This window comes from Turicibacter sp. HGF1 (assembly GCF_000191865.1).
Taxonomy (GTDB): domain Bacteria; phylum Bacillota_I; class Bacilli_A; order MOL361; family Turicibacteraceae; genus Turicibacter; species Turicibacter sanguinis.
The window spans coordinates 1-57671 of the sequence record NZ_AEXQ01000029.1 but is presented as its reverse complement, the minus strand read 5'-3'; the positions used below and the strand labels follow the sequence as shown (position 1 = coordinate 57671).

At 34.4% G+C, this 57671-nt stretch carries 53 protein-coding genes (1 of these 53 running past the window's edge); 42 read left to right on the top strand and 11 right to left on the bottom strand.

The window, feature by feature from the left end:
• The 8 genes from HMPREF9402_RS03135 to HMPREF9402_RS03100 all read left to right on the top strand — a co-directional run.
• On the top strand, positions 1 to 269 hold the 3' portion of the coding sequence (locus HMPREF9402_RS03135) for a transcription repressor NadR (RefSeq protein WP_006785582.1). 247 nt of this gene lie to the left of the window's left edge; 269 of the gene's 516 nt are visible here — the last part of the coding sequence; its start codon lies off the left edge, out of view; the stop codon is at positions 267 to 269.
• A gap of 290 nt (positions 270 to 559) precedes the next feature.
• Positions 560 to 865, top strand: a complete 306-nt coding sequence (locus HMPREF9402_RS03130; protein WP_009606478.1) for a Dabb family protein — start codon at positions 560 to 562, stop codon at positions 863 to 865.
• A gap of 138 nt (positions 866 to 1003) precedes the next feature.
• Positions 1004 to 1957, top strand: coding sequence for a carbohydrate kinase family protein (locus tag HMPREF9402_RS03125; RefSeq protein ID WP_009606457.1), 954 nt, complete (start codon positions 1004 to 1006; stop codon positions 1955 to 1957).
• A gap of 378 nt (positions 1958 to 2335) precedes the next feature.
• Positions 2336 to 4009 carry a glycoside hydrolase family 13 protein gene (locus HMPREF9402_RS03120; protein WP_009606452.1) on the top strand — a complete coding sequence of 558 codons (1674 nt, stop codon included), beginning with the start codon at positions 2336 to 2338 and terminating at the stop codon, positions 4007 to 4009.
• A 22-nt stretch (positions 4010 to 4031) separates the two neighbouring features.
• Entirely contained in the window at positions 4032 to 5678 is a 1647-nt protein-coding gene (locus HMPREF9402_RS03115) for a PTS transporter subunit IIBC (RefSeq protein WP_006785586.1), read from the top strand.
• Between the two features lie 12 nt (positions 5679 to 5690).
• Positions 5691 to 6479: an endonuclease/exonuclease/phosphatase family protein gene (locus HMPREF9402_RS03110; protein WP_006785587.1), complete on the top strand. Its 789-nt coding sequence runs from the start codon at positions 5691 to 5693 to the stop codon at positions 6477 to 6479.
• A gap of 124 nt (positions 6480 to 6603) precedes the next feature.
• Entirely contained in the window at positions 6604 to 7401 is a 798-nt protein-coding gene (locus HMPREF9402_RS03105; RefSeq protein ID WP_009606470.1) for a polyphosphate polymerase domain-containing protein, read from the top strand.
• Positions 7344 to 8027: a DUF4956 domain-containing protein gene (locus HMPREF9402_RS03100; protein WP_039930735.1), complete on the top strand. Its 684-nt coding sequence runs from the start codon at positions 7344 to 7346 to the stop codon at positions 8025 to 8027. The genes HMPREF9402_RS03105 and HMPREF9402_RS03100 overlap by 58 nt, the downstream gene beginning before the upstream one ends.
• Positions 8028 to 8061: 34 nt before the next feature.
• On the opposite strand, the gene HMPREF9402_RS03095 is transcribed toward HMPREF9402_RS03100, so the two are convergent.
• Both HMPREF9402_RS03095 and HMPREF9402_RS03090 read right to left on the bottom strand, forming a co-directional pair.
• Complete coding sequence (locus HMPREF9402_RS03095) at positions 8062 to 8727, bottom strand: hypothetical protein (RefSeq protein ID WP_009606435.1); 666 nt, start codon at positions 8725 to 8727, stop codon at positions 8062 to 8064.
• A gap of 116 nt (positions 8728 to 8843) precedes the next feature.
• Positions 8844 to 9728, bottom strand: a complete 885-nt coding sequence (locus HMPREF9402_RS03090) for a hypothetical protein (RefSeq protein ID WP_006785591.1) — start codon at positions 9726 to 9728, stop codon at positions 8844 to 8846.
• A gap of 474 nt (positions 9729 to 10202) precedes the next feature.
• On the opposite strand from HMPREF9402_RS03090, the gene HMPREF9402_RS03085 reads away from it, so the two are divergent.
• The 17 genes from HMPREF9402_RS03085 (at position 10203) to HMPREF9402_RS03005 (ending at position 24828) form a co-directional block, all read left to right on the top strand.
• Entirely contained in the window at positions 10203 to 10601 is a 399-nt protein-coding gene (locus HMPREF9402_RS03085; RefSeq protein WP_006785592.1) for a hypothetical protein, read from the top strand.
• Between the two features lie 94 nt (positions 10602 to 10695).
• Positions 10696 to 12414, top strand: coding sequence for a glycoside hydrolase family 13 protein (locus HMPREF9402_RS03080; RefSeq protein ID WP_039930733.1), 1719 nt, complete (start codon positions 10696 to 10698; stop codon positions 12412 to 12414).
• A gap of 315 nt (positions 12415 to 12729) precedes the next feature.
• On the top strand, positions 12730 to 13374 hold the full coding sequence (locus HMPREF9402_RS03075; RefSeq protein ID WP_006785594.1) for a hypothetical protein: 645 nt from the start codon (positions 12730 to 12732) through the stop codon (positions 13372 to 13374).
• Between the two features lie 17 nt (positions 13375 to 13391).
• Positions 13392 to 13625 (top strand): hypothetical protein, encoded by a 234-nt coding sequence (locus HMPREF9402_RS03070; protein WP_006785595.1) that lies wholly within the window; start codon positions 13392 to 13394, stop codon positions 13623 to 13625.
• Positions 13626 to 13748: 123 nt separating this feature from the next.
• Positions 13749 to 14045: a hypothetical protein gene (locus tag HMPREF9402_RS03065; RefSeq protein WP_009606464.1), complete on the top strand. Its 297-nt coding sequence runs from the start codon at positions 13749 to 13751 to the stop codon at positions 14043 to 14045.
• Positions 14046 to 14178: 133 nt separating this feature from the next.
• On the top strand, positions 14179 to 14388 hold the full coding sequence (locus HMPREF9402_RS03060; RefSeq protein WP_006785597.1) for a hypothetical protein: 210 nt from the start codon (positions 14179 to 14181) through the stop codon (positions 14386 to 14388).
• A 1-nt stretch (position 14389) separates the two neighbouring features.
• Positions 14390 to 14743 (top strand): type II toxin-antitoxin system PemK/MazF family toxin, encoded by a 354-nt coding sequence (locus HMPREF9402_RS03055; RefSeq protein ID WP_009606479.1) that lies wholly within the window; start codon positions 14390 to 14392, stop codon positions 14741 to 14743.
• Between the two features lie 599 nt (positions 14744 to 15342).
• Positions 15343 to 15837, top strand: a complete 495-nt coding sequence (ybaK, locus tag HMPREF9402_RS03050) for a Cys-tRNA(Pro) deacylase (RefSeq protein WP_006785599.1) — start codon at positions 15343 to 15345, stop codon at positions 15835 to 15837.
• On the top strand, positions 15831 to 16094 hold the full coding sequence (locus tag HMPREF9402_RS03045; RefSeq protein ID WP_009606476.1) for a DUF1294 domain-containing protein: 264 nt from the start codon (positions 15831 to 15833) through the stop codon (positions 16092 to 16094). The genes ybaK and HMPREF9402_RS03045 overlap by 7 nt, the downstream gene beginning before the upstream one ends.
• Before the next feature lie 516 nt (positions 16095 to 16610).
• Entirely contained in the window at positions 16611 to 16964 is a 354-nt protein-coding gene (locus tag HMPREF9402_RS03040) for a hypothetical protein (protein ID WP_009606426.1), read from the top strand.
• A gap of 689 nt (positions 16965 to 17653) precedes the next feature.
• Entirely contained in the window at positions 17654 to 19249 is a 1596-nt protein-coding gene (locus tag HMPREF9402_RS03035) for a multicopper oxidase family protein (RefSeq protein ID WP_009606432.1), read from the top strand.
• A gap of 324 nt (positions 19250 to 19573) precedes the next feature.
• Positions 19574 to 19846: a GIY-YIG nuclease family protein gene (locus HMPREF9402_RS03030; protein WP_006785603.1), complete on the top strand. Its 273-nt coding sequence runs from the start codon at positions 19574 to 19576 to the stop codon at positions 19844 to 19846.
• Positions 19847 to 19973: 127 nt separating this feature from the next.
• The gene (locus HMPREF9402_RS03025; RefSeq protein WP_006785604.1) at positions 19974 to 20360 is read left to right on the top strand and encodes a Fur family transcriptional regulator; all 387 of its coding nucleotides are present in this window, start codon (positions 19974 to 19976) and stop codon (positions 20358 to 20360) included.
• A 304-nt stretch (positions 20361 to 20664) separates the two neighbouring features.
• A complete protein-coding gene (locus tag HMPREF9402_RS03020) occupies positions 20665 to 21486 on the top strand; it encodes a MurR/RpiR family transcriptional regulator (protein ID WP_006785605.1) in 822 nt (273 codons plus the stop codon).
• Positions 21487 to 21570: 84 nt separating this feature from the next.
• Positions 21571 to 22923 carry an extracellular solute-binding protein gene (locus tag HMPREF9402_RS03015; protein WP_009606460.1) on the top strand — a complete coding sequence of 451 codons (1353 nt, stop codon included), beginning with the start codon at positions 21571 to 21573 and terminating at the stop codon, positions 22921 to 22923.
• 80 nt (positions 22924 to 23003) lie between these two features.
• A complete protein-coding gene (locus tag HMPREF9402_RS03010) occupies positions 23004 to 23948 on the top strand; it encodes a carbohydrate ABC transporter permease (protein ID WP_006785607.1) in 945 nt (314 codons plus the stop codon).
• A 19-nt stretch (positions 23949 to 23967) separates the two neighbouring features.
• Positions 23968 to 24828, top strand: coding sequence for a carbohydrate ABC transporter permease (locus HMPREF9402_RS03005; protein WP_009606441.1), 861 nt, complete (start codon positions 23968 to 23970; stop codon positions 24826 to 24828).
• Positions 24829 to 24906: 78 nt separating this feature from the next.
• Here the strand turns inward: HMPREF9402_RS03005 and HMPREF9402_RS03000 are convergent, their stop codons facing one another.
• Entirely contained in the window at positions 24907 to 26298 is a 1392-nt protein-coding gene (locus HMPREF9402_RS03000) for an MATE family efflux transporter (RefSeq protein WP_006785609.1), read from the bottom strand.
• 195 nt (positions 26299 to 26493) lie between these two features.
• Here HMPREF9402_RS03000 and HMPREF9402_RS02995 point away from each other — a divergent pair, with 195 nt between their 5' ends.
• From HMPREF9402_RS02995 to HMPREF9402_RS02985, 3 genes are all read left to right on the top strand, one after another.
• Positions 26494 to 27336: an SGNH/GDSL hydrolase family protein gene (locus HMPREF9402_RS02995; RefSeq protein WP_006785610.1), complete on the top strand. Its 843-nt coding sequence runs from the start codon at positions 26494 to 26496 to the stop codon at positions 27334 to 27336.
• A 177-nt stretch (positions 27337 to 27513) separates the two neighbouring features.
• Entirely contained in the window at positions 27514 to 30225 is a 2712-nt protein-coding gene (locus tag HMPREF9402_RS02990; protein WP_009606453.1) for a calcium-translocating P-type ATPase, PMCA-type, read from the top strand.
• A gap of 175 nt (positions 30226 to 30400) precedes the next feature.
• Positions 30401 to 32416: an amylo-alpha-1,6-glucosidase gene (locus tag HMPREF9402_RS02985; RefSeq protein WP_009606450.1), complete on the top strand. Its 2016-nt coding sequence runs from the start codon at positions 30401 to 30403 to the stop codon at positions 32414 to 32416.
• A gap of 58 nt (positions 32417 to 32474) precedes the next feature.
• Here the strand turns inward: HMPREF9402_RS02985 and HMPREF9402_RS02980 are convergent, their stop codons facing one another.
• Both HMPREF9402_RS02980 and HMPREF9402_RS02975 read right to left on the bottom strand, forming a co-directional pair.
• Positions 32475 to 34427 carry an aryl-sulfate sulfotransferase gene (locus HMPREF9402_RS02980; protein WP_009606447.1) on the bottom strand — a complete coding sequence of 651 codons (1953 nt, stop codon included), beginning with the start codon at positions 34425 to 34427 and terminating at the stop codon, positions 32475 to 32477.
• Between the two features lie 209 nt (positions 34428 to 34636).
• Positions 34637 to 36151 carry a bifunctional metallophosphatase/5'-nucleotidase gene (locus HMPREF9402_RS02975; protein WP_006785616.1) on the bottom strand — a complete coding sequence of 505 codons (1515 nt, stop codon included), beginning with the start codon at positions 36149 to 36151 and terminating at the stop codon, positions 34637 to 34639.
• Between the two features lie 197 nt (positions 36152 to 36348).
• Here HMPREF9402_RS02975 and HMPREF9402_RS02970 point away from each other — a divergent pair, with 197 nt between their 5' ends.
• From HMPREF9402_RS02970 to HMPREF9402_RS02955, 4 genes are all read left to right on the top strand, one after another.
• The gene (locus HMPREF9402_RS02970) at positions 36349 to 36798 is read left to right on the top strand and encodes a hypothetical protein (RefSeq protein ID WP_006785617.1); all 450 of its coding nucleotides are present in this window, start codon (positions 36349 to 36351) and stop codon (positions 36796 to 36798) included.
• Between the two features lie 154 nt (positions 36799 to 36952).
• Entirely contained in the window at positions 36953 to 37540 is a 588-nt protein-coding gene (locus tag HMPREF9402_RS02965; RefSeq protein ID WP_009606442.1) for a hypothetical protein, read from the top strand.
• A 27-nt stretch (positions 37541 to 37567) separates the two neighbouring features.
• On the top strand, positions 37568 to 38107 hold the full coding sequence (locus HMPREF9402_RS02960) for a GNAT family N-acetyltransferase (protein ID WP_009606436.1): 540 nt from the start codon (positions 37568 to 37570) through the stop codon (positions 38105 to 38107).
• An 18-nt stretch (positions 38108 to 38125) separates the two neighbouring features.
• Positions 38126 to 38572, top strand: a complete 447-nt coding sequence (locus tag HMPREF9402_RS02955; protein WP_009606438.1) for a hypothetical protein — start codon at positions 38126 to 38128, stop codon at positions 38570 to 38572.
• Between the two features lie 13 nt (positions 38573 to 38585).
• Here the strand turns inward: HMPREF9402_RS02955 and nhaC are convergent, their stop codons facing one another.
• Complete coding sequence (gene nhaC, locus HMPREF9402_RS02950) at positions 38586 to 39989, bottom strand: Na+/H+ antiporter NhaC (protein WP_006785621.1); 1404 nt, start codon at positions 39987 to 39989, stop codon at positions 38586 to 38588.
• Between the two features lie 516 nt (positions 39990 to 40505).
• Here nhaC and HMPREF9402_RS02945 point away from each other — a divergent pair.
• From HMPREF9402_RS02945 to HMPREF9402_RS02930, 4 genes are all read left to right on the top strand, one after another.
• On the top strand, positions 40506 to 40706 hold the full coding sequence (locus tag HMPREF9402_RS02945; RefSeq protein ID WP_006785622.1) for a cold-shock protein: 201 nt from the start codon (positions 40506 to 40508) through the stop codon (positions 40704 to 40706).
• 130 nt (positions 40707 to 40836) lie between these two features.
• Positions 40837 to 42258: an MATE family efflux transporter gene (locus HMPREF9402_RS02940; protein WP_009606437.1), complete on the top strand. Its 1422-nt coding sequence runs from the start codon at positions 40837 to 40839 to the stop codon at positions 42256 to 42258.
• 413 nt (positions 42259 to 42671) lie between these two features.
• Positions 42672 to 45209: a UvrD-helicase domain-containing protein gene (locus tag HMPREF9402_RS02935; RefSeq protein WP_009606458.1), complete on the top strand. Its 2538-nt coding sequence runs from the start codon at positions 42672 to 42674 to the stop codon at positions 45207 to 45209.
• A 5-nt stretch (positions 45210 to 45214) separates the two neighbouring features.
• On the top strand, positions 45215 to 45946 hold the full coding sequence (locus HMPREF9402_RS02930) for a hypothetical protein (protein WP_009606461.1): 732 nt from the start codon (positions 45215 to 45217) through the stop codon (positions 45944 to 45946).
• 23 nt (positions 45947 to 45969) lie between these two features.
• Here HMPREF9402_RS02930 and HMPREF9402_RS02925 read toward each other — a convergent pair whose 3' ends face one another.
• Together HMPREF9402_RS02925 and HMPREF9402_RS02920 are read right to left on the bottom strand one after the other, a co-directional pair.
• The gene (locus HMPREF9402_RS02925) at positions 45970 to 46653 is read right to left on the bottom strand and encodes a TIGR00266 family protein (RefSeq protein WP_006785626.1); all 684 of its coding nucleotides are present in this window, start codon (positions 46651 to 46653) and stop codon (positions 45970 to 45972) included.
• 70 nt (positions 46654 to 46723) lie between these two features.
• On the bottom strand, positions 46724 to 47815 hold the full coding sequence (locus HMPREF9402_RS02920) for a DUF3810 domain-containing protein (RefSeq protein ID WP_009606439.1): 1092 nt from the start codon (positions 47813 to 47815) through the stop codon (positions 46724 to 46726).
• Between the two features lie 174 nt (positions 47816 to 47989).
• Between HMPREF9402_RS02920 and ade the strand changes: the two genes are divergently transcribed.
• From ade to HMPREF9402_RS02905, 3 genes are all read left to right on the top strand, one after another.
• Entirely contained in the window at positions 47990 to 49729 is a 1740-nt protein-coding gene (gene ade / locus HMPREF9402_RS02915) for an adenine deaminase (RefSeq protein ID WP_009606474.1), read from the top strand.
• A gap of 87 nt (positions 49730 to 49816) precedes the next feature.
• Positions 49817 to 50242, top strand: coding sequence for a hypothetical protein (locus HMPREF9402_RS02910; RefSeq protein ID WP_006785629.1), 426 nt, complete (start codon positions 49817 to 49819; stop codon positions 50240 to 50242).
• 93 nt (positions 50243 to 50335) lie between these two features.
• Positions 50336 to 51448: a radical SAM protein gene (locus HMPREF9402_RS02905; protein WP_009606433.1), complete on the top strand. Its 1113-nt coding sequence runs from the start codon at positions 50336 to 50338 to the stop codon at positions 51446 to 51448.
• Between the two features lie 30 nt (positions 51449 to 51478).
• Here HMPREF9402_RS02905 and HMPREF9402_RS02900 read toward each other — a convergent pair whose 3' ends face one another.
• The 3 genes from HMPREF9402_RS02900 to HMPREF9402_RS02890 form a co-directional block, all read right to left on the bottom strand.
• Complete coding sequence (locus HMPREF9402_RS02900) at positions 51479 to 52918, bottom strand: alanine/glycine:cation symporter family protein (protein ID WP_009606449.1); 1440 nt, start codon at positions 52916 to 52918, stop codon at positions 51479 to 51481.
• A gap of 184 nt (positions 52919 to 53102) precedes the next feature.
• A complete protein-coding gene (locus HMPREF9402_RS02895) occupies positions 53103 to 53519 on the bottom strand; it encodes a hypothetical protein (protein WP_006785632.1) in 417 nt (138 codons plus the stop codon).
• Positions 53520 to 53595: 76 nt separating this feature from the next.
• Positions 53596 to 54444, bottom strand: coding sequence for a DegV family protein (locus HMPREF9402_RS02890; protein ID WP_006785633.1), 849 nt, complete (start codon positions 54442 to 54444; stop codon positions 53596 to 53598).
• A gap of 204 nt (positions 54445 to 54648) precedes the next feature.
• On the opposite strand from HMPREF9402_RS02890, the gene HMPREF9402_RS02885 reads away from it, so the two are divergent.
• The 3 genes from HMPREF9402_RS02885 to HMPREF9402_RS02875 all read left to right on the top strand — a co-directional run.
• On the top strand, positions 54649 to 55095 hold the full coding sequence (locus tag HMPREF9402_RS02885; protein WP_006785634.1) for a YaiI/YqxD family protein: 447 nt from the start codon (positions 54649 to 54651) through the stop codon (positions 55093 to 55095).
• Between the two features lie 120 nt (positions 55096 to 55215).
• The gene (cls, locus tag HMPREF9402_RS02880) at positions 55216 to 56670 is read left to right on the top strand and encodes a cardiolipin synthase (RefSeq protein WP_009606477.1); all 1455 of its coding nucleotides are present in this window, start codon (positions 55216 to 55218) and stop codon (positions 56668 to 56670) included.
• Between the two features lie 12 nt (positions 56671 to 56682).
• Positions 56683 to 57671 (top strand): aromatic acid exporter family protein (locus HMPREF9402_RS02875; RefSeq protein ID WP_009606425.1); only part of this gene is annotated, 989 nt, incomplete at its 3' end.

Here is a 57671-nt window from a genome sequence, read left to right as displayed (position 1 = left end):
TAGAAACTGAGTTAGAATTAATTATTTCGTTTGGTGGAAAAGTATTAGATGTCGTCGTAGAACATCCCATTTATGGAGAAATTCGTGCTGTGTTAAACATAAATTGTTTAATGGACATTAAACAATTTATTAATCAGGTCAAATCTCAAGCCTCTAAGCCACTTTCTTTACTAACTGAGGGGATTCATTATCATACGATTGAAGTAACAGATGAATCCATGTATGAATCCATTATAAATGCCTTAAATCAACATCATTATTTATATTAAGAATCATAGGAGTTCCTATGATTTTTTTTATTCTTTGAAATATTTTAGAGCAATTCGGATACCTTATTAAAGGAGAAGTGAGGGATTAAAAATGCCTGAGCAAAAACGACTCGAATAAAAGACTCAATGAAAAAGTGGTGATTTAAACTTTAAATCATGAAATCTTGTCATCATACGAGCAATTGAAAAAGAAAACGTTTAAAAAATGAAAACAAAAATTGTCGAACTATTGAACATTATGTAAATTTTAAGTAAAATAAAAAAATAAACAAGTAAAAAGGTGGCGAGCAATGATGGTTAAACATATTGTGATGTGGAAAATTCAAGGTATTAATGGCCTTTCTAAAGAAGAAGTGGCGACTAACATTAAATCAGAATTAGAAGCCTTAAATGGACAAATTGAAGGATTACTAAGTTTAGAAGTTGGAATTGACTTTTTACACTCGGATTCATCGTATGATGTGGTCTTATACTCTGAATTAGAGAGTAAAGAGGCATTAGATTTTTATCAATCACATCCTCTTCATGTACAGGTTGCTACAAACACTGTAAAACCAGCTGCTACTTCACGAATTGTTGTGGATTACGAAATTTAATTTTTGAAGGCAGTGAGGATTATTTAACAAGTGAAAGAAATGACGTATCTCTTGTTATTTATCAACTTTTATAATATAATGTCGGAATAAGTAGAGAACTTGATCTGCCATATTAACTAAAGGGAGAGGCTATCTAACATGAAACACAATCACGAGGCGTACAATTTAGTCTTTGGTATTTCAATATATGATATTTTTGGTTTTACATCATCAACATATCGTTCACATGATTCAAACCCAGGACGTGTGAAAGTTTCTTTTGGTGGTGTTTGTCGTAACATTGCTGAGAATATGGCACGTGTAGGTGGAAATACAAAGTTCATTTCTATTTTAGGAAATGATGAAAAAGGGAAGAGTATTCTTGAACATGCAAAATCAATGAATTTTGATATGTCTGATTCATTAGTGGTAGAAGGAGCATCAACTCCAACTTATGTTGCTATTTTAGATGAAAATGGTGAGATGGTGTCAGCTATTGTGGATATCAATATTGATCACCATATGGATGCAGCATTTATTGACTCAAAGGCATCAGTTATTGAAAGCGCAGAATATATGTTTTTTGGAGCAGATAATCCTGAATGTATTGAGTATATTGTTAAAAAATATGCTGGAAAAACAAAGTTCGTTTTAGATCCTGTTTCAGCGGCCAAAGCAAAAAATATTAAACATTTACTACCTTATTTTCATACGGTAAAACCAAATCGTCACGAAGCAGAAGTGTTATGTGACTGTGAAATTAAAACGATAGAAGATGTTCGTCGTGCTGGCGCATATTTTATGGAAGTCGGAGTTGAAAATGTCTTTATCAGTTTAGATGCAGATGGTGTTTACTATTGTAATCAATCTGAAGAGGGGATTATCAAACCGATGGATGTAAAAGTGGTGAACGTAACAGGTGCTGGGGATGCTTTTATCGCGGGTATTGGTTATGCTTATTTAAATCATATGCCGATTGCAGAAGCTGTCCAATTTGCACAAACAATGTCGATTGTGACGATTTCTCATGAGGAAACAATTCATCCTCATTTATGCCATAATTATGTAAAACAACAGATGAATGAATTAACGTGGGACATGATTAAATTTTAACGAAAAGTGCTATCTCTAAGGATTGAGGTAGCACTTTTTTTATATAGAAGTAAGTAAGTCGTATCAAAATTGAAAATTGAAAAAAATAGGGAGAAAAAAAGACATATTAAAGATCTAACGTTGAACTTGTACTGATACTTGTAGAATGTTGAGGAGATGATTTTTGATAGAAGATTTGAAGTGAGGGATAAAGTAGCTAAAAAGACATAATATGTCGAAAATTGAGATACCGGTTACATAAAGGTTCACCCTTGTTTTCAAAAATGAAAACGATATAATTATTTATGTCAAGATATCGAAAGTTATAATTTGACACGTATTTTTTAATAAAGCCATGAATGACACCGAGAAGGATAACATAGAGGAGGCGTTATTGTCGTGAATAAAGTATGGTGGAAAGAGGCAGTAGCCTATCAAATCTATCCAAGAAGTTTTATGGATTCAAATGGAGATGGGATTGGAGATTTAAAAGGAATCATTCAAAAGCTAGATTACTTAAAAGATTTAGGAATTGATGTATTATGGATTTCTCCGTTTTATAAATCACCGAATGATGATTGTGGTTATGATATTAGTGACTACTGTGATATCATGGATGAATTTGGAACAATGGCCGACTTCGACTTATTATTAAGTGAAGTACATAAACGTGGGATGAAATTGATTGCTGATTTAGTGATTAATCATACGAGTGATGAGCATCCATGGTTTATAGAATCACGTTCTTCATTAGATAATCCAAAACGTGATTGGTATATTTGGCGTGATGGAAAAGACGGTGCTGAGCCAAATAACTGGGAAAGTATTTTTAGTGGGTCAGCATGGGAATACGATGATGAAACAAAACAGTATTATATGCACTTATTTTCAAAGAAACAGCCTGACTTAAACTGGGAAAATGAAGAAGTCCGCCAAGCTTTATATGATATGGTTAATTGGTGGTTAGATAAAGGGATTGATGGATTTAGAGTAGATGCCATTAGTCACATTAAAAAAGAAGAAGGATTAAGTGATCTTCCTAATCCAACAGGGTTAAAATATGTTTCTTCTTTTGAAAAGCATATGAATGTTGAAGGGATTCATCCATTACTTGAAGATTTAAAGAAAAATACATTTGATAAGTATGACATCATGACAGTCGGAGAGGCGAATGGTGTTAAAATTGAAGATGCTGAGCTTTGGGTTGGAGAGCAAGAAGGTAAATTTAATATGGTTTTCCAATTTGAACATTTAGGTTTATGGAAAGATAATGGAGAATCTGGAAAAGATATTATTGGCTTAAAACAAATTTTATCAAAGTGGCAAAAAGGTTTATATAATAAGGGGTGGAATGCTCTTTATATTGAAAATCACGATTTGGCACGTATTGTCTCAACGCTTGGTGATGATGAGTTGTATTGGAAAGAAAGTGCAACGTCACTAGCTGTTATGTATTTCTTAATGCAAGGGACACCGTTTATTTATCAAGGACAAGAAATTGGAATGACGAATGTTCATTTTAAAACGGTTGAGGAATACCAAGATGTTCAAAGTACAGGTCTCTATTATTCTAAATTAGAACAGGGAATGGCACATGAAGATATTATGGAAATTATTTGGGCAACGGCACGTGGAAATTCACGTACACCGATGCAATGGGATGAGACTGTAAATGGTGGATTCTCAAGTGGAACACCGTGGTTAGCTGTTAATCCAAATTACAAAGAGATTAACGTGGCTCAACAATTAGCAGATGAAGGGTCAATCTTAAATTTCTATAAAAAAATGATTCAACTTAAAAAATCACATGATGTGTTTACTTATGGGGAATATGATTTGACTCTAGACAATCACCCGGCAATTTATGCTTATACAAGAACGCTAGATCATGAGCAAGTTTTAATTTTATCAAATTTAACAGGTCAAGAAGTGGCGTTTGAATTAGAAAAGATGAACTTAGTATTCGATCAGTTAATGTTATCAAATTATAAAGTTGAAGAACATGAACCGATGATGAAGGGGACATTAAAACCATATGAGGCACGTGTTTACCGTATTAAGGATAAACAGTAGAGGATAATTAGGAGGAAAAAGTATGAAAAAACCAGGATTTATGTCATTTGATTTCTGGCAAAAATTTGGGAAAGCATTGATGGTTGTTGTGGCAGTTATGCCTGCAGCAGGAATCATGATTTCAATTGCAAAATTAATTGCAATGTCAGGTGGAGATATTAACTTTATCGCGACGATTGCACGAGTAATGGAAGATATCGGATGGGCGATTATCGGAAATCTTCACATCTTATTTGCCGTTGCAATCGGAGGATCTTGGGCAAAAGAACGTGCAGGAGGAGCTTTCTCGGCATTAATTGCGTTTATTTTAATTAATCGTATTACAGGAGCTATTTTTGGAATATCATCTGATATGTTAGCAGATCCAACGATGACGGTTCAATCATTATTTGGAGCTGAGATGGTTGTTTCAGATTATTTTACTTCTGTGCTTGGAGCACCAGCTCTAAACATGGGAGTGTTCGTAGGAATTATTTCAGGATTCTTAGGTGCTTCTTTATTTAATAAATATTATAACTTTAATAAATTACCACAGGCCTTAGCATTTTTTAATGGTAAGCGATTTGTTCCATTCGTTGTTATTTTAGGTTCAACGATTACAGCACTTATCTTATCGATTGTTTGGCCATTTGCTCAAGGAGCTTTAAATTCATTTGGACAATGGATTGCGACGTCTCAAGATACAGCCCCAATTATTGCCCCATTTATTTATGGAGCAGGAGAGCGCTTATTATTGCCATTTGGTTTACATCATATGTTAACGATTCCAATGAACTACACAGAATTAGGTGGAGTTTATGAAGTTTTAACAGGTCCAAATGCTGGATCAATTGTTGCGGGACAAGAATCATTATGGTTAGCATGGGTAACAGATTTAAATAATTTAAATGCAGCCGGAGATAGCGTTGCTTATAATCAATTATTAGAGTCGGTGACGCCAGCTCGCTTCAAAGCAGGACAAGTGATCTTATCAACAGCTTCATTAATGGGAGCTGCCCTAGCGATGTATCGTAATGTTGACACTGATAAAAAAGCAGCTTATCGCTCAATGTTCTTATCGGCAGCTTTAGCAACCTTCTTAACAGGAGTTTCAGAACCATTAGAATTTATGTTCATGTTTATCTCACCTGTGTTATACTTAATTTATGCGGTTTTAGCTGGATTAGCGTTTGCTTTATCTGATTTGATTAACTTACGTATTCATGCTTTCGGATTTATTGAGTTCTTAACGCGTATTCCAATGATGGTCAATGCAGGATTAACGATGGATATCATCAACTTTATCTTAGCTTGTTTAGCATTCTTTGGATTAAACTTTGGTATTTTCAATTTTGCCATTAAAAAATTCAACATTGCAACACCAGGACGTTTAGGAAACTATAATGATGATGATGAGACATCTCAGGCAAGTGTTACGACAGCGGCTGGTAGCTCACAAGCTAATGAAATTATTAACTTATTAGGTGGGGCTGAAAATATTGTAGATGTTGATGCTTGTATGACGCGTTTACGTGTAACTGTTAAAGATCCAGATCATGTTTCAGAACAAGCAGGATGGAAAGCCTCTGGAGCACTTGGGTTAATCATTAAAGATAATGGAATTCAGGCCATTTATGGACCGAAAGCTGACGTGTTAAAATCAGAAATTCAAGATATTTTAGGTCTATAGGAGAATAGCACGATGAAATTACTAACTTTAAACTGTCATGCTTGGCAAGAAGAAAATCAAGTTGAAAAAATTAAATATTTAGCACAAGTCATCAAAGAGAAACAATATGATGTGATTGCTTTACAAGAAGTGAGTCAATTAATCAATCCAAACGATGAAAATAAAGTGAAGGCAGATAACTATGCTGTGGTTTTATTGAGTGAATTAATGAAACTCGGAATAACGGATTATCAATTTATCTGGGACTTTTCACACATTGGATTTGATGTATATGAAGAAGGATTAGCTATTTTAACACGTTATCACATTGAAAGAGCTCATTCATTCGTTGTCACACAAGCAAATGATGTGACAAATTATCGAACTCGTCGTATTGTTGCCATTGATTTTATATCTAATAATCAACCTGTGAGTGTATATTCTTGTCATTTAGGATGGTTCCATGATACAGAGGAACCATTTACTGGACAAGTCGATGAGTTAGTTTCTAGATTAAACAAAGAACGTTTAAATATTGTAGTCGGTGACTTTAATAATGATGCCAATTTATCTGGTGAAGGATATGATTATTTATTGAGTAAAGGCTTACTTGATACCTATCATCTTGCCTTAAAAAAAGATGAAGGAACAACCGTTGCAGGGAAAATTGATGGTTGGGAAGAGAATAAAAAAGGGTTACGTATAGACTTAGTCTTAAGTGATAAGCCTGTGAATGTTTTATCTTCTCATGTTATTTTTAACGGAAGTCATAAAGATATCGTATCGGATCATTTTGGTGTTGAAGTTGAATTAAATATTTAAAAAGCGAAGCTTAGGCTTCGCTTTTTTTATTTTTTAGAGAAAATTGAAACATTTAAGATGGTTTTAAGGTTTTTATTTTATAATCAATCTTGTTAAAAACATCACAGATGAAGGAGGGGATAAAATGGCCATTACATCATTTAAACGATACGAAAAAAAGTTTATGTTAACTCAAGAGCAATTTAATCACTTGATGCCTAAATTAAAAGAATATATGAATGAAGATGAGCATAGTCAAGATGGTGGAACGTATCATATTTATAATATTTATTATGATAATGAAACACATGATGTGATCAGACATTCGATTTCAAAACCTTATTATAAAGAAAAATTAAGATTAAGAAGCTATCATGTGGTTCATCAACAAGAGGAAACTGTTTTTTTAGAATTAAAGAAAAAGATTGATGGTGTCGTAAATAAACGGCGAGTGGTTTTAAGTTTAGCTGAGAGTCAAGCTTTTTTAGAGCACGGAATCCGGCCTATGACGAAAAATTACATGGGAGAACAAGTATTAAACGAAATTGAATACTATCTCAAACAAAATCCTGTTCAACCAAAAGTTTATATTGCTTATGAACGATTTGCGTTATTTGGGAAGGATGATCGTTCCATCCGTATTACATTTGACTTTAATATTGTTTCAAGGCGTCATGATTTAAGTTTGCAAAAAGATAATTACGAAGAGAAACTACTAAAAGAGGGGATGTACTTGATGGAAGTTAAAATCTCAGATGCCATTCCGATTTGGTTGACACAAATTTTATCCGAATTATCAATTTATAACTCAAGTTTTTCAAAATATGGAAACGAATATCAAAAATATATAAAAGAAATAAATAATAGAAAAGGAAGTGTTCAAGTATGTTACAATCCATCTTATCGACAACAGGAGAATCCTTTACCCTTGTTAACGCCTTAATTATTATGTTAGCTTCAATTGTTTTAGGACTAGTTATCAGTTCAGTCTATTTATTTACACACCGAAAAGAAACCACACAACAAAGTTTTGTTATTACGCTTGTCATGTTACCAATTGTTATTTCTGTTATCATTTTACTGATTGGCAACAACGTTGCAAGAGCATTTAGTTTGGCTGGAGCCTTTTCTATTATTCGCTTTAGAAGTGCTCCAGGAGATGCGAAAGACATGTCTTATATCTTCTTTACCCTTGCAGTAGGATTAGCGTGTGGGATGGGGTATATTGGTTATGCGGCCCTCATTACAGTTGTGTTGTGTTTGTTAATGATGCTGTTATCTGTCTTCCAGTTTGGAAGATCTAAAACGACTCAATTGCAATTAAAAATAACGGTTCCTGAGCATTTAAACTATCAAGATTTATTTGATGAGGTATTAGAGAATTACACGACATCATATCGCTTAGAACGCGTCAGAACGCGTGAATTTGGAGCCTTATTTGAAGTGAGTTATCGAATTCAATTAAAGGATGTAAGTAAGCAAAAAGAATTTTTAGATTTAATTCGTTGTCGTAATGGTAACTTGAATGTTTCTTTAATTCTTTGTGATTTTGGAACGGATAGCTATTAAAAAAAGGTGAGGGAGATAATCTCCTTCACCTTTTTTAGTTAGTTGATGGGTCGAATAGATAGACGTTTAAATTTTGACGTCGATTATCCAGTGGATTTTTATTTAAGTGAGCGACACGATATCCTTTTTGACAATCTGTTAAGAATGAGTCTAAATAGATTCGTCCTGCTGGCGTATGAGCAATGGCATAGGGTTGACCATTTGAACGCTTTTGACAAATCCACGTATAATCAGATGTAATCACACGATCAAAGTCTTCGGCCGAAATTAAAGCTTTAGCTTCTACATTTCCATAACGATCTTTTAAAAACACCGCGATTACATCATTTTCTAATATTTCGTATTCATTAGGTTGAAATCGGTTGTAAATTTCTAAATTCGTTTTACGGTTATCTAAGACATCACCATTTAAATGACGAATAGGAGCATTTGGGCTTGTTCCTAAAATAACAGATTGTAACGAATATTTTTTATACTTTAATTTTCCTTTGACCATTTCTTCTGTTACAGCTTGAGACAAATATTGATTGAAATCTTTATTCCACTCCGCAAACCAGTTTCCAAAGTGTTTAACTTTGTCTAAATCTTCTAAATCAAATAGGGCAGTTAATTCCTTTCCTTTTTTATTTAGAATAGTCATTTTGATAACTTCATTTTCAATATTGAATTGATTAGGAACTGTCTTGTAATCTTGAAACATAATTTTTCACCTTATTCTAGTTAGTCTTTTTGAATTATAACAAAAGATTGCAAAGAATACTACTAAATTTCAAAAGAAAAAAGGAGTGAGTAATCTCAGCTCCTTTTTTTATATCATTATTTTGCTAATGCTTCTTCGATTTCTGGAAGGTAAGAACCAACTTTGATTGATACTCCAGTTACAGCATCAGTGTGTCCATCTTCATCAGATAATGTTACTTTTGATAAATCGAAGTTATTAGCAACGATGAATTCTTGTAATAAATCCATTTGCTCATGGAATTGTAATTCTCCACCCATTACATAAGTTCCAGCTTCAGAAGCTTCACGTTTAGAAGATCCATCTGCTTGGATTACATCAACAGTTAAGTCAACAGGATTTCCGTTTTCGAAAGTTACTGCTACTACATCTGATCCTTCTTCACCTTTGAATTCAACAGTTTTTACACCTGTAAATTCATTGTTTTCAATGCTCGTCATTAATTCTTGAACTAATTCTAAGTAACGACCAGCTTTGAATGATACACCTGTAATAGAATCAGTGTGTCCATCTTCATCAGTTAAGTTGATTGCAGTTACATCAAAGTTATTTTCAGCTAAGAATGCTTCTACAGCATCGATTTGCTCATGCCATTGTAAAGCTCCTTCTTCTTGGCTCATTACATATTCACCAGAAGCAGCTAATTCGCTTTTTAATGTTCCATCTTCTAAAATAACATCGATGTTTACTGAAGTTGGTTGTCCATTTTCATAAGTCATTGATACTGTTACAACATCAGTTTTTTCTCCAGTTGTATCGTATAAAGCTTCTAACGTATACGTCTCAACTTTTTGAGCTTCTACTTCTGCCTCTTCAGTTGTTTCTTCAACTGCTGGAGTTTCAGTTGTTGTTTCTTCAACTGCTGGAGTTTCTGGAATTGTTTGTACTGGTGCTTCATTTGAACAAGCTCCTAAGAATAATACTGCTGATGCTAATGCGATTAAAAGTTTACCTTTTAACATGTCTTTTACCCCCTATAGGTTATGTTTCTGAAATACAAGGTATATTCTAGCAATATATAAAAAATTACACAAGTCTTTTTTTTGTGTTTTTTTTGAACAATGTGAGTCGAAATTATTTTTTTTATGAATATTATATCCATTTTATAGTAAAAAAACTAAAAATTATTAAATAAATATGGTATTTATTGTATTATAATCGTTTTTCTTTGTTAATAATTTAGAAATATCATGTAAAACGTAAATCAGTCATAAAGTGAGTACGAAAAAATCTGACTCATCAGAGGTAGATTTTATGAATTAATAAAAAGTATCCTTATTATATGTGTTAACTAAAAATAAAGAGCTATAAGTAAAGGTAGGTGGGGGGGGATTTACTAAAAGAATTGAAATTCAAATGGATTGCATTTTTTGACAAATATAATAATATATCATGATATGATAGGTGTATAAAACGTTATCATAAGGGGGATTGTCATGAGAAATTATTATCTTGTCTTAGAGTTGTTACCGGTTTGTGGGTTTATCTACGCACATTATTGTGAGAAACATCATTCTAATTATCCAAATACATCGAAGGGGTATCCAAACAAGCGGATTAAAAAGAGCAGACAAGGGTGGGAAGTTGGAAATCAAATAATGGCACAAGCAATTAAATCAGTCACCACCATCATGATTTTATTAAATGTCATCTTCTTTTTTATGAATGTCTTAAATTATGGTTTTGCAACTCTATTAAATCTGTTAATGATTGGAATTGGAATTTATACAGGAGAAAAACAATTACGTGTTTGTATCAATGAAAAAGGAATCGTGATGGCGACACCAAAAGTGAAAGTTAAACGATATTTACTGCCTAAATTGACAAGAAAATGATGAAAACTGTAATCGTTTACAGATAAGCAATTGCTTATTAAAAAGTAATTATATGGTAAAATAGCAACGTAGAAACGATTCAATTAAGAGGGGAATGACGTTTGTGACAAAATTAGATCGTAAATGGTGGAAGGAAGCCGTTGGATATCAAATCTACCCAAAAAGTTTTTGTGATTCAAATGGGGACGGAATTGGAGATATTAATGGAATCACAAGTAAGTTAGATTATTTAAATGAACTTGGAGTTAATTTACTTTGGCTTTGTCCAATTTATAAATCACCAATGGATGATAATGGATATGATGTTTCAGATTACTATGATATTGCAAAAGAATTTGGAACAATGGAAGATTTTAAAACATTATTGTCTGAAGCTAAAAAACGTGAGATAAAAATCGTGATGGACTTAGTGCTTAACCATACAAGTGATGAGCACCCTTGGTTTATTGAAGCAAGACAATCAACAGATAATCCTTATCGCGATTATTATATTTGGCAAAAAGGAAAGATAAATGAAGCGGGAGAAGAGATTGAGCCGACAAATTGGGCTTCATTTTTCACTCCATCATGTTGGGAAAAAGATGAACAAACAGGCGAATATTTTATGCATATTTTCTCTAAGAAAATGCCGGATTTAAATTGGGCGAATGAAAATATGCGAAAAAAACTGTTTGAAATGGTGAAATGGTGGTTAGATCTTGGGATTGACGGATTCCGTGTCGATGCTGTTGCCCACATTGACCGCGATTTTACGTTTACTGATTCAACCCTTAAAGGAAATGGAAAGTATGTTGAAGATTGGTCTAAATTTTCAAATCTTCCAAAAGTTCATGATTATTTAAAAGAATTAAACCGTGAGGTCTTATCTAAATATGATATTTTTACGGTAGGAGAAGTTGGCGGAGGGGCCGATGTCCTAGAAGCGTTAAAATATGCAGGTGAAGATTCAAATGAATTAAACATGGTATTCACGTTTGATCATTGTTGGTTGAATAGTGGGTTTGATTCTTTAGATGAAAAGTGGAATGGGAATACGGACTTAGTTGAATTGAAAAAAGTCTTTAAAAAATGGCAAACCGGTCTTTATTCAAAAGCATGGAATCCATTATATTGGCTAAACCATGATCATCCACGTGTCATGTCACAATATGGAGATCCGACTCATTATCATAAAGAATCAGGTAAAATGTTAGCGACCTCTTTATTGATGATGTGGGGAACACCATTTTTATACAATGGTGAAGAAATTGGGATGACTAATGCCAACTATACTAACTTTGAAGACTATCGTGATGTCTCAACGATTGAAAAAATTAACCGTTTGTTGCAAGACGGTTATCCAGAAGATCTCATTCGTCGATATATTGGGGTTACTTCACGCGATAATGCTAGAACACCAATGCAATGGAATTCAAGCGAAAATGCTGGGTTTACAAGTGGAGAACCTTGGATTAAAGTCAACTCAAATTATGCTACAATAAATGTTGAGGCACAATTAAACGATGAGGATTCTATTTTTAATCACTATAAAAAATTGATTCATTTGCGCCGACATAGTGAGTATAAAGATGTCATTGTTTATGGAGATTATGAACTTTTAAGTGAAAATCATCCAAATGTTTATGCCTATACACGAACACTAGATCATCAAAAATTATTAATTGTCTCAAATTTTTTTGCAAAACCAGCAATCGCTTGTTTAAAGCAATTAAGGGCAAAACAAATCATCTTATCTAACTATGAAGATTCATCTCTTTCATTAGATTGCTTAATGTTAAGACCCTTTGAATCAATTGTGTTTGAATTAGAGTAATCAAAGTGCTACTTACTTTATCTTTTCTTAAGATCAAGTAAGTAGCTTTTTTCAATGCATAAGATATCCTAATCACGCATCAAACAAGATTAAAGCTCTCATTACTATTCAATCTTACTGAATCAAAAAGTTGAGAAGTGATCAGCCAATCATTGGCAGGGAATACGATAGAAAACGGGACTTAGAGGACTGTGTATTTATTTTTTTAAATATGTGATAATTGTATAAAAAACGAAAACACTTTCAATTAACTCGAAATTTAAGCGAATTTTTGTTAGAATAATAGAGAGGTTTGGTAAAAAGGGGAAATGGAAAATGGCTGAAAAAAAAGTAGACTTAAAAACAATGACGCGAAAAGAAAAAAAAGATTATATTTGGTATTACTATAAAAGCCACATGATGATGGGGTTATTTGCAGTGGTATTAGTCGGAAGTTTAATTTACGATGTCATGACAAAAGATAAAATTATTTTTTCACTGACTTTGTTTGGAGAAGCAGAGTCGGGCGTGCAAATCGAAGAAATTCAACAAGATTTAACACAATTAGTGGCGCCAGAAGCAACAAAGAAAGAAAAAGTATTGGTTCAATTTTATGGGTTGAATGAAGTGGAGACATCATTTGATGAGATGACCGATTTATATCAACAAAAGATGATCTCACAAATCGCAGCTCAAGAATTAGATTTAGTCATTATGGGGGAGAGTGATTTTGGCTTTTATGCAGAGGAGAAGATGTTTGAAGCTTTAAATGAAATATCAGGGATTGATTGGAATTTAGTTGAGGAAACACAACTAATCAAAGATGAACAAACTGATTTAGTTTATGGTATTAAAATGGCTGGAAGCCAACTTTTAAATCGTATTAATTATGACACGAATGGAAAAGTATTGGCTTTAATTAATAATTCACTCAATAAGGAAATGGCGGTGGATGTCATTAATCAATTATTGTCTGAATAAGAAAGAGAAGGAAGAGAATGGATTGGCTACAACTCCTTTTATTTGGATTCATCTTATTGTATTTATTAATGAAAGTAATTCAAACTAAGTCACTCAAAACAACAATGATTTTAATCACGGGTGTTTTGGTGATAGGTTGTAAGTTATTTTTACAGCAACTCGATTCGATGCTCTTGCGCCAACTGTTGGCAAGTTTAACATTCATTTTATGTTTAATTAGTGGGTGGCTGATTATAAAAAGACCTCAATGACTGGATGGGATTGAGGTGTTTTTATACGACAAGGACAAAACAACGTGCTCGTTTTTTTGAATTTCATAATTTATAGTAGGATTAAAAAATCCGAGGCCCAAAAGAAAGGTCGTATCGTCCATAATGAAGCAATGGTTAGAGTTTTTAAAGTTAAGAATTCATAATTACGGTTTTTGGATTTCTATCTTTTCATTAGTTGTTCTTGTTTTACAAACATTCGAGATTCCGATATTCCCTCATTATGATTTGATTGTCAACATTATTTTATTGCTCCTATTAGTCTTCGGGATTATCAATAATCCAACCACGACTAATAAATGGTTTGGAGATGATAAAAAAGAACATGAAATGCTAAATCAAATAGAGGATACTTCAAAAGAACTTAAAAATGAGGATCAAGAAAAGGATGATAGCTTTTAGTCTTTAAACTTTAGGCGAAAGCATATATGTTTCCATCATTTGTGAATAAGATACAGTAGAGCAGAGATTGTAGTAAAAGTTAAAGTAGGATAAGAACTTGTGATTTGATATCTCTAATTCGAGGTGAGGGAAAATGCTTAATCGAGGTAAAGATGGTTGGAATAAAGGCATGCTTCAAAAAGAAACAAAAACATCCTCTAGTGTCAGAAATACAAAAAAAACGCCTCTTCAACAGTTTGATGTTGCGGCTTTCTTTGAAGAAAATCTTTATGACATCATTGATTTAGAAGAAAATCGTTCCGGTGTTAAAGAATTCGAAGATGCTGTAAAGAAAGAAGAGTAAAATGAGTGAACTTCCACGGTTAGTCAATAGTAAAGATATTTCAAGAGGAAAAATCTTTTATGTTGCATTGCCTTATACACAAGGAAGACCATTTAGATTCATCGAAAAAGATGAACAACATTCAAAAATGTATCGAATTATCGAGAAAGAGGATGGCTTTCAAGGGAAATCTGAACCCCAAACAGGGAAACGACGATCAGAAAGCCTTGAAATTGTAACAGGAATCAAGTTAAGACCATGTATTGTGATTCAAAAAGATCAGTACAATCATAATGAAAAATACCCATTTGTTGTCATATTACCCATTGCGACACTCTCTGAAGATCATAAAAAAAACCTATCTTTAAACGATTAATTGAACGTAATGATTTAGATCAATTTTATTATTTAGGAAATGATTGTTACATTACGGTTAATGATCCAAAAAGAGTTTATAAAAATACGCTCTTTTATGTAGAAGGTCATCTCAAAATTGATGAAAAAGAAATTGACATGGATGAGTTAATGATGCGCTTTGCAGAGTGTTTTGATGTGAAAAAGATTAGATAACATAGGGAAGAATGAGGAAAAGTAGAGGGTGAAAGCCTTCTACTTTTTGTATCTAGGGGTTCAAATCAAGTTTGCATAATTGAAAACTTTGACTTTTCCCTACTAGAGATGGTGACTTTTTTAAGAGTAGGGGAGTATTCGGACGATTTTACTCCCCCTTTGGTGAGATGCTTCCTTTAGAGGATTCATCCTAAAAAGTTTTATGAATTGAGACTGATTCAAGGACTGTAGATGTTCTGATGTTTTGCGTTCAAAGCAATTGTCAACTTCTAGGCAAACCTATGATGATTTCTATTTAGACGGATTAAAATAATCATAAAATTAATTTAATCACAGAGAAATCTCATGCACTTCTTCGATTTTCAGGTATAATAAAGTTATTTTAAGAAATAGGAGTTGAGTAACGTGTCAAAAGTGAAAACAAATGCAATCCGTTTACTTGATCAAAAAAAGATTTCGTATGAATTGTTAACTTATGAGGTCGATGATCAACTCGATGGAATAACGGTAGCGACTAAAATTAACTATCCAGTAGAAGTTGTTTATAAAACGTTGGTGACGAGAGGGAATAGTAAAAATATTTATGTTTTTGTGATTCCTGTAGCCACTGAACTGGATTTAAAAAAAGCGGCAAAAGTTGTGGCGGAAAAAAAACTTGAGATGATAGCAGTCAGTGAAATTAACGGATTAACGGGCTATATTCGAGGGGGATGTTCACCGGTAGGGATGAAAAAAGTTTACCCGACTGTGATTGATGTCACTGCACAACAGTTAGACTATTTTATTGTGAGTGGTGGGAAAATTGGATTACAAATGAAATTAAATCCAAAAGACTTAGAAAAAGTGATTACGCTTCGTTTTGAAAAGGTCACGATAGAGAAGGGAGACATCATGTGTTAATTTTATTAATTATTCTTAATCTCATCAGCTTTACATTAATGTATGTCGATAAACAAAAAGCAATCAAAGGAGAGTGGCGAATCAGCGAGAAAACTTTATTCTTGAGTGCCGCTTGCTTTGGGGCTTATGGAATGTGGTTAGGCATGAATCAATTTCACCATAAGACCAAACATGTAAATTTCAGAGTATTTATTCCACTATTAATGATCATTGAAAGTGTCATCTTGTTTGTACTGTATACGAAAGGGTGGTTTTAAAAAAGTTTTTGATGAAAATTTACTTTCATTTTTTAAAAAGTAGAAGGACATAATTCATTTCATACATCATTAAATATAAGTACTGTATTTTTTTTAGAAGGCGTGGTCTTTCAATGTGTCTCTAAAGAAACCTATGAGATGAAACGTGTGTCGAACTCTTGTTAGAGACCCGATAAGGCTGTCTGTGTAGTCAGCAGTTGGATGTGTTTCATCAAGCAAGTGTCAAGCATTTGATAGAGAATGATCCCATCAATGATTTTAGGAAGAAATAAGTAGCAGACTAGGGCTTTTTTACCTAGTCTTTTTTTAAGCTATAGTTTAATAATGGGTGGATTTAAGAAAAAAGAAATAAATCTGTTTATTTCTTTTTTTCTTAAATTTGATGATGAACTGACTTCATTAAAGATTACATCGATTTTGTTTTGAGTTGTAAAGTCGACTTTTTTCTTTGTTTCATCATGAAAAGAGGAGTTTAAACATATGATTTAATAAATGAGAGGATAAGGAGAGAGAGGTATGTTAAAAGAGTTAAATCAAATAAAAAATCAGCGTTATGGATATGTTCGTGTTAAATTGTTGATTGATTATTGGGAACATCTCTCGCAAATTAAATCGGTTGAAGTAGGAACCATAATTTATAAGGGGCGGCAGTTAGAGTATGGTGTGCTTGCCAAAGGATGGAATCATCATGGAACTTATATTCAATTGCTGTATATTTTGAATTCCCCAAAAGATGAATACCACTTTTTAATTGGAAATGTGAAGGGTCCTGTAGAGGAGTATGAGGATTACCGATTAAAGATTGATGATGTAGTACCAATGAATGAATCTTTAATCGAGTATATTATTGATTTGAATCGATTATTATGAGGGATTTTTTTAAAATTAAACTTTAGTTTTCTATGTGTCATACCTTTAAAAATTTTTACAGAAGAACGTCATTAAAAACAGATTGATTTGAAGACTGTTATGATGGGGTTCTTTTTTTACTGTATTTTAAATAAGTATAGATGATAAAAAATCATTGATACGATTAGTTAGTATGGATAAATTTTTAATTTTAATTGTAGATCAGCATTCTTATAAAGCAGAGATCTTTTAATCTACTCAGTGAAAGTTTTAGATTAATCATCTGTTTTTCATTCTCATTTAATAAGAATCAGAACGCAGGAAATGAGTTCTGATAGCTTTTTTATGGTGGCAAAGTTTTATTTTCTCTAGATCAGAGCAGGGAGCCTCACAAGTTTTTATTCTCTTTTTAATGGGTTAACCCCTGAATGATAAGATACCGTCTGACTAAAAGTTTTATAACTGTGACTCATTCTAAACATGCAGGTTCCCTATTGTTTTGCTTGTAAAAACTATTCTCTCTCAACTGCTTGGTAAAAAGGTCTCTATTTAGAGAGAGTAGAAATGAGGTTTATTTTTGAAGGAGAATGGGATGAATTTATTTTTTTAGATGCATTGTTTTTTTGAAATAAGGAGATCACACTAACGCAAAATGAAGAGAAATTCATATTTTATATTATACGAGATTCCATAAGAGGAAGTGCTTAAACGTGAACGAAAATCACATCGATAAACGGTCAACGAATTTAAAATGTAAACCACCTTATATTGATCCCTCAAATCCTGATAGTATCCCAAAATATATTGATCGACTCCCTATTCCCAAAAAAGCAGCACGTGAAATTTGTACTGAAACATATGATGCATACCGTATCACTATGAAGGAAGCGTTTCATACCTTCCATTCCTATTTTCCTAAAACGAAAGTTTGGGGATATAATGGAAAATATCCGGGTCCAACCATCGAGGCATTTAAAGATAGAATAACTTATATACGCTGGGAAAATAAATTGCCTGAAAAACATATCCTTCCCTATGATTACATGCTTCATGGGACCATAGATACACCTGAAGTTAAAACAGTTGTTCATGTTCATGGTGCTCATGTAGAGCCTGAAAGTGATGGCCATCCGGAAGCCTGGTTTACTCAAGATTATGCGCTTAGAGGACCACACTTCACTAAGAGGGTATATCAATATACCAATCATCAACCTTCTACAATGTTGTGGTATCATGATCATGCCATGGGAAGTACGAGATTAAATGTATATGCTGGCTTGGCAGGATTATATCTGATTAGAGATGAATTAGAAGAAAGGTTAAATTTACCGAAAGGTGCGTTTGAAATTCCAATTATCATCCAAGATAAATCGTTTAATCCAGATGGATCATTGTTATATCCTGAACCATTGATTAATCCAGATCCACCTGCTCCCATTACTGGATTTTTAGGTAATACTATTGTAGTTAATGGAAAGATTTGGCCATGTTTAGAAGTAGAGCCTCGTAAATATCGTTTGAGATTTCTGAATGCATCTAATGAAAGAAATTATGATTTAAGCTTTTCTAATGATGCCTCTTTTTATCAAATAGGAACTGATGGAGGATTTATAAAAGAAACGAATGAAATCAAATCTTTTAAAATTTTCCCTGCTGAAAGAATCGATACCATTGTAGATTTTTCAGACTATAAAGGTAAAACGATTATTTTAAAAAATAACGGAGATGACGTAGATTCCAATACGGCCGTTATTATGCAATTTAAAGTTTCCTCTAAACGTTCAAAACCCGATACTAGTGAGATTCCAACGAGACTTAATCCTTATGACCATTTAACTGTAACAGATGCTGTTACTACTCGAACTTTAAGACTTGGAGCGAAGACTGATTCAAATGGAAATTTGATGCTTGATCCGGATGGGAGACTGATACTTGTTTTAAATAATCGAATGTGGCATGAACCAACGACTGAGATTGTTAAAAGTGACACAATAGAAGTTTGGAATATAATTAATCCAACACCAGTTACACATCCGATTCATATCCACTTAGTTCAATTTCAAATATTATCTAGAACGTCGATTGAAACAGGAGAAGAACTTCCAATTCACTCGTATGAACAAGGATTTAAAGATACGGTTGAAGTACCTTCTGGAACCATTACAAGTGTTGCGATGCATTTTACTGGATTTACGGGTGAATACGTCTGGCATTGTCATTTGTTAGAACATGAAGATCACGATATGATGAGACCTTTACGTGTTATTGAAGGGAGCTTACCCAGTAGAGAAAATCCTATAGTATAACGTAGGGGTTCACATGATTTGTCCTATTGATTCATTTAACGATGATTTACTAAAAGATAAATTCAAAACTAATGGTTTAAAGAGAATAAGAAAACAAGCAAATGATCGACTGAAGTCCGAAATGATTTCACTCATTTTTTTTCTCTACTACTATTGATGAGAAATTAGGGACTCATCACTTAGGCATATAAAGCCAATTTAAATTTTAAACCTTAAGAGATTATGATAGGACGATCTCAATGTCATTAGGATATTTTTTTATTGTGAAGTTATATAGGATTGAGTAAAATGAATGAAGGTAATTCAAAAGGTAGGGGAGTTTTTATGCATTATGTCTATATTGTAGAATGTTCTGATCAAACTTTATATACGGGGTATGCAAAAGATGTCTTTAAAAGATTACATGAACATAATCATACAAAAGCAGGCGCAAAATACACTCGAAGTCGACGTCCAGTAGAGCTAAGATATATCGAAAACTTTAATTCTCGATCTGAGGCGTGTAAAAGGGAAAGTGAAATTAAAAGGTTAAAACGTGAAGAAAAATTAGAATTAATCAAAGAGTATATGGAAAAGGAGTCAATAAATTCATATTGACAAGCGTCATCTTTTTATTTATACTATAACTAATAATCATTACTATTATAAATATTGGATAGATTTGTTTAATTCACAAATATAAGTTATAAGTATCTAAAATAGATGACAAAGTTAGGTGATAATTATGAAGTATTCAAAACAGCGAGAAATGATCTTTAATTGTATTAAAGAAAATCCTATGCATTTAACGGCAGATGCCATTTATGAAATGTTAAAAAAAGATAATCCAAATTTAAGTCTTGGAACGGTTTATCGTAATCTTTCTCAATTAGCTGAGCATAATATGATTCAAAAGGTAAGTATCGCAGGGTATCCGGATCGTTTTGATGGAACGCTACAAGATCACTTTCACTTTTTATGTTTAGAGTGTGGCGATATTCAAGATATTTTTATTGATGAATTATTTGATGTGGCAAAGGTAGTAGAAAACCAGGAAAATGTTCAAGTTCAATCATTTGATATGTCATTTAAAGGAATTTGTAGTAAATGTAAGGGACATAAAGTTAATTAAGGATAAAAAATTCGTCAGACTCGTGACGAATTTTTTGTTTTTGGATAGAAAATGATAACCAGTCATATCAAAAATGGATAAATTCAACTAAGATATGGATTTTTTTTAGCTCTTTTTATAGATTTAAATCTAACGCTTGAGTGAAGATATTTTTCAAGGTATATTGTAATTGTGAAACGTAATTTCAAATTAAAACGCGTTTAAATGGAAATCAAATGTTGATCATAATGGACGAGTAAAAGATTAGCATTTGATTCTTTTATTGCTAACTTTGTAACCGTTAACATTAGGGGAGGGGATTGAATTGAGTAGTAAGATAACCAGTATCATGCAAACACATTCAAGTGGATTTACAAAATCTGAAATCAAAATATGTCACTACATCAATTCACATCGAGAATCTGTGATGTATCTATCGATTACGGAATTAGCGGAGTTAATCGGGGTCGGAGAGGCAACCATTCTACGCTTCTGTCGTAAGATAGGTTACAAAGGGTATCAAGATTTTAAGTTAGCTATGGCAAAAGAACCTGCTTTAAATTCCATTGAAAATCACGAACTATCATATATTGATAAACTCTACGAAATGATGATTAAATCATTAGAGAATACTAAACATTTATTGGATGATCTGGAAATTAAACATGGATGTGCTCTCATCGAACAGACGAACAATGTTTATGTATATGGTGTTGGATCTTCAGGGCTTAGTGCTCGGGAAGCCAGTAGCAAATTTTTAAGGGTTGGGAAACATATCGAGGCTATTACAGACTCACATTTTCAGGCCATTAATAGTGCAACCTTAAGCCAAGAAGATGTTGTCATTGCTATTACGATAACAGGTAGTACAATCGATTTATTAGACTCTGTCAAAATTGCAAAGGAAAGGGGCTGTAAAATTATCGCAATTACAAGCTATATTAAATCTCCCATTACTAAATATGCAGATGTTGTCTTACTTACTTCAGGAAAAGAAAATCCGTTAGAAGGTGGATCGTTATCCGCGAAAATGTCACAGTTATTTATGATTGAACTATTGTGCATCGGATATATGATAAATAATGCAAAAGTCTCAGAAGAAATGAAAAACTTAACGGCAGGCGCAGTGGCAAATAAATTAAATTAGTGGGTTGATTACTTAAATTAGGTTAGTCCAGCGATAACTTATTATCGTTGTGTTTAACAATAGATACCTATAGGGGGAATAGTCATGTTAAAGAAACGATTTTTATCGATGGTAACGTTATTAGCGCTTGGGACGCTAACCGTTGCTTGTGCACCAAAACTTGAACAACCAACGACAGATACATCAAATACCTCAACCGAGAGTACAAAACCAGAAACCTCGACCGAAACACCTAAAAATGAGGTAACAACCATTACGTTTTGGAATTTTCCAAACTTTGCAACCATTGATGACACCGTAGGAAAATACGAAGAAGAAATGATTGCAGCTTTTGAAGCTAAAAATCCAGACATTAAAGTCAATTTAGAAATCATTTCATTTAATGATGGACCAGCGAAAATTAATACAGCGATTGAAACCAATACTGCACCAGATGTTGTCTATGATGCACCAGGTCGTATTATTACTTGGGGAAATAACGGTGTTTTAGCCCCATTAAATGACATGTTTACAGAGGAGTTTAAAAATGATTTAGATCCAATGCTTTTAGATGCTGTACAAGGTCAAGATGATAATTATTATATGTATCCAATTAATACATCACCTTTTATGATGGCATTTAATAAAACGATGCTTGAAGAACTTGGGTTACTTGAGTTGTTACCATTAGATAATGAAACACGTGCCTGGACGGTTGCAGAGTATGAAACATTATTATCAGCATTAAAAGATGCTGGAAAAATTCCAGCGATTTTCTATGCAAAAAGTTCAGCGGGGGATCAAGGAACTCGTGCCTTCATTTCTAATCTTTATAACTCATGGATTACAAATGATGATTTAACAGCTTACCGTATCAATGATGAAGGTGGAGTTAAAGCCTTACAGTGGACGGTAGATGCGATTAAAAACGGATATTTAGTAAATGGTAGTGCGATGACATCAAGTGATGCGATTGACGAATTCGTAGCTGGACGTGCAGCAAGCACCATTTTATTCTCACCAGGATTACTAAATAACAATAAAGAGAAAATGGATTTTGAAGTCGTATTCGTTCCTTATCCAAATGAAAGTGGAGAACCCTCACTTGAATACTTAATTGGTGGTCCTTGTGTATTTAATAGTGGAGACAGTGCACGTATCGAGGCCGCAAAACGTTTTGTTGATTTCATGGCTAATGATGAAGAATGGGGTGTTAAAAATATTAAAGCGACTGGAACATTTGCCGCTCGAAAATCAATGACAGGATTATATGACGATGCAGAGTTACAGTACAATGCCTTAATGACGTCATATTACGGGACTTACTACAATACCATTAGTGGATATGATGAAATGAGAACTTTATGGTTCCCAGCTCTTCAAGACGCAATTAACGGTGGAGATGTTCAATCTGCTCTGAATCATTTCGCAGAACAGGCGAATACCACAATAAAATAAAAAAATGACGTAGCCTAAATTTAGGCTACGTCTAATTAAATCAAGAACGAGAGTTGTTCAAAAATAATAGGGGGGAAGTCATGGCGAGTATTAGTCAAAAACCACTTATGCCATCAGTCTCACAGACTAAAAATCAAAAACGTACCCTTTCACCTAAGATGCGTGAAACAATTGTTGGGTATTTGTTTTTATTACCGGCTTTAATCTTCTTTGGAATATTTGTTTTATTTCCAATTATTCAAGGCATTTATATTAGTTTTTATGATTATACGATGAGTACCTTCAATTTTATAGGGCTTCAAAACTACATCGACCTGATGTCAGATCAAGTGTTTACTAAATCACTTTGGAATACTGTTCTCTTAGTTATTGGAACGGTACCATTTATCATTGTATTTTCAATTTTTGTTTCAAATGCTATCTATGAACGCTCAGCCTTTACAAGATCATTTTTTAGGGGAGTCTTTTACTTACCAGTGGTCACAGGGATTGTAAGTGTTACGGTTGTTTGGCAATGGATTTTTCATCCTTTACATGGGATTTTGAATTATTTATTACAAAATATGGGGGTCATTGATAGTCCAATTTCATGGCTCGGAGATGCAAGATTTGCTTTAATTTCAGTGATGGTTGTTTTATTAACAACTTCTGTTGGACAGCCAATTATCTTGTATGTGGCATCACTTGGAAATATCCCGAAAGATTATAGTGAAGCAGCGCAGATTGATGGAGCAAATAATTGGCAGATTTTTAGACATATTAAATGGCCGCTATTAATGCCAACGACCTTATATATTGTCGTGATATCAACCATTAACTCTTTCCAATGTTTCTCTTTAATTCAACTTTTAACAGCTGGAGGACCAAACTATTCAACTTCAACCGTGATGTATCTTGTTTATGAACGCTCATTTGTTTTAAATAAATATGGGTATGCTTCGGCAATGGGAGTTATTTTAGCGATCGTCATTGGGGTGTTCTCAATCATCCAATACAAGTTCTTTGGGAAAGATGTTGAATATTAAGAGATAGGAGGGGATTAATTTGTCAACGAAACAAAATACTGAAAAGAAATTAAGTAAAAAGAAGAAAATAACGGTTGGATCAGTCATGACGCTCATCATTTTAACCTTGTTAGCCATCTTTTTTATCTTTCCATTTTATTGGATTATAACAGGAGCATTTAAGTTACAAGATGTAGCTGTGGCACTTCCACCCGAATGGTTTCCAACAAATCCAACACTTGATAACTGGGTCAAATTATTTAAAAATCCAGCAGGATCATGGTTTCTTAATAGTGTCTATCTTTCATTTTTTACGATGATTTTAGTTTGTGTGACATCTACTTTAGCTGGATATGTTCTGGGGAAAAAGAATTTTTATGGTTCTAAACTCATGTTTGCTATATTCATTGGAGCGATGGCACTTCCAAAACAAGTTATCTTAATTCCACTTGTTCGTATTGTCTCAGCTTGGGGATTTGGCGATACGCTAAGTGCTGTGATTTTACCAGCAGTGGGATGGCCATTTGGGATTTTTTTAATGAAACAATTTTCTCAAACCGTCCCAAATGAGTTATTAGAATCGGCGAAAATAGATGGATGTAGTGAATGGGGAATCTTCACCAAAATTGTATTACCGCTTGTTAAACCAGGGGTGGCGGCTTTAGCTATCTTTACCTTTATTTCATCTTGGAATGATTATTTCTTACAGTTAATTTTCTTAAATTCACGCTCTAATTTATCATTACCACTTGGGGTTGCAACAATGCAACAAGAATTCTCATCAAATTATGGCGTTATTATGGCAGGTGCTGCTTTAGCATCACTTCCAATGGTTATTATCTTTGTGTTCTTTCAAAAATACTTTACACAAGGAATTACAATGGGAGCTGTTAAAGGGTAAACAAAAAAAGACGTTTTGGAATGATCCAGACGTCTTTTTTTTGTTTGCTAAAATCTGTTTATTGGTTTTCAAATGTTCTTAATCATCTACCATGTCTGTCAGATCATTTAATGGTTTATTAAACGTTTTATGATAGAAAATAATAAAGCACGTAAAAGTTGTTAGTGCTGCAATAATATCTGCAATTGGTTCGGCTAAGAATACAGCATCTAATGGTGAAATAAAAGAAGCAGTGGTTGCAGGTAAGATGAAAATGAGGGGAACTAATAAAATCATCTTACGAAGTAAGGCTAAAACAAGTGAAATTTTAGCTTGTCCAAGTGCTAAAAACGTTTGTTGACATGCTGATTGAGCCCCAAAGATAAAGATACCTGCAAAGAAAATACGGATGCTATGAGAGGTGATTTCAACCAACTCCGGCTTATCGTTAAAAATATTAACAAAAATGTGTGGTGCTAATTCTAAAGAGACACACATCACGGTTGTATAGACTAAACAAACCGTTAATAATAACTTGAATGTTTTTTTGACACGATCAAATTGATTGGCACCGAAATTATATGAAATAATCGGTTGTGCACCAGAAGCAAGCCCCATTAAGGGTAAGAAAATGATTTGATTGATACTACTAATAATGGTCATCGCACTGACTGCTAAATCGCCACCAAATCGTGATAGTTGATTATTTAAAGAAATTAAGACAAGACTTTCTGTTGCCTGCATAATAAATGGCGAAACACCGAGCGCTAAAATAGGGAGAATCACGTTCAATTCAGGTTTAAGGTAACGTTTTTGAATCTTTAAAATACTTTGCTTACCAAAAAGGAATTTTAAAACCCAAATAGCAGAAACAAATTGTGACGTAATGGTTGCAATCGCAGCCCCTTTAACGCCTAAGTTAAGACCGAAAATAAAGATAGGGTCTAGTACGATATTAAAAATAGCCCCGACTAAGACCGTTAGCATACCAATTTTAGCAAATCCTTGAGTATTAATAAATGGATTCATTCCAAGCGCGATTTGAACGAAAATGGTTCCTAGTAAATAAATGGTTAAATAATCATTCGCGTATCCTAATGTTTGAGGACTGGCCCCAAAAGCAAGAAGAATGGGTTCTTTAAAAATTAATAAAAGTGTCATTAATAAGACCGAAATAATCATTAGCGTCGATAAACTATTACTTATGATTTTCTCTGCGCCATCATGATCTTGTTTCCCCATTTTAATGGCCGCTAGTGGGGCACCTCCCATCCCGATGAGTGCACTAGTGGCAGAGATTAACATGATAATTGGAAATGCTACACCAACACCAGCCATTGCTAAATCTCCATCTTGAATACGTCCGATAAAAATTCGATCGACGATGTTATATAAAACATTAACTAATTGTGCTATGATAGCAGGTGTTGCAAGCTTTAATAATAATCGACCAATAGGATCTTTTCCTAAATCAGTAGATTGAGTTGACATCAAATCCCTCCAATAGTAGTTCTATTTTTATCCTCAACATATAATGATACTATACTTTAAATGGAGTGGGAACCTTAATTTTGTCGAAATATTTAAAATTTGAATAGGACTAAAATTAATGATTGATTAATAAATCATAGATGACATAGAATAAATTATAGGTAAAATCAGAAAAAATGAAAAAGGAGTTTAGCAATGAGTGGAAAGAAAAGATGGATGATTGGATTAGGTGGCGTATTTACACTTCTTGGAGGCTATACGATTTACAAATTTAGTCAACCTCCCAAAAATAGACCTAAGGACTATCAACGACAAGATAAAAATCGTCAATTAGTAGCATGTCTTGGAGACAGTAATACCCAAGGAACGATGGCGTATAATTTTGTTAATGAATTAGCAACCTCTATGGGGGAAGAAGGATATGACTTTATTAATGCAGGGGTAAATGGAGATTTAGTTTATAATGTTTTAAATCGATTAGATGAGGTTATCATCTGTGATCCTGACTATATCATTATATTAATCGGGACCAATGATATTTTAGCTCAGTTAAATAAACCTAATGAAATCAAATTTGAACTAAAAAAACATTTGCCTATGAAACCAAATGAAGCCTGGTTTATTTCTAATTTAACGGCGGTGATTTCTAAGCTTAAAGCCAATACTCGTGCTAAAATAGCCATCTTATCACTACCATTAATAAGTGAAGATACAGATTCGTTTGCATTTAAACAAGCGATAGAGTATAGTCAACAAATTCAAAAAATTGCTCAATTAGAGCAGATTACTTACCTTCCTTTGAATGAATGGCAATTAAAGTTTTTAGAAGAGAATCGTGAGTCGAAGCGTAAAAAGGTTAAAACATCCCCCTTTGCGTTTTTTATGCCTTCTTTTAAACATTATGTATTAAGAAAATCTTGGGAAGAAATATCACAGGAAGCGGGACTTATTTTAACAGTCGATACGGTTCATCAAAATAAAATTGCGGCTTCTATGATTGAACAATTGATTCGCTCATTCTTAGAAACAGAAGAATAGATCAAAAAGATACCCATTTTGTGGTATCTTTTTTTTATAAGAGGATATAGAAGGATTGAATCATTAAATCTTTTTATTTAAATTTTTAATAAATTTAATAAATTAGTTCTATAATCGAATTTCATTTCATAATCATTAATGAAAACAAAATGAAAGCAGGTGACGGTCATCAAACCTTTGGCGAAAGAAGCAAATCATAATCATCAACGTAACATTAATGTAAAAACAGGTTTAACAGAAGAACAAGTACTCGAACAACGAAAGCAGTATGGAACAAATGAATTTTCAAAGCCAAGCGAGCGAGGACTATTAAAAGAGTTTCTAGACATTTTTAAAGAGCCCTTAATGGTCATTTTATTTATTGCAAGTGGAATGAGCTTTTTAGTGGGAGAGTACAAAGACGGTGTTGGAATCTGCATGGCAGTTGTCCTAGGGATTCTAATTGGGAAGATTACAGAAGGTAAATCTAAAAAAGCAGCTGCAACACTTGAAAAAATGACAGATGATGTTGTGGTTAAGGTCATGAGATCTGGGAAAAAACAACAAATTCATAAATCAGAGGTTGTCCCGAACGATATCGTCTTTTTAGAAACAGGTGATTTAGTTCCGGCAGATGGAATCATTTTAGAAGCAGCTGAATTGAAACTTAGAGAGGATATGCTAACTGGGGAATCTGATCAGGTTTCAAAACAAAAAGATAGTATTGTTTATGGAGGGACCTTAGTAGGAAATGGTAATGGTCTAATGCTTGTCACCAAAATAGGTGATGAAACAGAAATGGGATCAATTGCAAAAGATTTAGATCAGACTGAACAAATGACGCCATTACAAATAAAATTAGGAATACTAGGTCAAAAAATATCATCCATATCGTCTGGTGTAGCTGGAATGTTATTTGTGTATATGATTATTCAGATTTTTAAAGATAGTCATATTCAAATTAATTTTTCTAGTTGGGATGCATTTGTCCATTCTTTACATGATATTTATATTGTATTTCCAAGTATTAAAACAGCTTTTATTGTTTGTGTGGGGTTAATTGTAGCAGCTGTTCCTGAAGGATTGCCAACGATGATCAATATCACATTAGCAATTACCATGAATCAAATGGCTAAGATTAATGTTCTCATTCGAAAAAAAGAAGCATGCGAAACAATCGGATCTGTCAGTGTGATTTGTAGCGATAAAACAGGAACATTAACTGAAAATAAAATGAAAGTTGGAAAGTTAGTCTTAGAAGGTCGTGAAGTTGACTTAGATTCAGCTAGTGAATATCCCTTACTAGTCAGAAGTTGTTTGCTAAATAGTAGTGCGGATGTTGAATTCAATGGGACGCATCATAACTATATTGGAAATCCAACAGAAGGTGCATTGATTTCAATGATTAATAATCCATCTTACTCTCGATTCCGAGAGGAAGCAAAAGTGGTGCGACAAATTCCATTTGCTTCAGTTAATAAATATATGTTAACTGCCATTGAAACTAAAGAAGGATATGAAGTTCTTTCTAAAGGAGCACCGGAAGTGATTTTAAATCAAAGTGCATATGAGTTAGTGAATGGACAAAAAAGAGTATTATCTAGTGCGCGAATCAAGGCGATTTCGGATTCAATCAAGACTTATCAATCGCAGGCTATGCGTGTCATTGCCTTTGCTTATTTGGAGACTCCATCTAAGGATCTTGTCATGAATACGGATCGTTGGAATCAAAAGTTAATTTTTTATGGATTTGTCGGAATTACAGATCCTCTACGAGCAGGTGTAAAAGAATCAATTGAAAGTGCAAGAGCTGCTCGTATTGAAACAAAGATTTTAACCGGAGATAATATCAACACGGCTGTTGCTATTGGAAATGAACTTGGAATTATCACAAAAGATAAGCGTGTTGTAGAAGCAAGTTATATTGATAGTTTAAGTGATGCCGAGCTTCGTAAAGAAATCAAAGATATTGCGATCGTTGCACGTTCAATGCCTAATACAAAGATGAGGATTGTTAGTGCTCTTCAAAAAAATGGAGAAGTCGTTGCGGTTACCGGAGATGGAATTAATGATGCACCGGCACTCACGAAAGCAGATGTAGGGATCGCAATGGGAATTGCAGGGACTGAAGTGAGTCGTAATGCGGCTGATATTATTTTAACAGATGATAGTTTTAATACGATTGTTGAAGCCATTAAGTGGGGGCGTGGAATCTATAATAACTTCCAACGGTATTTACAATTTACTCTAACGGTTAATGTGATTGCCTTTTTATTAACGATTATCAGTCAGTTGTTAGATCAACCCTTACCTTTTACAACGATTCATCTTCTTTGGGTGAATATTATTATGGATGGTCCACCAGCCTTAGCGCTTGGATTAGAGCCTATCCGTCAGACGGTCATGAGACGTAAGCCAACTTCGAAAAATGCGTCGATTATTAATCGTTTTATGGTTCAAACGATTATTGGTAATAGTATTTTTATGATTTTGGTGTTGCTTGCCCAGTTACAATTTAACTTCCTTGGTGCGGATGTGACCCATGTTACACGAGGAGCAAGTGAATCACAAACCGTTATTTTTAGTTTATTTGTAAGTTTAGTCTTATTTAATGCTCTGAATTGTCGTGAGTTTGGTCTTGTCAGTATCATTCCAAACTTCTGTAAAAATAAGACAGCCCTTAAAATTTTAGGTGCGACATTCGCTATCCAAATTTTAGTGACCCAATTAGCAAGTGGCTTCTTTAATACGGTGCCGTTAAGCTTTATGATGTGGATCAAAATTATTTTATTAGGATCAAGCGTTGTTTTATTTAGTGAGATAGTCAAATGTGTTTTACGTCTCATCAACTTAAAACGTAAGAAAAAACGTCAGGAGCAAAAAGTAATTCAGAATGTCACAGCATCTTAAAGATGTAAAAAAGAATCATTGAGTTTAGGACCCAATGATTCTTTTTTTTCATTCTTTAGTTATCGAAACGTTTCAAAAGGTTAACCGGTTTCAGAGGGTTTACTCTTCAAAAGAAAGGCTTAGTTATGATATACTTCCTTTGTAACCGCTTAAGTTGAGGTGAGGAGGAGTTAAAATGGAATTAACATATAAATTTGGACGTGGAAATTGGCGCACTATTGAAGAAGGTCAAGAACGCGAATGGTTAATGGGAAATGGGATCGGAGGATATAGTGGACAAACGATTGTCAACAGTGGTTTTCGTTCATTTCATGCCTATTTAGTCGCATCTTTAAATCCACCCGTTGAACGTTATGCAGTTTTTACACGTACCCAAGAACAAGTGATTTTAAATGGAAAAGAATACGATTTAACGGCACAAACGTACGTTAATGAAAATAAAAATGGGCAACATTATTTAAATCGTTTTACGTTTGATAGTGTTCCAACCTACTATTATCAAGTCGAAGATGTAGAGTTAAGCAAAACCATTGCGATGGAGTATGGACATAATACAGTTGCTGTTTGTTATGAAGTCAAAACAGGTGGGCAAAAAGCAACCCTAAATATTGTGCCATTATTTAATTTCCGTGGAGCAGGGGCGACATCTGAACGTCAGGAATTAAACTTTGAGATGAATTTAGCTGATCAAGTCTTAACATTGGTACCTGCAGGTTTTGAGGAAATGAGTATTAAATTCTTTGCCTCAAAGGGGACTTATATCGATCGAAAATTACGTCCAACGAGTATGGCAACGCCAAATTATTTAATTGAAGAAAATCATTACTATGAGTTTGATAATCGAAATGGAAGTCGAGGCCTCGATAATCATTATACGCCATATGATTTAGTGGTAGAGCTAGAGCCTCATACAACGACTAAGTTTTATTTGAAGTGTACGGTTGAAGAATTAGATGAACGAGATGGGTTTGAGATTGTGAAAAACTATCGTGAACGTGCGAATCAGTTAATGGATCAATCTGGATATGAGGATGCACTCGCGTTAAATTTAGTAAAAGCAGCTGACCATTTTGTGGTGAAACGTGAAAGTACAGGATTAAAAACCATTTTAGCTGGCTTCCCTTGGTTTACAGACTGGGGACGTGATACGATGATTGCATTTGAAGGGTTGACATTATGTACAAAACGTTTTGAAGAAGCACGAGAAATTTTGGAGTCATTCGTACGCTATTTAAAAGATGGTCTTGTTCCAAATGTCTTCCCGGATAAGGGAAGTGAGCCAGGATATAATACAGTCGATGCCTCTTTATGGTATATTCATGCGGTTTATCAATATTTAGCGTATACCGGGCAAGAATCAGATTACCATTTCGTTGAATCGATATTATTTGAAAAAATGAAAGAAATTATTAAAGCGTATCGCGAAGGAACAGCATTCTCAATTGGAATGGATGAGGATGGATTGATTCATGCTGGAGATGGATTAGATCAGGTGACATGGATGGATGTTCGTGTGGGAGATTTCGTTGTGACACCACGCCATGGTAAACCAGTAGAAATTAATGCACTTTGGTATAATGCCTTATGCATTATGTCTGAATTATCGTTAAAATTTGGTCAAGTGAACAATGAGTATGAAGAATTAGCAGTGCGTGTCAAAGAGTCCTTTAACGCTCGTTTTTGGAATGAAGAAACACAGTGCTTAAATGATGTAGTGGATATCGATGATGCCAAGGTCAGACCAAATCAAATTTACGCGGTTTCATTACCGTTCACGATGTTAAGTGAAGAAAAGGAATTAAAGGTGGTAGAGAAAGTTTACCAAGAATTATATGCCACATATGGCTTACGATCTTTATCATTTAAAGACCCTGAATACAAAAGACAATATATCGGAAAACTCCTAACTCGTGATTGTGCGTATCACATGGGAACAACATGGGGATTTTTAATTGGAGGATTTATTTCGGCTTATTGTAAAGTGCACCGTCATGATAAAGCAGCTATTAGGAGTGCAAAAATGATGTGTGAAGTGTTTGAGGATCATTTACATGATGGTTGTATTAACGGAATCGCTGAAATATTTGATGGTGAGTTTGCAGCAACCAGTCGAGGATGTTTTACACAGGCTTGGAGTGTTGGGGAAGTATTAAGAGCTTACACCGTTGATGTTTTACCGTATTTAGATTAAGTATAAAAAAAGGAAAGTGAACGCGGCTTAATAGGGTTCACTTTCCTTTTTTATTATTTTAAAAGGTTACTTTTTGATTAATTTTATAAACGTTGCCATCAATTTGGATATATAGTTGATAGGTTCCTGATAAACCTTCGGCATTGATGTAGTTCGTAACGGATAGTAAATCACCGTCGTTAACGTCTGAAGCATTAAATAAGTCAATGCACATAGCAGAATAGCTTGTTTTTGAGACACGAATATCATAAACTCGTTGATCGCCAAGTTTTGATAAAATCAGTTTAACTTTTTGCCCTTCTTTGAATTGCGCGTTAAAAATTAAACGATCAGATTCTTGATTAAAGGTTAAATGATAATCATTGGCTGGTAATTCTTTTGCTTTCCATAAGCCGTTAATATCGAGTTTTAGGGTTGGGGTTTGTCCAAGGGTTCCAAGACGTATTCCAGGCTCTAGATTATAGTTGAATCCTGATGAATAAAGCGACATTTTTTGCACGCGATAAAATTGGGTCGGGAAGTCAAGTGTTGTAATGACCTGATTTTTTAAAACTTCAACTGTTTTAGCTTCTAGTTTGGCTTCAGGGTTGAAATAGGCTGGTTGATTCATTGGCACTCCATTCACAGAACCCATTCCACCTGAATGAATGAGATAATGATTTTCTCCTAAATAATCAACTTCTGAAATATAAGGCGAGTAAAAACTTGAACCTAATTCTTTTCCATATTCATAAATTTGCTCGATTGTCATCTCATCTGTATTGAGTCGATAGATCACGCCACGAGAATAGTTGTCCTTGGCTTCAACATAATCGAGTGGATTTTTTGAACGATTATTTCCATTATCAAAAATAAAGAGGTCTCCGTTTGGTAACACTTTGGCAGAATGTTGTGACCACTGCCATTCAAAATTTTCACCGATTGGCGTAAAGAAATAACGTTGCATCTCTTCAGGCCAATTCGTGGAATCTCCAATAATCCAGTTTAAATCTCCTGTCTCATAGTCTATGCTGATGACAGCATCTTGATGGCGTCCAGATAAAATGATAGCATCTGTCAGATGATCATAATAAACGGAGTTGTTATGGAACCAATCGTGTTCGGTCCAATTTTCACTTTTTCCGGCGTCAGTCGGTAGAACAGAGGAAAGATCCCATTCTTTTATTACTTCACCGCTTTGACGATTGATTTCGATGACATAATCTTCAACAACAGTTTTAGAAGGGTTATTCCCAGCCACGATAAAGTTTCCGTTATCTAATTCATAAACATCATGATGATATCCGCCAGGAAAGACGTATTCATGATAAACTTTACCTAACAGGTCCATTTCCATTAATCCCGCCATATAATAAGGGGCATTTACGGTACGATTGGAACTTAAAATAAGATTTCCATTTTTTAATCGGTTAATCTCCCAGACATTAGCCGTCGTTAAGTACCAACGAACATCGCCATTTAAATCATACGCTGCTGTATAACCAGCACTAGCAGGGGTATAGAAAAATAAATCTGAAGTGGCCTGATTGGCATCATAAGTCACACTTGTAGGCAAAATAAAGTCATCTGGTAAGGGATCTGTCTGAATGTCAAGTGTAGTAGAACTTCCGTCAGATAACGTTAAAGTGACATGATTTAACGTATCAGGATAAAGCCCATAGATTGGTACTAAGTGATTGGTTGCTGCAGGGAGAGTTGTCTTAAATGTTGTGAATTCATCTTTTCCTTCAATCCTAACCTCAACAGCTTGAGATTGTGAGGTCGCAAAAGCTACAAGTGCTGTTAATGGTGAATTTTGATACGGATTAATCTTTATAAAAGGATTTTCAAACGTATAATTTCCAATTTCAATTTCTGTTTGTAAATCTTGATCGATTTGGTTTTGTTGCGTGATTAAATCAAGACTTTGTGGAACGGTTAACATCTGAGAAGAAGATTTTAGATTAATGTATAGCACACATCCAAGCAGGATAATTAAAAGGGTAGCAATGACTAGCCATATTTTTTTCATTGTGTTCTCCTTTCGGTCATTTGAACAGGTCTTGAAATGACATTTTTTTATGTAATGCTTTTATCATAAAATGACTGTAGATGAAAGTCAATAATAACCATTTATAACAGAAAATTTATACAACTTTACCATTATTATAAACACTTTAAAGGATGTTTAGTCCTATATTAACTAAAAAAGCCATCTAGAGAAGACTAGATGGCGCTTTTTTATTTTATAATATGAATAAATTGACGGTCATCAACTGTAACATGTTGATGTTTCTTAAAGTAATCGATAATAATTTCAGTCATTTCAATTTGGATTTCTTTGATAATTGGACAATCACGGAAGAATTCATAACCTCCAACACCACTTGAACGATAGTTGTTCATCACGAGTGAGAACGTATCCGTCGGGTTGACTTCTTGGCCTTTCACGATCATGTTAACGACTCGTTCACCGACAGGTTTAGTTAAATCAAATGTATACTCCACATTTGAGAAGAAATCATAGTTGTAGTGAGCCACTTTAGGTTGAAGGAAACGTTTAGATACAGATAGTTCTCCATTTGTATAATCAATATAGGAAGCGCAGACTTCTAATGCTTGCTTTAAAACTTTTCCACTAACTTCACGGACAACTAATGTATTCGGGTAGACATAAGTTGAAACAATGTCGCGAACGGTAACACTTTTGTTAAATCCTTTAACAGCGTTGGCAAAAGAAGTACAAGCTAAATCACATTCTGCCACTTCGAGTTGAATTTGGTTAATAAAGTTAGCAAGTAATGAACCATTAATCGCCATATCAAGACGATCACTTGGTTGTAATTCTACATTTAAATAACCGACCGGACAATCTAGCCACTCTTGAACACGATTTTCGAGTGGTAATAGGGTATCATACATGACTTGATCAGGATGATTTTCAAATGCATTTAATGAAGAGGTTACGCTCGTCACATGATGATCATCTGTTTGAACATGAACTTCAGCATATTTTGTTGCATTGTGTGGAGTTTGGATGATATGAGTCCCAAATAACGTTTGATTTTGTAGTGGGATATGTTGATGTCCTGTTAGTAAGACATTAAAATCTAATTCTTTACAAACTTTATAGGCTATATTTTCAGAAGATGTACTTAATTGTTCATGTGTTGATAAATCGTATTCAAATCCACCATGATAAATTCCAATTAAAACATCAACTTGAGGTTTTAACTCATCGTGAACTTGTTTAATTGAAGTAAAGGTATCACGCACTTCGAAATTTGTTAAATTATACTCTTTTTCCCAAATAGGAATAAAGTCAGTTGTAAATCCGATAATCCCAACTTTTAAACCGTTTTCCATTGTTTTTATGTCGTAACCTTGAATAGGCAGCTGATTTGTTTTATCTAGGACATTTGTACATAAACATTTCGCATTTAAATAATCGAGATATGATTTTAGATAGTCATAGCCATAATTAAATTCATGATTTCCTAGTGTAATATAATCATATCCTCCTGCATTCATCACCTCAGCAATGGGATGTTTAATTAATTTCTCACTACTTAAAAAAGTGGTAAAAGGAGAGCCTTGAATGGTATCACCACCATCAATGATTAGTGTATTTCCATCCTTTTGATAAGACGCAATAATATTTAGCATCCCCATCGGCTTGATTGTTGTATCCGTATAATCTGTTGGATAAACATATCCATGTAAATCGGAAGTAAAATAGATTTTTAATTCTTTCATTATAACACCTCATACAAATTATAACACAAAATTCGACATCAATCTGCCCGTGCTATCATTATTGTGCGATAAAAGTATTAAAACATGAAGTGAATTTGCAAAATAAATGAATTTTAAAAAAGGAACCACCATTTTTTTATGTGAATTTAATAATAGAATATGATAAAATAATAAAAAAACAAAAAGGAAGATCAATCATGGCCGAAAATATATTAAAATTTAAGGATTGGAATGATCTAGAGGGAACAGAATTACTTCAATTATTGGAGCAATCAGTTGATTTAGATGAAGAGCTTTATGAGCTGATGATGAAAAAAGTACCATATTTGTTAAAACAGACAAAAATGGTACACAAACAAACTTATAAAACAACAAAAATTTCAATGAAATTAAGTAAACAGACAAAGAAGTATTATTTAAAAGTTTCGAAATCAATTTTGAAATTAATTAAAAATTCAGAAGTTTCAAATGAGCTAAAGGTTGAATTAATTGAGTTGTTAAAAGAAATCACTCTCAAAATTGAGAAATGTGATGAACGAGATAAACACTTTTTAACTCAACAACAGGTTAAAACATTTGGTTATAGTACACTAGCCTTAGCTGGATTGGTAGCGATTTATGGGGTAAAGGCTATCAAAAAAGATTAAAAACTCATCAAAAACAGAGGCGATTCCACTTAGTGAAATTGACTCTGTTTTTTAGTGATAACCTAACTTTGTTGATAAAATGAATCTATCATATCATGTTTTAGAGATATAAGGAATAGAGTAGTATTAACAAACCTTACAGGAGGGGAGAGGGATGGCTAGTAACGTTCAATATCAAAGACAATTATTTTTTCAAGTTCATTGCGGAGTTAATCTCCTTTGTTTTGCGATTACATTAATGTGTGTGGTGGCTTTAAAATTTAGCATTGGGTTGTTACAATTATTTGCTTTAATTTTGCCACTCGTTGGGATTGCTTCTTTTTTTGTGAATGATAGTGTGAGTAAAGGTCGAAAAGTTGTAAAGGAATGTTATTGTTTTGGGAGTATGGCTAGTCTTATTTCACTTTTGCTTGTTTCACAACTTTTATTTCAATTTAGTGTAGCGGGATGGATTTGGGAATTAGCATATTTTATTGTAACAGCGGCCGCTGTCATTGCAATCGGTTATTTTATCCTCCTGGCAGATTCGTTACTCTTAAGTAAAACCTTAACGCCTATTTCAATTGTTGCAGGATTAATCATTGGACTACTAGTGGCAATTGTTATCTATAAATTTTTCATTTGTTATTTTTTTACACCCGGATTTTTGATTTTTTGGAGCTATACCTTTTGGATTATAGATCTCATTTTAACGGTATTAGTTTGTCTAGATTTGCGAATTATTTTATTTAAAGGAAGATAAGTTAGATTAATAGAAAAGAGGCTTTATATGTTACAACCTTATATAGAAGGTGAATTAGTTTATTTGAGTGAATTAAAAAAAGAAGAATTACCTTTGTTACTAGAACTTTATGAAGATGAAGAGTTTATGGAGGACTTTGGCTATATTGAGGGAGTTGTCCAAACATATGAGTCACTTTACACATGGTATGAAGAACTAAAATTATCTGAAGATGAAATCTTTTATTCCGTTTATGAAAAAAAAACTCAGGAATGGATTGGATTTATTAGTTTAATGGATATAAATGAAGGTGAACGAGAAGGATGGCTTGTAATTGGATTAACCCAAATCAAAAGGGGGAAAGGATTTGGGAAAGAGGCAATGTTTTATTTAATTAATGAAGCCTTTCATCAAGGATTAACAACGATTCGACTCAGTGTGTTAAGTCATAATGAACGTGCCATTAGGTTATATAAAAAACTAGGATTTAAATTGGAAATGATTTATCCAAAAGAACAGTTCCCCAATTTTTTTCAAGTAGATATTATAGAACTGAGTCTTGAGGAGACAGAGTTTAATAGCAGATAAGAAGAAGGGGGAAGTGGCGTGAGAAATCAGTTGAAAAATTCAAATTGGTTGGAATTTGAACAAGCCTTTCCTGAGTATTATGCCTCACTAGGGAAAATTCACTTCGATTCCTGTCAAATTAATGGCTCACGTATTGGAAGTTTGCAATTAGTCACGACGGAACAAGAGGTGCTTCAATATATAGAGCCGATTGCTTTACATGGATACGAGTACTTGACAATGGGGCTTGTGATTCGAGGAAATGATGTTGAGGCATTTCATTATCAAGTTAATTTTTTAAATATTCAAAAACAAAGCATCAAAAAAATTAGGCAAAATATTGTTTCTGAAATAACACCAGAGTTTAAAATAATTACGGTCACGTGTAAAATCCCAGCCCATGCTCATTTAGCTAAAGTTAGTTGGGAGATAACGGGATGTGCAACAGGGATCACGTTATATAAACCAAGTGTGACATTAAAATAAAAAAAACTCAGCGTTAAAGCTGAGTTTTTTCATTTTGATCTATTTTTGTCATTGAGAATCCAGTGGCTGCTAAAATAAGTGAAAACAGTGGACTTAATAAGTTAAAGAATGCAAATGGTAAGAACGCAATAGGGTTCAAGCCAAGCGTTGCCATCATGTAGGATCCACAAGTTGTCCATGGGATAAGTGGAGAAGTCACGGTCGCACCATCTTCAAGAGCGCGTGATAAGTTTTTCGGCGCTAATCCACGTTTTGGATATTCATTTTTATACATACGACCTGGCATCACAAGTGCTAAATATTGATCACCTGTTACAATATTTGTGAAAATACAAGTAAAAATTGTAGCGAATACAAGTCCGAATGTCCCTTTTGCATATTTTAAAATGGTTGAGGCAATGGTTTCAAGCATTCCTGTTTTTTCTAAAACGCCACCAAATGATAAGGCGCAAAGGATTAAGGAAACGGTCCATAACATACTATCTAAACCACCACGTGTTAATAAATCATCAACAGCGGTGACTCCGGTTTGAGAGTAATAGCCATAGTGCATAGCTGTCATGATGTCTCCCACATTTGCCCCTTGGAAGATCATCGCAAACACCCCACCAAGTAACGTACCAGTTAATAAGGCAGGAATCGCAGGCACTTTTAAAATAACCATCGCAATGACAGCAACAGGTGCTAGTAATAAGATAGGTGATAATGTGTGGAAATTTCCAATTAAGGTGTTTTGTATAATGTCGATTTGACCAGTATCTAGTGATTGTCCAGCATATTTTAATCCAAGGACCGTGTAAAGTATGATTGAAATAACATACGCAGGAACTGTCGTATACATCATATGTTTGATGTGTTCAAATAACGTCGCACCAGCCATGGCAGGTGCTAAGTTAGTCGTATCAGATAAAGGGGACATTTTATCTCCAAAGTAGGCCCCAGAAATGATGGCCCCAGCAATAATAGGTGAAGGAATTCCAAGTGTTTGTCCAATTCCTAATAATGCAATCCCGACTGTTCCAGCTGTTGTCCAAGAAGAACCCGTTGCCACGGATACGATAGAACAAATTAATAAGGTAGCAACTAAGAAAATACCAGGTGATAAAATGTTGAGTCCCCAATAAATCATTGAAGGGACAACCCCTCCTAAAATCCATGTTCCAATTAAAGTTCCAACAATGAGCAAAATTAAAACAGCTTGTAAGGCCATTGTAATGGTTTGGATAATCCCCTCTTCAAGCTCACTCCATTTATACCCCAAACGAAGTACTCCAATTAAGGCTGCGACTCCAGTGGCTAAAATTAATGGAATCTGTGGATCGACATTAAACTTTAATAAAGCTAATGCCAACATGATGACTAAAAAAACAATAGGAATTAGAGCTTCAAATAGCGTCGCTTTTCTAGGTTGTTTCATCTTTATTTCTCCTTCTTATGAGTGTTATGTTTGTTCTCAGTTTTGTTGTTTTGAAGTCCCCAATGAATCATTCTAAATTAGTTTCATTGTGAGCATAAAATCAATTGTCACAACGAGTCGAAAAAACACTTTTTTTGCCGACATTCAATATATCATTTTATATCTTAAACTGCAAATAAATCATGAAGTTTATAAAATGTAATTTTTGGAAAATAATACTTTTACTTCAAAAATATTAGGATATATTTGGATAATTTTAAAGGGTAGTTCTTTTTATAAGTTTCTCTAAAATTATTTTAATTATTCCAAAAAATATAAAATAAATATATTATAAGGTTGATAAAAATGGAAATTTATGATATGTTAAAGAAGTACTTAATAGTTCTTTTTGTTTGTTTCACAGTATATCAGATTGGATTGCGTTTCTGGGGGTTTTTTAACTACAGGGTAAAAAGGTGTGGGGTTACAAAATAGTATTAAGTCACTAATCTTTATTTTTATTCGGAGGTATTTATTATGAATACAGGTACAGTTAAATGGTTTAATGCAGAAAAAGGATTTGGATTCATTTCAGTTGAAGGTGGAGAAGACGTATTCGTTCATTACTCTGCAATCACTGGTGAAGGATTTAAAACATTAGAAGAAGGACAAAAAGTGTCTTTTGATATCGTTGAAGGAAACCGTGGAGCTCAAGCTTCTAACGTAGTAAAATTATAATTCTATTTCAAAATAAGACATGAATGAGCTAGTAGCCATGGGTTACTAGTTTTTTCTTGTTCGTTAAAAGGCTAGAAAGTAAAGGAATGACTAGGGTCAGGGTTTCATCATAAAGAAGAAGGTGAAGAAAGTGGAGAAAAGACTTGATTTAACAAAGGGTCATATTATTGGAACGCTTGTAAAGTTAGCTTTACCCATAATGGGAACCTCATTTATTCAAATGGCGTATAATCTGACCGACATGATCTGGATTGGTCGTGTCGGAAGTAGTGCAGTAGCGGCTGTTGGAACGGCCGGATTTTTTACCTGGTTAGCGATGGCATTTATTATGATTTCAAAAATTGGAGCTGAAATTAAGGTCTCACAAACAATAGGTGCTCATTTATACGAAGAAACAAAAGGTTATGTTCGAAGTGCTATACAAATTAATCTCATTTTAGCTGTTTTATATATGATGGTTCTGTTCTTCTTTAAAGAACCTTTAATTGGCTTCTTTAACTTAGGCGATGAGGAAATTATTCAAATGTCCTATACTTATTTAGAGGTTATGATTATTGGAATGATTTTTTATTTTATCAACCCTGTTTTTACAGCTATTTTTAACGGATCAGGCGATAGTAAAACGCCATTTATGATCAATACCATTGGATTAATCTTCAATATTGTTTTTGATCCAATTTTAATTTTAGGATTTGGACCTATTCCGGCGCTGGGTGTTTTAGGAGCTGCCATTGCAACGGTGTGTGCTCAAATAGTGGTTAGCTTATGTTTCTTAGTTATTATTTTACGCAGTAAAGCAGCCTACTTAAAAGTGAACTTATTTGAAAAGTTTGATATAAAATTCATTAAAATCATCTGTAAAATCGGCTTTCCAGGAGCGCTTCAAAGTGGATTGTTCACGTGTATTTCAATGGTGCTTGGTCGATTGGTAGCCGCTTATGGAGCTGTTCCAATTGCTGTTCAAAAAGTTGGATCTCAAATCGAATCGATTTCTTGGATGACTGCAGGAGGATTTTCAACGGCGCTCGGTGCCTTTGTTGGACAAAATTATGGAGCAAAACAATTTGATCGAATTCAAAAAGGCTATCAAACGACAATGCTTTTAGCACTAGGTCTTGGTGTTTTTGCAACCGTTCTTCTTGTCTTCTTTGGGGAACCGATCTTTTCATTTTTCTTACCAGAAGCAGAGGCTATTGAACAGGGAAAAATGTACTTAAAAATTTTAGGGTATTCGCAATTATTTATGTGTATTGAGATTACGACACAAGGATTATTTAATGGATTAGGTCGTACGTACATTCCATCCATTGTCGGAATTATCTTAACTGGTGCACGTATTCCACTCGCCTATGTGATAGGACAACCTCATGTACTAGGAATTGATGGGGTTTGGTGGGCGATTACACTAAGTAGTGTCGTCAAGGGTCTCGTACTGGTAGGTATTTATTTCTATCTTTCAAAACGTCAGCGTCTTTATTTAAAACAAGCCCCATCAACTCTTGAAGGAGAAGGTGAACGAAGTTCTCAGGAATTAAAATTAAAGATAGAATAAACCAAAAAGGCGTCCGATACGGATGCCTTTTTTATATGTGAAGCCAAACAACGATGATATACAACGATTGAAATATTTGATAAAATAGATAAGTTCAGATCAGTTTTGTAAAACTGTAAAATTTTTGAACTATCAGTGGAGAAGGCCTTTTCAAGAGCAGGTTAGTCATTCTCTAGAAGCTAAGAAGGGGATAACCTATGAGCTAAGTGAACCACATAGTGTAGGGAGCCTGTTGTGTTCTTTGTCAGGGATTCTTTGCATGAGTTACTCCACTTTTAGTGAAGTAAGCTTTGGACGATAGGATACCTTAGGTTCAAAAAAGCTTAAATCCTCAGATAGATTCATGAGTGTGAAATAGAGTTCAGTTTCAATCAAGTAGAAAAAGAAGTAAAAAGGTAGAAAGGGGAATGGTGATGAAAATATTAGTAACTGAAATGTTTTTGAGCCATATCCCTCGTGGTAAAGAAACATTTGTGTTGCAAAAAATGAGTCAATTCGTGAAAGATTATGTAGAATATAAGTTTAACATGTCTGCGATGCGTGGAGGCGTGTCTGTGCGTGAAATTAAACATAATCGCAATGGGTTGCGTATTTTTAAGCTTCGAATTAATAAAGGTGATCGGATCTTGTTTACCTTTGATACAAATCGTGTTCGAAGTGAGTACCGACAAGCCATTTTGTTTTTAGATTATTGTCATCATGATGATCAGGCAATGCGAGGACGACAAATTGGAATCAAAGAAGATAGGATTGAGGTTGTATCTTCTGAAGAAGAGGTAGTCGATGCCTACATTGATCAACAATATGAAAATTTTGATTATGATCCTAATGTCATCATTACCAGAGTCATAAACGTCGAAACGATGAATCAGTTACTTGACGATCGAGATGAAAAGGCGATTTATTATTTAAATGATGAACAGTTTCAATGTCTGGCGCCAACTGAGTCGCCAACGTTTTTATTCGGAAGTGCCGGAAGTGGAAAAACCACGATTAATATTCATAAAGCGTATTTACTTGCCTTGCAACCGATTCGTTTAGCTTATTTCACGTATTCTTCTTATTTAGTTGAAGATGCAGTTAAATTATTCAAAAAAATTGTGGAAGATTCTGATGAGGTGAAAGCGGATGATATTTTAAAACGGGTTCAATTTCTTCACTACAATCACTTTGTTTCCACAGAGGTTCGAGCGTATCAAATGATGACATACGAAGCATTTCGCTTATGGGCAATTGAACGCCAACCGATGCTAATTAAACAAATCGGATTAGATGTTTATGATTTGTGGAAAGAAATTCGGGGCATCATTAAAGGAATGATTCCAAAAGAATGGATTCGTTATGCCATCCCTATTTCTGATTTTCCATATCCGTCAGTGGTCATGGAAGTGATGTTGAAAAAAGGCTTAGCTCATGTTGAAAATGACGTGTTAATCTTACATGCTGATGCCTTATATGAAGCAAAAAAACATTATTTAGATCGCTATACCCTACAAGCGATTATGCTTATGCATCAACTGCTTGATGAGTATTTATTCACACATAAAATGATTGAAAAAGAGATCTATCTTTCACTTGATGAGCAGTATTGTGTGTACGAACGAAAACAACGTGAACTGTTGTATGAGTTAGCGGTGCGTTATCAGTTCTTTTTAGATGATGAGAAAAAAGTGGATGAGAACGATCTATCAAGAGCGCTGCTTCAAAAAATAATCAAAAAAGAAGTGAATTTATTTGATTATGTCATTGCTGATGAAATTCAAGATTTGACGGAGATTCAAATTTATTGTTTGATTCGCTTGTCACGAAATCGTAATCAACTGTTATTTAGTGGAGATATTAATCAAACCATTCGACCTACTTATTTTCATACAGGACGCGTTGAAAGCATTATGAAAACATCGAATACCCATTTAGGTTTTTTGAAACATCAACTGGTGAAAAATTATCGTAGCACAAAAGAGGTCGTAGATTTAGCGAATAAAGTCGTGGATCTTCGGATCAAGCGCTTAGGATTAAATAAAAAAAATGATTATCATGAAATTGCTATCCGTGGTCTTTCACATGCGGTTTATTATTTACAGAGCACGAATCCTCAAAATGTCATTAAGCTCATTGAGACGGGCTTAAATCGACATTATGTTGCGATCGTCGTGCCAGATGAAGCTGAAAAACGGAATTTAGAGCGTTTAACCCAAGTGAAAGGGGCCGTCTTTACGGTTGAAGAAATTAAAGGAATCGAAAAAGATTACATCATTTGTTATAATGTGATGTCTAAGTTTAAATCGCTTTGGGAAACCATCTTAAATACCGATGTGATGCATCAAAATCAATACCGCTATTACTTTAATTTATTGTATGTTGCGATTACAAGGGCTCGTCAGCACTTATGTTTTGTAGAAGAGGACATGCCGCCGTCATTATTTGAGTATCTGAGTGATGAACTCTTAATTTTTTCTGAGTTTGATGAATCGGCTTTAAAACTAAGTCAAATTTCAAGTGATAATCAGTTCTATAAAGAAGCAACATTATACGAACGTCGCGAATTATATGAACAGGCTATTACCGAGTACGAGCTATCGAAATTAGAGGTGGCGAAACATGATATTAAACGGTGTCAGGCTTTGATGAAAAATAGAGAAGGGCAGCATATTGAAGCGGGAATCGAGCTCTTAAAATTAAAAGAATTTGAACAGGCGGCAAACTGTTTTAGACAGGGGCAAGATGTGCTCCGCTATTTACAGGCATTGGTTTATCAAGATTGTCCGTTTGAAAAAATACAAGAAGAATTATTAACCTTTGGCATTGAAGACGTGATTAGTTATGTCTATTTACAACCAACGCGAGTCTCGTGGCTTCGCCGTTTTAATAAGTCATATGCCATTCATTTAACTAAGCGAATACAAGTCATCGATCACCTAATGGAATGTATTGATGAAATGAAAGGGTGAGGGAAATGGACGTCGAATTTTTAGATTTAATTAAAACGTTTGAGAAAACGTTAAAACGAATTGAAGTGTTAGATCATAAAGTGACATCATTTCAAGAAGTATTGGAAACATTAAAATCAAATTTAGATGAACTCGTTGAAATGGTCATGCTTGAAGAAATTGTGGAGTTGTCACAAAACGGGACGCAAAAAATTAAAGCCTTAAATCATGAAATGAACCAGTTGATGAGTGCTTATTCATCAGTGGCACAACTTCAAAAACTAAGTGAGGAAGAAGCCAACAGATTTCAAAAGCTAGAGCAAGGAGTGGCAGAACTGAAACACCTAATCCAAAGAAAAGCGCCTCAAATGTCTTCAAGACTACTTGAACTGGCAGATGAGATTTATTATGTGGATGAGGAGTCAAATCTTTGCTGTGAATCAAACATCATCAATCAAACACTAATCACAACAGGTGTTAAAAGCATTGCTCAACATCAAGATTTATTATTTGTTAGTTGTGAACAGGAGTTAGTGGTGATGAAAGACAAACAGCTTTTAGTCAGTTTTCCGATTCAATGTGAGAGTTTTTTTGTAGAAGGCTATCTCATTTACTTCTTAGACCATCAAATGTTAAAACAGTGTCATCTGTTAACACAAGAAGTCACGGTGATTGAAGAGGACGTGCTATTCATGATGCCACAACATGACAAAATCTTGATTAAAACCACGTCGGGATTAAAAAGACTAGCCTATTAAAAAAGAGCTCGATTGAGCTCTTTTTAATTTCCTCCAGTAGGGATAAAGGGGAGTAAACGACTTGCTACATTTTGCATGGTTAAGGTTTGTAAATAAACTGTTCCGGGTCCTGTTAATTTGGTTAAGAAGAGACCTTCTCCTCCAAAGAAAATATTTTTAAATCCTTTAACGGTTTCAATTTCATACTTGACCTGACGATCAAATCCAACGACATTGCCTGTGTCAACTTTAATGACTTCACCGGGTTTTAATTCACGTTTGACCACGCTTCCAGCGACTTCTAAAAAGACTTTTCCATGACCGGATAATCGCTGTAAAATAAAACCTTCGCCACCAAATAAACCAGCCGATACACGTCTAGTCCACTCGACACTTAAATTAACGCCAGGTTCACCGACTAAAAATGAACTTTTTTGACAAATCCAATCTTGTCCTGGAACTAAATCAAGTTCAATGATTTTACCAGGAAACGTTGAAGCAAAGACGATTTCTTGGTTTGGAAGGCTTGAGGTATAGGTTGCCATGAATAAAGATTCACCCGAAAACATGCGGCCAATCCCTTTCATTAAGCCTCCCTTAATGTTAGTATTCATTGTAATCCCATTGTCCATCCAAGCCATACCACCTGATTGGGTGTACACACTCTCTCCTTTATCTAACACAATTGAAACACCAGGTAAATCGTTTCCGAAAATAGATGTTTTCATTTAGAGCCTCCTTCATTTTGTTTTATTAACCATAATTTACCACAAAAAGCAAAGTGAAACAAGAGGTCAACTAATTTATAGGTTCATAGTACGCTAGTAATAAGTCGACCACACGACCATAACTTTGAACCCCATCGTTGACACCGTTTAGTTTTAAGTACGTTTGATTCATTTGGGTGAAGGTTTCTTCAACTTTTCCTTCGTATTGTTTCCAGTAATCGCGTTGATCATTTAAATCACGACGTACACCGTCGGATAATTTTTCGTTTAAGGTGATGAGTGTTTCACGATCAACAAGTGCTAAAGCACGATTGACATAATTTAAGGCATTTAAGTAGCCTGAATATTGAAAATCAACATCAGGGTGAGCGATACAGGTGAGGTAGGCGATGAAGTTCGCTTCATTTTCACTCGCAAACCCACGTTGATGGGCCATTTCATGCATTGTGGTAAATAAAAGGGTGCTCTTTGGAACTGAAACGTTGACATTGGCTTCTGCCGTAAAGGGAGAATAAATTCCTGTAATGTTTGTATAAGACATTAAATCTGAGAGAAAGACTGCTTTGGGAAGCCCGTAATCCCCACCTAAAAAAGGATAAGTTGTTGCAGCTGTTGCATAGCCAAGCGGTGCGCGCTTAAAAATTTCTGAGACAGTTTCGTTAATTGTAAAGACACCGTCTTCATTTTCGAACACTTGAGTTCTAGTTTCATTCGTTTGATTGATGAGATAATCATAAAGGAGAGCTAATTCTTCGACTGACCGAGGGCTCAAGTTTAACTGTAAGGTTTCTTCTAGGGGTGTTTTATAGTAGTTGAGCCCCCATAAAATCGTGAATAAAAAGTATAATAAACTGGCAAAACTTAAAAGATGAAGGAAAAAGCGCCCGATGATGGACCACCAAGTTTTTGGATACATTGCCACTTGATACAACGTTAGACCAAAGTATCCAAGAATCATTAGGATTAAAAAATAAATGAGCCATTCAAATAACGAAAAAGGAAGTATTCCAGTTAGCTGGCTTAATTTTTCAACGACCCATTGATTAAACCGTTCAGAGTAGAGTGCTGTGAGCGTGGTAGGGTTAGATTTGGCCATGAAGATGAGTAAAAGTGATAGAGGAAACAGGCAGAGTAAGATGAGTGGTGTCAAGTAACGCTTCATAAAAAACCTCCGATTATCTAGCTTTCTTTCTATTATAACAAAAAGAGGATGACATACCAATAATGAGGTAATTCAGGAAGATGATTTGTCGAATCATTGTGAAAATGAGACAAAATACTAGACAATTTTTATCACATATGGTTAACTAGTAAGAAAACTTCTAGAGGTGAGATGATGAGGAAAGTTCAATTAGTGAATCAAATTAAAGCAGCTAGTCATCAAATCAGATGTGATTTGGTAATCAAAAATATTACGATTATTGATGTGTTTCAAAATGATCGATTTGTTGCTGATGTCGCCATCCACGAGGGCCATATCGTTGGAATTGGGGAATATCAAGGAAATTGTGAAGTGGATGGAAGCGGGAAGTTTATCTGTCCTGGATTAATTGATGCGCATGCTCATATTGAGTCATCGCTTGTGACACCTTGTGAATATTATAAGGAAGCATTAAAGCATGGGATTACATCGATGATTACGGACCCACATGAAATAGCGAACGTGCTAGGGGTTGAGGGGATTGAATTGATGATTAAATTGAGCGAGGACATTCCGTTTGATATGTATGTGATGCTTCCTTCTTGTGTTCCGGCGACGGGGTTTGAAAATTCAGGAGCCAATCTTTATGCGAAAGACTTAGCTCCTTTATACGCTCATCACCGTGTTCTTGGATTAGCGGAAGTGATGAATTTTCCAGCTGTTATCCATGGAGAGGATGACATGATTCAAAAAATTATGGATGCGAGAAAGTGTTGCTTAACGGTCGATGGGCATGGCGCAAGTTTTGATTTAAAGACGCTCAATGCTTATGTCACAGCAGGAATTACGACGGATCATGAATGTCACACAGCTGAGGAAGTGATTGATCGTTTACGTCGTGGGATGTATGTGTTAATGCGCGAAGGAAGTGTGGCTAAAAATTTAGAAAAATTAATTTCAGTGGCAAGCATCGCCAACAGCCGACGTATTTGTTTTTGTACCGATGATAAACATATTGATGATTTAATGACAGAAGGAAGTATTGATCACTCCATTAAAGTAGCGGTTAAACATGGTTTAAAAATTGAAACAGCCATTCAAATGTGTACCTTAAATACAGCGGAGTGTTATAAACTAGACGGATATGGTGCCATTGCCCCTGGATTTATAGCCGATTTTATTATCTTAGATGATCTAGATTCATTTAACATTCATTCGGTTTACAAAAAAGGGATTCGTGTCGTTCATCAAGGTGTTTTAGAGGTAGGAGAGAATAGGAACTCAAAAATAACTAAGACGTTTGAAAACACGGTAAAATTACCAACGTTAACATCTGAGTCGTTCAAAATTTCGTGCCGTGATAAAGAAATATTAAATGTGATTGAGCTAATTCCAAATAAATTAGAAACGATTCATCAGTGTTTTAACTTACAAGAATTAGGAGTGACGAATGAAGTTCATTCCGATGTGGAACGTGATTTATTAAAAGTGGCGGTGATTGAACGTCATCATTTGACAAATAACATTGGACTGGGAGTGCTCAAAGGCTTAAAGTTAAAAAAAGGTGCCATTGCCACGACCATTTCACACGATTCACATAATTTAATTGTATGTGGGACAAATGATGAAGAGATGCTCTTTGCATCAAGACAATTGCAACAAATGGGTGGAGGCATTATCGTGGTTTGTGAAGGAAAAGTATTAGCTTCTTTAACACTAGAAATTGGTGGTTTAATTACCAATCGCGCCGCATGTGATGTCATTGAAGAATTAAAATTATTACATGAAGCCATTGAAATGATTGCACCAAGTCTTGATTTTAATCCTTTTTTGACGCTTTCGTTTTTAACGCTACCAGTTATTCCGGCAATTAAATTAACAGATAAAGGTTTGTTTGATGTGATGAAATTTGACTTTATTTCTGTTGTCTCATAAAAAGTGTTCGCTATAGCGAACACTTTTTATAATGGCTCATATAATAAGTTGATGGGGGCCGGTTTAAAAAGAGGAGGGAGAGAGACGATGAATATTAAAACCATACAAGTGGTCATTTTAAATCATAAGACCTCTTCTATTGAAAAATTTGCAAGAAATGCAAAAGCTATTCAATATTATCAAGATGGAGAAAGTGCCAATTTGGTGAATGATTTATATCATCATTGGTTCGGCATTAATGAAGCCTGTATTGTTGCTCATCATTTAGCTTCATTAAGTGATAATCAAGAGGAAATTAATTATGTCGTGGCCGTCAATCCGTTTAAAGCAGGGGTGTCTTACGATGTCCAAAAGATAAATGGCAGGCGACTTCGTTTTGTGTTTATCTTTTTTGAGGTCCAAGAGTCAGAGGCTAGACAGTATGTGTATGAATATTTAAAGGATCTCCTTCTGAATAATAAAACGCAGCCAGTTGAAGTAGATGTCGACTACCATAATGTCAATTTTTATTAAATCCATAAAAATATAGGTCATGTTTTATTTGTTTCGACAATATAATTAAGAGAGAGTCTAGGTCACCAACGTAAGAAAAAATGAGGTGAAATCATGCTAAATTTTTTAAATAATATGAATTTATTGCCGACAAATTTTATTGTGGCTAATATTGTCGAAGTTTTAAAAGAGGATCCTGAAAATGGGGTAGATAAACTATATGAGATGTCGCAAAATTTCATTACTGATCCTCAAATTCAACAAACCGTTAAAGAAATAAAATCGTATTATGATAGCCATCCTTCGATTAAACGGTATATTAAAAATATGGTGTATAATACGCATAAAAATGTATTAAACCACTTTTTACAAAATATCGTGGTTAAAGAAGCATGGGAAGGCATCAATAAGCGAGAACAGGCAAGTCAAAAATATCAAGTTCAAATTCCGTATGCATTGATGCTTGATATTGGAATGGACTGTCAATTAAACTGTAAGGATTGTTACTACCCTCATGACCACTCGTTCTCGATGCCATTAAGTGAAATTGATCGATTAGTCTTCGAAGCAAAAGAAATTGGAATTCATTTGATTATTTTAAGTGGGGGAGATCCTGTTTTAAATGATGGGTTGTTAAAGTTGTATGAGAAATATTCAGATGTTGAGTTTATTGTATTTACGAATGGGACATCAATGAACACAGAGCGTTGCCAACGCCTTGTCAATCTCGGGAATGTGTTGCCGATGATCGTGCTTGAAGGGGAAGCGAATGAGATGAAAGAGCAGGTGAATCCAGGCTTATATCATCAGATTTTTGAAACATTTGATTTGCTAAAATCACAAGGGTTATTATTTGGGGTTGTGACGCCTCTTAAAGCGACTAATTTAGAAAAAGTCGTCAGTGATCGATTTATTTTACCATTGATTAAACATGGGTCAAGACTTCAACTCTATGTAAGTACTCATCAGCCAAAGAGTGGAGGAGAATTGACACCTAAAATGAATCAGTGGCTAGAACGTCAATTAAATGATATGAGACGAATGCGTCCGTATATGGCTGTTCATTTACAAAGCTATTCTCCTTTTATTGGGCGTTGTGTAATCGGACCATTAGCCTATAACATTATGCTTGAGAGTATGAATCAAGTAGTTGAAATTCCTCAGTTTAATACCAAAATGATTAACGGAGCTAGACTAGTGCAAGTTTTAAAACAATATCAAATCTAAAAAAAGACGTGAATTTAATCACGTCCTTTTTTAGTCTTGCCATTCATCCACATTTGTTAAGCCTTTAATATTAGAAGCTTTGAAGATAGGTTCTTTAATTCCTTGTTTCTTTTGATCTGTATAGTCTTTCAATGCTTTAATAGCGAAGTGTCCAAGTAATATGATAGCGATGAGGTTTACAATAGCCATAAATGACATGAATAAGTCAGCTAAGTCCCACACAATCGCTACTTTCGTTAATGATCCGAAGATAATCATTGCCACTACAATAATACGGTAAGCAATTAAATAAGTTTTCTTCGTACTCATAAATTCAATATTTGATTCTCCATAATAGTAGTTTCCAATAATTGAACTAAAAGCAAATAATAAAATACAGAAGGCAATAAAGTAGTTACCAAAACCTCCAATTTGTGAAGTTAAGGCATGTTGCGTTAATTGAATTCCTGTTAAGGAAGAATCTGTATATGAACCGGATAATAAAATAACAAAAGCGGTACAGCTACAAATTAAAATCGTGTCGGTAAAAACACCTAATGTCTGAATTAACCCTTGTTTAACCGGATGAGTGACTTCAGCTGTTGCAGCTGCATTTGGCGCACTCCCCATTCCAGCTTCATTTGAGAATAAACCGCGTTTTACCCCTTGAATGAACATCACACCAAAGGCTCCTGATGCAAATGAAGAGAAGTCAAATGCATTTGAGATAATTAAGTTAAAAACATGAGGGATTTCTTTAATATTTAAGATAATCACTACAATGGCTACTAAAACATAAGCCACTGCTAAAATAGGAACGATTACCTCTGAAACTTTAGCAATACGGTGAACACCACCAAAAATAATTAAAGCACTCACAGCTGCTAATAAAAGTCCCATCACTAGTTTGTCCATTCCAAAGGCTGTTTGGAAGGCTTCAGAAATCGTGTTAGCTTGTACGGCATTAAAGACAAATCCGAAGGTAATAGTAATTAAAACAGAGAAGATAAGACCCAACCAACGTTTGTTTAATCCTTTTTCAATGTAGTAAGCAGGACCTCCACGATACGCCCCATTTTCATCTTTTACTTTATAAATTTGAGCTAAGGTACTTTCAATGAAACTTGAAGCTCCTCCGATTAAAGCAATGATCCACATCCAAAAGACAGCACCTGGTCCACCGACTGCAATTGCAAGGGCAACGCCAGCAATGTTTCCAGTTCCAACGCGAGAAGCGGTACTAATACAAAAGGCTTGGAAAGATGAGATTTTATCTTCATTTTTATTAGATTTTCCAACTCCATCCCCTAGAAGTCGAATCATCTCTTTCATCATTCTAAATTGAACAAATCCTGTTCTAAAGCTAAAGTAGAAACCAGCGATTAACAGTAGGACAATTAACAGATAGCTTCCGATATACGTGTTACCAGCACTAATCAAATTATTTAATCCATCTAAAATCGAGTTTCCCATTGTTTGAATAGTTTCCATATTGGCCTCCTTTTTTACTTATCAAAATCCAATTTTTTTCGACACTCCGATTTCTATTATAACTTAAAATGAAAGAAAATGTAAGTTTAAACCATTAATAGTAAAAAATTAGAATGAGTCAAAATGGAAAATTTTTAGATTATGGTTAACAAAAAAACCTTAAGGAAGCCCTTAAGGTTTTCATTTATTTTTTAAAGATACCAAGTCCTGTAACCACTAATGTTGCCCAATCTGAGTCGTCGTTGTTTTGCCAAGTATACTCCACGTTTAATTTCTTTAACCAAGCATTTAATCCTGTTGATGTTTTTCCATCCGTCGCAGCTTGACGTCCAAAAGCTTCTTTAATTTTTTCTAGTAAGTCTTTTTGTCCTTCTGCATCTAATTCAAATCCGACGATATCTTCTAATTCTTCACGAATATTTTCATAAGCAATTAAATCATCGCGATATAAATCATTGACTAATAATTGACGTTCACGATTTAATTCTAAAATAACATTTTGGATTTCTTCATGATTTGAAAGATATTTTTTAGCGACATTCATCGCAGCAATCACATGATCGATTTTAACAATACGCTTTTCAATAGCTGAACTTTTCATAACTTAATCTCACTTCGCAATCTTTATTTTTCCATAACTTTTGAATTATATCATTTCACTAAAGCGTGGGCAAGTTTTATTTTGTATAATAGGCGATCCCAATACTTCCAGGTCCAACATGACATCCAATGACAGGTCCAATAGATTGTAATCCCACCGGTTGTTTTAACTCTTCTTCAAGTTTTTGAGCGAGAAGAAATCCATCCTCTTCATTGTTAATATGATGAACAATAACGCCTCCAAGCTCGCGAGACGTTAAATCTTCTTTAAACTTATCGATAAAGGTTTGAATCGCTTTTTTCTTCGTTCGAACTTTTGTATAGACAGTTGTTTTCCCGTCTTCGACTGTTAAAATTGGTTTTATTTGGAAAATATTCCCTAATAGAGCTGAAGCCCCTCCAATACGTCCGCCTTTTTTTAAGTAATCAAGTGTTTCAGGCGTAAATAAGAAACGACTGTGCTCTTTCACTTGTGTCGCAACTTCGATGACTTCATCCATTGAAGCCCCTGCTTTTGCTGCTTTTGCCGCTTCTATTGCAATATAACCCATTTGCATGCAATTAGTCATTGAGTCAAACAGCTGAATATTGGCAGTAGGGTATTTCTCAAGCACTAAGTCACGAATCATATGGGCATTTGAGAAGGTACCGCTCATCTCAGAAGATAAGAAAACTCCGAAAATATCGTGCCCGTTACGAACCAATGACTCAAATGTTTCTAACATTTCATCAGGTGTGGGTTGAGAAGAGGTTGGAATTTCATTGAGCTCTTTTAGGTGGCTATAAAATTGGTCTAAGTTGACATCCAATTCACGTTCACTAGTTCCTTTAACAATAATATTGAGCGAGACAATTGAAAGATCTAAATCTTCTTGAATTTCCTTTGGAATGTAAGATGTACTATCTGTAATCACTTTAATTGACATAAGGATCCTCCTAATCCTAAAATGAGATAAAAATAAAAGAAACAGGGATACTAATTAATAACCAATATTATAACTTAAGATAAAGAAAAAATTAACAAAAAATGCAAATATATTTTGAGATTTGAGTGAAATGACGTACAATGAGGAAATAAAAAGATAAATCAATCATCGGATAAAAAACGACGTTAAAAAGGATGTGGAATTTTGAAAATATTAATTGATGGAGACGGATGTCCAGTGACAGACCTTGTGATTAATCTAGCTGCGCCTTATAACATCCCTGTCATCTTAATTTGTGATACTGCACATGTTTGTAATCGAGAAGGGATTAAAACAATTATGGTAAATAAAGGGCGTGACGCAACGGATTTTGAATTGATGCGACATGTTCAAAAAGGCGATATTATCGTGACTCAAGATTATGGATTAGCGGCGATGGGGTTAACCAAGCAGGCTTACGTGATCCATCAAAGTGGGATGCAGTATACGACACAAAATATTGATCAGCTCCTATTTGCGCGACATCTCTCTCAAAAAATAAGAAATTCAGGCGGAAGATTAAAAGGGCCAGCGAAACGAACACGAGACGATGACTTAGCATTTAAAACTTCTTTTCAGAGCTTACTGTCTAGATTAACGACGACAAATTAAAATGGAATCTTACAAAATTTATTCAAATACGATATAATATGTAAGGAATTTGATTTGTTTTTATCATCATCTATGACGTTTTAGATGAAATGGAAATGAATGAACGATGGAGGTTTTAATATGATTGCTTTAATCGTCGCACTATCGCTCACCCTCATTCATTTTTTGAATTTAGGAGCTATTTTAGTGATGATTTTCCGAAGAAGGGAAGAGCCTATTTTTATTATTGCTTGGACAATGCTCATGATGTTTGTCCCTTTAATCGGATTTATTTTATACTTATTATTTGGGCATGGACCTATTGTTAAAGAAAAAAGAACATTTGTCGATGAGATTGAACAAAATCATCATGAATCAAACGTCGCTAATCAAATGGAAAGATTTAAAGCGTTAGATGAAGAAAACCATCCGTTTTCATCTTTAATTCAATTTAATTTAAATTATAATCATAGTCTTTTAACAACCTATAATGAGGTGGAACTTTTTTCAGAGGCAAAGGCCAAATACGAACGTTTAATTCAAGATATTAACGAAGCTAAAGAAACGATTAATATTCTGTACTTTATTATTCGAGGTGACCAAAGTGGAGAGGCCTTATTATCTGCGTTAACGCGAAAAGCAAAAGAGGGCGTTAAAGTTCGATTAGTTTATGATGATGGAGGAAGTTTCATGACTCCCGCCTCTTTTTTTAAGCCTTTAATTGAGGCAGGTGGAATCGTTGTGAAGCATTATCCAGCTAAATTGAAAATTTTCACATTAAATTGGAATTATCGAAATCATCGAAAAATTGTCGTGATTGATGGGAAAATTGGATACATGGGTGGGATGAACATCGGTGATGAGTATCTATCGCTTAATCCTAAGTATAGCCCATGGCGTGATGCCCATTTTAGAGTGGAGGGAGAGGCTGTTCCGTTACTTCAAATGAGATTTTTAAAAGATTATTTTGCCGTCATGGAAAATGAAGCAGATGTATCACAGATTGAACAGAATCTTAACCTGTATTTTAAAGCGCCAACCATTACAACTAAAACCTATCTACAAATTATTACGGATGGTCCTGATCAAAAAACAGACCATATGCGTGCTGCTTTTATTAAATTAATTATGAGTGCAAGAAAGAGTATCTGGATTCAAACTCCGTATTTTATTCCAGATAGTGAGTTTTTACATGTGTTAAAAATTGCGTCTCATTCTGGTTTAGATGTTAAAATCATGATTCCAGTGATTCCGGATAATCATTTCGTGCATCGAACAACCACTTCTTATATTAAAGAGTTGCTTGAAGCGGGAATTGAAGTTTATTTTTATGAAGGGTTCTTACATTCCAAAATTATTATCATCGATGGAAAAATGAGTTCAGTTGGATCTGTTAATATGGATGTTCGAAGTTTTAGCATTAATTTTGAAATCACAGCTTTTATCTATGATGATCAGATGGCGAAGCAATTAATTAAACAATTTGAATTTGATCAACAAAATTGCCGTTTGCTTGATTTTGAATACGAACGCAATAAATCTTGGGTTATGAAAGCTGAAGAATCGATTTATCGATTATTATCAATGTTAATGTAGGGGAGATTAAGAATGAGAAAGAAAATTGGTATGAGAACCATAAAAACGGCTGTCGGGGCAACCATTGCCATTATTTTAGCTAACTTTTTCGGGCTTAAATATGCGCTTTCTGCAGGGGTTATCACGATTTTAAGTGTACAAAACACGAAGCGAAAGTCTGTTGAAATTGCATGGTCTAGATTTAATTCGACTTGCTTAGCGCTTATGATTAGTGGGATTTTATTCTCACTCATTGGCTTTAATGCGTTCGCATTTGGATTATATTTACTGATTTTTATTCCATTGGCTGTTTCCTATAAATTAAGCGATGGCATTGTGATGAGTTCAGTGTTGGTCACACATCTCTTAGGAGAGGGATATATTAGTCTCTCTTTAATTGCGAATGAGTTTTTTTTAGTCATCATCGGGGCAGGAATTGCTATTTTATTTAATCTTTATATGCCAAAAATGCAACCCCGTATTAAAGAAGATCAGGCAAAAATAGAAGAGCAATTTAGAATTGTTCTGCTGTGCTTAGCGGGAACGACCTCAAGTCAATCGGTGGCGATTGATGAAGAATTTTTATTTCAAACATTGGAGGAGATGTTGCTAAAAGCGAGAGATCGAGCTATGTTGCACAAAGAAAATTACTTATTAGATGAAATGACGTACTATGTTCAATATATGGATATGCGCTTCATGCAATATCAGGTGCTTTTAAGTATGCGACAGACGCTTGGAAAAGTGGTAATGACCGTCGAACAGTCGAGTTTAATTGCAGATTTAACGGAACATATTGCTTTTAATTTACATGAATATAATCCTGCAGAAGATTTAATTCAAATGACACAAGATGTTTTAACTCAATGTCGTAATCAAGAGTTACCTAAAACACGAGAAGAGTTTGAAAATCGAGCCTTATTATTCCAATATTTAAATGATTTGCAATATCTCCTTGAAATTAAATGCCATTTTGTTCGAAATTTGACGGAACAACAACGTTTGAAATTTGGACCACAGAG

Excerpts from the sequence above, each read along its gene's own strand:
- HMPREF9402_RS02960 (WP_009606436.1), top strand. The coding sequence starts at position 37,568 with ATGTTACAACCTTATATAGAAGGTGAATTAGTTTATTTGAGTGAATTA.
- HMPREF9402_RS03105 (WP_009606470.1), top strand. The coding sequence starts at position 6,604 with ATGGCCATTACATCATTTAAACGATACGAAAAAAAGTTTATGTTAACT.
- HMPREF9402_RS02900 (WP_009606449.1), bottom strand. The coding sequence starts at position 52,918 with ATGGAAACTATTCAAACAATGGGAAACTCGATTTTAGATGGATTAAAT.
- HMPREF9402_RS03025 (WP_006785604.1), top strand. The coding sequence starts at position 19,974 with ATGAAGTATTCAAAACAGCGAGAAATGATCTTTAATTGTATTAAAGAA.
- HMPREF9402_RS03085 (WP_006785592.1), top strand. The coding sequence starts at position 10,203 with ATGAGAAATTATTATCTTGTCTTAGAGTTGTTACCGGTTTGTGGGTTT.
- ade (WP_009606474.1), top strand. The coding sequence starts at position 47,990 with ATGAGGAAAGTTCAATTAGTGAATCAAATTAAAGCAGCTAGTCATCAA.
- HMPREF9402_RS02895 (WP_006785632.1), bottom strand. The coding sequence starts at position 53,519 with ATGAAAAGTTCAGCTATTGAAAAGCGTATTGTTAAAATCGATCATGTG.
- HMPREF9402_RS02995 (WP_006785610.1), top strand. The coding sequence starts at position 26,494 with ATGAGTGGAAAGAAAAGATGGATGATTGGATTAGGTGGCGTATTTACA.
- HMPREF9402_RS03080 (WP_039930733.1), top strand. The coding sequence starts at position 10,696 with ATGACGTTTGTGACAAAATTAGATCGTAAATGGTGGAAGGAAGCCGTT.
- HMPREF9402_RS02980 (WP_009606447.1), bottom strand. The coding sequence starts at position 34,427 with ATGAAAAAAATATGGCTAGTCATTGCTACCCTTTTAATTATCCTGCTT.
- HMPREF9402_RS02935 (WP_009606458.1), top strand. The coding sequence starts at position 42,672 with ATGAAAATATTAGTAACTGAAATGTTTTTGAGCCATATCCCTCGTGGT.
- HMPREF9402_RS03075 (WP_006785594.1), top strand. The coding sequence starts at position 12,730 with ATGGCTGAAAAAAAAGTAGACTTAAAAACAATGACGCGAAAAGAAAAA.
- HMPREF9402_RS02985 (WP_009606450.1), top strand. The coding sequence starts at position 30,401 with ATGGAATTAACATATAAATTTGGACGTGGAAATTGGCGCACTATTGAA.
- HMPREF9402_RS02930 (WP_009606461.1), top strand. The coding sequence starts at position 45,215 with ATGGACGTCGAATTTTTAGATTTAATTAAAACGTTTGAGAAAACGTTA.
- HMPREF9402_RS03095 (WP_009606435.1), bottom strand. The coding sequence starts at position 8,727 with ATGTTTCAAGATTACAAGACAGTTCCTAATCAATTCAATATTGAAAAT.
- HMPREF9402_RS02975 (WP_006785616.1), bottom strand. The coding sequence starts at position 36,151 with ATGAAAGAATTAAAAATCTATTTTACTTCCGATTTACATGGATATGTT.
- HMPREF9402_RS02890 (WP_006785633.1), bottom strand. The coding sequence starts at position 54,444 with ATGTCAATTAAAGTGATTACAGATAGTACATCTTACATTCCAAAGGAA.
- HMPREF9402_RS02905 (WP_009606433.1), top strand. The coding sequence starts at position 50,336 with ATGCTAAATTTTTTAAATAATATGAATTTATTGCCGACAAATTTTATT.
- nhaC (WP_006785621.1), bottom strand. The coding sequence starts at position 39,989 with ATGAAACAACCTAGAAAAGCGACGCTATTTGAAGCTCTAATTCCTATT.
- HMPREF9402_RS02965 (WP_009606442.1), top strand. The coding sequence starts at position 36,953 with ATGGCTAGTAACGTTCAATATCAAAGACAATTATTTTTTCAAGTTCAT.
- HMPREF9402_RS03130 (WP_009606478.1), top strand. The coding sequence starts at position 560 with ATGATGGTTAAACATATTGTGATGTGGAAAATTCAAGGTATTAATGGC.
- HMPREF9402_RS03090 (WP_006785591.1), bottom strand. The coding sequence starts at position 9,728 with ATGTTAAAAGGTAAACTTTTAATCGCATTAGCATCAGCAGTATTATTC.
- cls (WP_009606477.1), top strand. The coding sequence starts at position 55,216 with ATGATTGCTTTAATCGTCGCACTATCGCTCACCCTCATTCATTTTTTG.
- HMPREF9402_RS03030 (WP_006785603.1), top strand. The coding sequence starts at position 19,574 with ATGCATTATGTCTATATTGTAGAATGTTCTGATCAAACTTTATATACG.
- HMPREF9402_RS03010 (WP_006785607.1), top strand. The coding sequence starts at position 23,004 with ATGGCGAGTATTAGTCAAAAACCACTTATGCCATCAGTCTCACAGACT.
- HMPREF9402_RS03125 (WP_009606457.1), top strand. The coding sequence starts at position 1,004 with ATGAAACACAATCACGAGGCGTACAATTTAGTCTTTGGTATTTCAATA.
- HMPREF9402_RS03040 (WP_009606426.1), top strand. The coding sequence starts at position 16,611 with ATGTTAAAAGAGTTAAATCAAATAAAAAATCAGCGTTATGGATATGTT.
- HMPREF9402_RS03055 (WP_009606479.1), top strand. The coding sequence starts at position 14,390 with ATGAGTGAACTTCCACGGTTAGTCAATAGTAAAGATATTTCAAGAGGA.
- HMPREF9402_RS02945 (WP_006785622.1), top strand. The coding sequence starts at position 40,506 with ATGAATACAGGTACAGTTAAATGGTTTAATGCAGAAAAAGGATTTGGA.
- HMPREF9402_RS02910 (WP_006785629.1), top strand. The coding sequence starts at position 49,817 with ATGAATATTAAAACCATACAAGTGGTCATTTTAAATCATAAGACCTCT.
- HMPREF9402_RS02925 (WP_006785626.1), bottom strand. The coding sequence starts at position 46,653 with ATGAAAACATCTATTTTCGGAAACGATTTACCTGGTGTTTCAATTGTG.
- HMPREF9402_RS03060 (WP_006785597.1), top strand. The coding sequence starts at position 14,179 with ATGCTTAATCGAGGTAAAGATGGTTGGAATAAAGGCATGCTTCAAAAA.
- HMPREF9402_RS03070 (WP_006785595.1), top strand. The coding sequence starts at position 13,392 with ATGGATTGGCTACAACTCCTTTTATTTGGATTCATCTTATTGTATTTA.
- HMPREF9402_RS02970 (WP_006785617.1), top strand. The coding sequence starts at position 36,349 with ATGGCCGAAAATATATTAAAATTTAAGGATTGGAATGATCTAGAGGGA.
- HMPREF9402_RS03115 (WP_006785586.1), top strand. The coding sequence starts at position 4,032 with ATGAAAAAACCAGGATTTATGTCATTTGATTTCTGGCAAAAATTTGGG.
- HMPREF9402_RS02920 (WP_009606439.1), bottom strand. The coding sequence starts at position 47,815 with ATGAAGCGTTACTTGACACCACTCATCTTACTCTGCCTGTTTCCTCTA.
- HMPREF9402_RS03000 (WP_006785609.1), bottom strand. The coding sequence starts at position 26,298 with ATGTCAACTCAATCTACTGATTTAGGAAAAGATCCTATTGGTCGATTA.
- HMPREF9402_RS03015 (WP_009606460.1), top strand. The coding sequence starts at position 21,571 with ATGTTAAAGAAACGATTTTTATCGATGGTAACGTTATTAGCGCTTGGG.
- HMPREF9402_RS03100 (WP_039930735.1), top strand. The coding sequence starts at position 7,344 with ATGTTACAATCCATCTTATCGACAACAGGAGAATCCTTTACCCTTGTT.
- HMPREF9402_RS03110 (WP_006785587.1), top strand. The coding sequence starts at position 5,691 with ATGAAATTACTAACTTTAAACTGTCATGCTTGGCAAGAAGAAAATCAA.
- HMPREF9402_RS03065 (WP_009606464.1), top strand. The coding sequence starts at position 13,749 with ATGAAGCAATGGTTAGAGTTTTTAAAGTTAAGAATTCATAATTACGGT.